The organism is Duganella sp. CT11-25 (assembly GCF_047302815.1).
Classification (GTDB): domain Bacteria; phylum Pseudomonadota; class Gammaproteobacteria; order Burkholderiales; family Burkholderiaceae_D; genus Rugamonas.
In genome coordinates this window covers 1,890,547-1,947,359 of sequence record NZ_JBKBFD010000001.1, presented here as the reverse complement: position 1 = coordinate 1,947,359, position 56,813 = coordinate 1,890,547, and the positions used below count along the sequence as shown (strand labels likewise).

Genomic DNA, 56,813 nt, shown 5'->3' with positions numbered 1-56,813 from the left:
GGGCATGGCGTGCAGTTCGGCGAAGCGTTCAATGTCGGCGCCGCGCATCATGGTGCCGTCGGGGTTCATCAACTCGCACAAGACGGCGGCCGGATTCAGGCCGGCCATCGTCGCCAGGTCGACCGAGCCTTCGGTATGGCCTTTGCGGGCCAGCACGCCGCCCGGCGTGGCGCGCAGCGGGAACACGTGGCCGGGATGGACCAGGTCCGCCGGCAGCGCATCCGCCGCGATGGCGGTGCGGATGGTGGTGACGCGGTCGGCGGCGGAGACGCCGGTGGTCACACCCTCGCGCGCTTCGATCGATACCGTGAACGGCGTGCCGTAGCGGCTGCCGTTCTCGGCGGCCATCATCGGCAATTCCAGCGCGCGCACCTTGTCGGCGCTCAGGCACAGGCAAACGATGCCGCTGCATTCGCGGATCATCATCGCCATCGATTGCACGGTGATTTTTTCGGCGGCGACGATCAGGTCCGCTTCGTTCTCACGGTCGAAATCATCGAGCAGGATGACCGGCACGCCGGTGCGCATGGCTTCCAGGGCGGCGGCGATGCGGCCTTCCAGGTCGTCGGAAACAAGGGAGTAGGGGGACACAGCGGATTGGTCAAACATGGTGGAACGCTCCTCGCAAATAGGCGAAAAACGCGACAGGGCAAGCGAATACGCGCGGCCAGCCGCACCGATTGCTCGGGCGGGTGGCCGCGTAAGCGCACATCTTCTTTCATCCGGACTTTAACCGTCGGCCCTGGAGTTGCACCAGATCTGCGCATTTCTGCGCTCGCGGGCTATACCGCCGGTGGGGAATTGCACCCCGCCCCGAAGACGTCGTTGTTTTCGCCTGCCGGACGGCAGGCGAACGAGGATTCTAGCCCAAATTAAGGAATTCAGTGTAAGGTAGCCTTGTTCTTAAATTTTCTGCATCTCGAATGAAGCTGACGAATGAAATTGAATAGCCTGCGTACTCTGTCCGGCGCCGCACTTCTGGCGTGTTCTTTCCTGGCTCAAGCCGACGATCTCAAACTGAGCGACGCCATCCCCGTAGGACCGCAAGTCAAAGTGGGCAAGCTGGCCAACGGCCTGACTTACTACGTGCAGAAGAACGCGCGCCCGGAGAAGAAGCTGGAGCTGCGGCTGGTGGTCAAAGCCGGCTCGATCCTGGAGGACGAGGACCAACTGGGCCTGGCGCACTTCACGGAGCATATGGCCTTCAACGGTTCGACGCATTTCAAGCGCAACGAGCTGGTGTCCTACCTGCAGTCGATCGGCGTGAAGTTCGGCGCGGATTTGAACGCCTATACCAGCTTCGACGAAACCGTCTACATCCTGCCGCTGCCGACCGATAAGAAGGAAATCGTCGAACAGGGCTTCCAGGTGCTGGAGGATTGGGCGCACGGCCTGTCCTTCAACGACGCCGATATCGACAGTGAGCGCGGCATCGTGCTGGAAGAGCTGCGGCTTGGCAAAGGCGTGGACGACCGCATGAACAAGGTGGTGCTGCCGAAGGTGTTGAACGGCTCGCGCTACGCGCAGCGCATGCCGATCGGTAAAGAGGAGATCCTCAAGAACTTCAAGTACGACGCCATCAAGCGCTTCTACCGCGACTGGTACCGTCCGGACCTGATGGCGGTGGTGGCGGTCGGCGATATCGAGCCGGCCGAGGCGCAGCGCCTGATCGAGCAGCATTTCGGCAAACTGACCAATCCGCGGAATCCGCGTCCGCGCGAGTATGCGCAGATACCGGAGCGGCAGGAGTCCGAGGGCATCGTCTTCACCGACAAGGAAGTCAGCGCCAACACGGTCTACATCCGCTATCCGATCCAGTCCTGGCCGGCCGGCGGCACCATCGCCGACTACCGCCAGAAGCTGATCGAAGGGATGTACAGCTACATCCTCAGCCAGCGCATGTACGAGCTGACGCAGCAGGCCAATCCGCCGTTCCTGCAGGGCGGCAGCGGCATGAACAAGATCGTGCGCGGCTACCGCTCGTTCGGCGCCGGCGCGGTGCTGGGCAAGGGCGGCGTCACGCCGGCCATCAACGCGCTGGTGCAGGAAGACCAGCGCGCGCGCCAGTACGGCTTCACCGCGTCCGAAGTGGAGCGGGCCAAGAAAGGCATGCTGCGCAACTACGAAAGCGCGTACAACGAACGCGAGAAATCCGATTCGTCCGGCTATGCGTCCGAATATATTCGTAACTTCCTGGAGCAGGAAACCATTCCGGGCATCGCCGCCGAGTACCGCTATGCGACCGAACTGATGCCTGGCATTGCGCTGTCGGAGGTGAATGCCGCCGTGCGCGCGGCGATTCCCGTCGACCAGAGCAAGCTGGTGATCTACACCGGCGTCGACAAGCCCGGCGTGGTGCAGCCCAAGGCTGCCGACCTGGTGGCCATGGCCAGCGCGGCGGAGAAGATCGCCGTCAAGCCGCATGAGGAAAAAGTCTATGCCAGCCAGCTGATGCCGGCCTTGCCGAAGGCGGGCGGCATCGTCAGCCAGACCGTCAACACCAGGATCGGCACCACGGAGCTGGTATTGAGCAACGGCGTCAAGGTGGTGCTCAAGCCGACCGACTTCAATAACGACCAGGTGATGCTGGGCGGCTTGCGCTACGGCGGCTGGTCGTTGTTCGGCGACCGCGACGTCTTCAACGCGCACTACGCCAGCAGCATCGTCGGCCAGATGGGCGTGTTGAATTATTCGCCCAACGACCTGGCGAAGGTCCTGGCCGGCAAGAGCGTCAGCTCCAGCGCCAGCGTCAGTTCGCTCAATGAATCGGTGGGCGGCAGCTCCGGCAGCTCGGATATCGAGTCCATGCTGCAGCTGGTGTACCTGCAGATGACGCAGCCGCGCAAGGATGCGGCGATCTACAGCGCCTACGTCGACCGCCAGCGCGAACTGGCGCAGAACAACCTGGCGCGCCCGGAATCGGTGTTCTACGATACCGTGACGGCGACGCTGTACAACAACAACCCGCGCGTGCTGCGCGCCGCCAAGCCGGGCGACTTCGACCAGTTGGCGCTGGACCGCGTGCTGGATATCTATAACAGCCGCATGTCCAGTGCGCGCGATTTCACCTTCTTCATCGTCGGCAGCTTCGATGTGGAGAAGATCAAGCCGTTGCTGAAGACCTACCTGGCCAGCTTGCCGGTGGGCGAAGTCCCGGTGGCCTTCAAGGACGAGGGCGTGCGGCCGATCAAGGGCGTGGTGAAGAAGGAGGTGCGTGCGGGCTCGGAGCCGAAGAGTACGATCTCGCTGTCCTTCACCGGCGAGGTGCAGTACTCGCGCGCCGAACGCATGCGCCTGCAGGCATTGGTCGACGTGCTGAACATCAAGCTGATCGAAACGCTGCGCGAGAAGATGGGCGCGATGTACAGCGGCGGCATGAGCGCGAGCATGAACCGCATCCCTTACGGGAACTACTCGATCAGCGCCAGCCTGCCGTGCGCGCCGGAGAACGTGGACAAGGTGCTGGCGGCGACCTTTGCGGAGATCGACAAGATCCGCCGGGACGGCGCGGACGAGGCGGACCTGAACAAGGTCAAGGCGTCGTGGCTGAAGAGCTACCGCAGGGGCTTGCGCGAGAACGGCTACTGGATGTCGTCGCTGCAGAACGCCTTCTTCAACAACAGCAATCCGGAGGATATCCTGAGCTACGAGTCGCGCGTCGATGCGCTGACCACGGCGGACCTGAAGGAAGCGGCCAAGCGCTATTTCGACATGAACAACTACCTGCAGGTGGTGCTGTACCCGGAGACCTGAGCCGGCCGCCTGTTACACTGGCGGCTTGTAACCACCCGATGTATGAGGCAATCATGGCAAAGAAAAAAGAAGAGCTGGATCCGGAAACCCTGGAATTGATCAACTGGTGTATCGAAGTCGAGGGCTTCCTGGTCAAGGGCGGCGCGACCGTGGAACAGGCGCAGGAGCATATCGAAGAGCAGGTCGAGTGGTTCACCGACCAGTTCTACGACGGCCTGACGCCTGAGGAAGCGGCGAAGGAAGCGCTGGCTTGATCCGGCACGGCGTCGTGACAGACGACGCATAGTTTATTCCCCTCCGGGTCGCGGAAGTAGGCGCCGTAGTAGTTGGCGTGGTAGTGCGGCCGCAGTCCCGGGGCGCCTTCGCAGCTGCCGCCGTGCGCCAGCGCCGCCGCGTAGGCGCGGTCCACCGCCGCGCGCGACGGCGCCATCAGTCCAGTCATCTGCCCGTTCGCGCATCCCGCCGGCTGGCCGTCATACGGTTTCGAGATGATGAACAACGGCCGCGCTCCTTCGGCCGGCTGCCATCCGGCCCACGGCCTGGACGCATCGCTGAAGCGCAATCGCGTGCCCAGCTCCGCCATCAGCGCGCTATAGAAGGCGAACGCCGGTTCAAAGTTGTTAATCCCCACATAAACGTGCGACAGCATTTGCATCCTCCAGCGAGTGAGTATATCGTCAACATTCGGACGTATAGTGTACGCGGAGACGACAATCAAATGAATAAAAACACCATGCAACTCACGCCCGGCCTGCCGCCGCTGCGCCGCATCGCCGACCTGCCGGGCCCGAAGGGCCGCCCGCTGATCGGCAATGTGCGCGACATCAGGGCCCGGCCGTTTCACCAGGTGATGGAGGGATGGGCGCGCGAGTTCGGGCCGCTGTACCGCTTCCGCATCATGGGCAAGCGCTTTGTCGCGACCTCCGACCGGGAGACCATCGCGGCCATCCTGCGCGACCGGCCCGACATGATGCGCCGCTCGCGCCGCACCGCGGACATGCTGGAGGAGGTCGGCACGCGCGGCCTGTTCACGGCCGAGGGCGAGGAGTGGCGCCGCCAGCGCAAGCTGGTGATGCGGGCGCTGACGCCGGAGGTGATCCATAACTTCTTCCCCACGCTGAGCGCGCTGACCGAGCGGCTGCGCCTGCGCTGGGAGCGCGCCATCGCCGCCGGCCAGCCGGTCGACGTGCTGCGCGACCTGAAGGCTTACACGCTGGACGTGACCATCGGCCTGGTGATGGGACAGGACATCAATACGCTGGAGCTGGAAGAGCATCCGCTGCAGCGCGATATCGAGTTCCTGTTCAAGCTGGTGGCCAGGCGCCTGACGTCGCCGCTGGCCTACTGGCGCATCCCGCTGCTGAGGCGCGCGCATGACCACGAGGCGATCGCCGCCGCCGCTCGCATCCAGCGCGCCATCTTCGGCTTCATCGCCGAGGCCCGCAAGCGCATCGAGCGCAACCCGGCGCTGCGGGCCAAACCGTCCAACATGCTGGAGGCGCTGATCGTCGCCTGCGACGAGCCGGGTTCCGGCTTCAGCGACGAGGCGGTGGTCGGCAACGCGATCACGATGGTGTTCGCCGGCGAGGACACCACGTCCAACACCGCCGCCTGGCTGATCGACTTCCTGGCGGCGCATCCGCAGGCCGAGGCCAGCATGGCGGCGGAGGCCGCGCAGGTGCTGGGCGGGAAGGCGGTGCTGGACGATTACCACTTGCTGGACCGCCTGCAGTACGTGGACGCCGCCACGCGCGAGGCCATGCGCCTGAAGCCGGTGGCGCCCATCATGGCGGCCGAGCCCAACGAGGATACGGTGATCGGCGACCTGGCGCTGCCGAAGGGAACGGTGATCTTCCTGCTGATGCGGCATGCCTCCGAGCGCGAGGGCGGCCTGGCGCAGCCGGAGCTGTTCATGCCGGAGCGCTGGCTGGACGGCGCCAACGGCAGCGGCAATGCCGACGATCCTGCCCGCAAGCTGTTCCCGTTCGGCGCCGGGCCGCGATTCTGCCCCGGCCGCTACCTGGCGATGGCGGAGATCAAGATGGTGATGTCCATGCTGGCCAGGAATTTTGCGCTGGAGCGCGTGGCCGGCGCGGCGCCCGCCCGGGAGTGTTTCACCTTCACCATGACACCCGACGCATTGCCGGTGCGCCTGATCAAAAAAACATGATAGGCTAGTCTTTATAACGACAAAAAACGGAGAAAACCATGTTCAAGAAGATCGCCATTGGTGTTGTTGTCCTGATCCTGATTGTGCTGGGCCTGGCCGCCATGCAGCCGGACAGTTTCCGCGTGCAGCGCGCCATCGCGATCAAGGCGCCACCGGAAAAGATCATGCCGCTGATCAGCGATTTTCATAACTGGCCGCAGTGGTCGCCATGGGAGAAGCTGGATCCGTCCATGAACCGCCATTACAGCGGCGCCACCAGGGATGTGGGCGCGGTCTACGCATGGGACGGCAACAAGGATGTGGGCTCGGGCCGCATGGAGATCACCAGCGTGACGCCGCCGACCAAGGTCGGCATCAACCTGGTGTTCCTGCAGCCGTTCGAGTCGCACTGCGTGACCGATTTCACGCTGGACGGCAAGGGCGAGACGACCACGGTGACCTGGACCATGTCCGGCCCGAGCAATTTCATGACCAAGGTGATGGGGCTGTTCGCCAGCATGGACAGCATGATCGGCAAGGACTTCGAGGCCGGCCTGGCCAGCATGAAGGCGGTGGCTGAAAAATAGCATCTGCGGAGGTGGGCCATGAAGAGGCGTGTTGTGCGGATAGTGCTGGCGCTGGCGCTCGGCGTCGTGTCGGCCGCCGCAGGCGCGGCGCAGTTGCGGAGCGACCATCCGATCATCGGCACCTGGAGAATCACGCTGCCTGACGGTTCGTGCAGCGAGACCTACCGCATCCGCGCCGACGGCACCACGCTGGTGTTCAGCCACGAGGAGGTGGCCGAATCCACCTTCGTCATCACCGACCAGCCTGACAAGAACGGCTTCTACAAAGAGGTCGATACCATCGTCAAGGACAACGGCAAGCACGATTGCACCGGCGAGATCACCAAGCCCGGACGGGCGGTGACCAACTACCTGCAATTCCATCCCAGCGGCGATATGTTCCTGATGTGCGTGGAGCGCAGCCTGGATCGCTGCATCGGCCCGTTCGTGCGGGTCAAGGGGCACTCGATTTAAGTTCGGTAGGCGCCCGGATTGACGCCGGCCCATTCCTTGAAGGCGTGGTTGAACGCGCTCTGCTCCTGGTAGCCGAGCAGGAAGGCGATATCGACCAGGCTCAGTTCCGGCTGGCGCAGGTAGTCCTTGGCCAGCGCAAAGCGGGCCTGGTCCAGCACCTGCTGGAAGGTGGCGCCGGCATCGTTCAGTTTGCGCTGCAGCGTGCGCGGCGACAGTTTTAATTCCTCGGCGACCGAGGCCAGACGTAGCTGGCCGTTCGACAGATTCCTGACGATGGCGGCGTGGACTTGCTGCGCGATGTCCGGCGGGCTGGCCGCGCGCTGGCGCAGCAGCTGCTCGGCGTGCTGCTGCAGCACCGGGTAGAGGCTGACGTCGGCGTTGGGCACAGGCCACGCCAGCAGCTGGGCGTCGAAGGTGGCGACGTTGGCGGGCGCGCCGAAGGTGGGCAGGGTGCCGAGCAGGCGGACGTACTCGTCGCGGCCGGCCGGCGCGCCGCCGTCGTGCGTCAGCGCCAGCTGGGCCGCGGGCAGCGTCATGCCGGCCAGCCAGTTGCCGAACGCGCGTATGCCGGCGAACACGCTGTCGGCCAGGTGGCGGTGTCCGCTGCCGTAGTTGCTGTGCCAGGTGTAGCTGGCGACGCCGTCGGCGACCGTCAGCGTGGAGCGGCCCAGGTCGTGCGCCAGCTGCTCGTAGCGCATGGTTTGCTCGAAGGCCTGGCCGAAGTCGCGGCAGCTGAGCAGGATCAGGCCATACACGCTGTAGGTGCCGAGCTTGACGCGCTCGCCCACGTGCAGGCCGAAATACGGGTCCCTGGCCAGTTCCGCGCCGATGTCGAGCAGGCGCACGTAGTCGTCGGCGGGCAGGGTTTCCGGCAGCGGCAGCAAGGCGCCGGGGCGCAGGCCGGCGGCGCTTTCCAGCGCTTGCGCCGTAACGCCATGCGCCGCAGCCGCTTCCAGCAGCGGTTGCAGATAGGAGCCGGCTACGCGGCGCGATGCGTCAGGATGCGTGCTTGGCATAATCGAACAAGGCGTGTGTCATGAAAGCGCAATACCGGCGGGCGGCGTTATTTTATTCTTATGTCATCAATAATGGGTGCGCGCCAGTATAGCAAGCGCTCCGCCACGGAGACAGGAAAACAATGAGACGCTGGAACGGTTGGGGTGACGAGTCGGTCGAATTTGCGCTGAACGAGGATGCGCTGGCATTCCTGCGACAGCGCATCGGCATGGGGACGCCGGTGGCGGATGCGGCGTTCGAACAGGCTTGCGCGCAGATTGCGGCGTCGCGGTTGCCGGAGCATCGGATGGTGGACAGCTCGCCGGAGGTCCGACTGCGCAATGCGCTGGGCCAGAGCCTGCCGGACTGGCTGCGCCTGCGCTATGGCGTGATCGGGACGGCGCCGGACGGCGTGGCTTATCCGGAGAGCGCGCAGGAGGTGCGCGAGTTGCTCGACTATGCGCGGGAATGCGGCGCGGCGGTGATCGCGCAGGGCGGCGGCACCAGCGTGGCCGGGCATCTGACCGCGCCGGGCGGCCCGCAGCCAGTGCTGGCGGTGAACCTGACGCGCCTGCGGCAGCTGCAGTACCTGGATACGGAGTCGCAACTGGCGACCTTCGGCGCCGGTGTGTTCGGGCCGGACCTGGAGGCGCAGTTGCGCGCACGCGGCTATACGCTGGGGCATTTCCCGCAGTCGTTCGAATATTCCACGCTGGGCGGATGGATTGTCACGCGCTCGTCGGGGCAGCAGTCCTTGCGCTATGGGCGCATCGAGCAGATGTTTCGCGGCGGTTCGGTGGAGACGCCGGCCGGTACGCTGGATATCCCGACCTTTCCGGCATCGGCGGCGGGCACGGATCTGCGCGAGATGGTGCTGGGTTCCGAAGGGCGTCTTGGCATCCTGACCGAGGCGACGGTGCGCGTGACGCCGCTGCCGCAGTATGAGGCGTTTCATGCGGTGTTCTTCCCCAGTTGGACTGCGGCGGAGACGGCGGTACGGCATGTGGTGCAGGCGGGTTTGTCGCTATCGATGCTGCGCCTGTCGAACGCGCTGGAGACGACCACCATGCTGGCGCTGGCCGGACACAAGAAGCTGATCTCGGTACTGGAAGGCTATCTGTCGCTGCGCGGCTGCAAGGATGGCAAATGCATGCTGATGATCGGTGTGAGCGGCCGCAAGGCTGCGGCCAAGGCGGCGCTGAAGGACGCGCTGGTATTGACGCTGCCGCAGGGCGGTGTGCATGTCGGCCGCCACATGGGCGACAAGTGGAAGCAGAATCGCTTCCGCAATGTCTATCTGCGCAATGCGGCCTGGCGGCACGGCTATGCCATCGATACCGTGGAGACGGCGGTCGACTGGCCGCGCGTCGAGACGATGATGCGCGCGGTGGAGGCGGCGGCCACCGGCGCGCTGGCGCAGCACGGCGAGCAGGTTCACACTTACACGCACCTGTCGCATCTATATGCGCAGGGGGCCAGCGTTTATACGACCTTTGTGTACCGGCTGGCCGGCGACTATGAGCAGGACCTGGCGCGCTGGCGCTCGCTGAAGCAGGCGGCCAGCAGGGCGATCGTGGAGAACGGCGGGACCATCAGCCATCAGCATGGCGTGGGCAGCGATCATGCGCCGCACCTGGCGGCGGAGAAGGGCGAGCTGGGTATCTCGGCGATGCGGGCCTTGTTTGCGCATTTCGATCCCGCGCAGATGATGAATCCCGGGAAGCTGCTGCCATGAGCGGGCGCGGGGGCTTGCCCGAGCTGTTTGCGCGCCAGTGGGATGTGTTGGTGATCGGCGGCGGCATCACCGGCGCGGGGATCTTGCTGGAGGCGGCGCGGCGTGGCTTGTCGGCGCTGCTGGTGGAGCAGCGCGACTTTGCGTGGGGGACGTCGAGCCGGTCTTCAAAGCTGGTGCATGGCGGCTTGCGGTATCTGAAGGAGGGGCAGTTCGCCCTGACGCGCGAGTCGGTGCACGAGCGCGAGCATTTGCTGCAGCAGGCGGCGGGATTGGTGGAGCCGCAGAGTTTCGCGTTCGGAGACTATACCGGGCGCAAGCCGGGCAAACGGGCCTTTTTGATCGGGCTGGCGATTTATGACTGGATGGCGGGGCAGAGGTCCCGGCACTATTTTGGACGGGAGGAGTTTGCTGCCCTGGCGCCGAATGTGGCCGTCGACGGCCTTCAGGGCGGAATGGTCTACACGGACGCCAAGACGGACGATGCACGGCTGGTGCTGCGTGTCTTGCAGGAGGCGAGGCTGCATCGCGGTGTGGCGGTGAATTATGTGGCGGTGGAGTCGCTGCTCCGTGCCGATGGCGAGGCGACGTCCATCGCAGCGGCGGGCACCGGGGGCGCGCGCTCAGGCTCGGACTCGGGCGCGAATGCGGGCGCGGGCCGTGTTTGTGGCGTGCGGCTGCGCGACGGCTTGACGGGCGAGCTGCACGAGGTACGCGCGCGGCTGGTGATCAGCGCGACTGGCGCCTGGGCCGATCGTCTCCGTGCGAACAATGCCGGCGCCTCCCGCGCCTCCGACGCCGCTGGCCGGAACGGTACGCCACGGCTGCGGCCTTTGCGCGGCAGCCATCTGGTGCTGCCGGCGTGGCGCCTGCCGCTGGCGCAGGCCATCAGTCTGATGCATCCCGCCGATGGCCGCCCGGTGTTCGCCTTCCCTTGGGAGGGCGTGACGCTGGTCGGCACCACCGACGTCGATCACAAAGAGGATATGTCGCGCGAAGCGGCCATCACCCGCGCCGAATTCGATTACCTGATGGCCGCCTTGCTTGACCAGTTCCCGCAACTGGGCCTGCAGCGGAGCGACGTGATCGCCACCTACGCCGGCGTGCGTCCCGTGATCGACAGCGGCAAGGCTGATCCGTCGAAGGAAGGCCGCGACCACGCGCTATGGCTGGAAGAGGGTTTGCTGACCGTTACCGGCGGCAAGCTGACCACCTTCCGCGTGATCGCGCTCGACGCGCTCAAGCTGGCCGCGACGCTGCTGCCGGAGCTGAGGGGCAGGTTGGCGCCGCAGCCGCTATTCGGCGCCGATATGCCGCGTGCGCTGCGCTACAATCGCGCGCTGCCGGCAGGCCAGGGCTTGCGCCTGCAAGGCCGCTACGGCGAACAAGCACAGTACCTGATCGAGGCCGCGCAGCCGGGCGAACTTGAACGCATTCCCGGCACGCAGACCATCTGGGCGCAGCTGCGCTGGGCGGCCCGCCGCGAATCGGTATGCAAGCTGGAAGACCTGCTGCTGCGCCGCAGCCGCATCGGCATCCAGCTGCGCGGCGGCGGCATCGGCATCCTGCCGCGCATCCGCGCCATCTGCCAGCCGGAACTCGGCTGGAGCGACCAGCGCTGGGATGACGAGCAGGCCGCCTATCTGGCACTATGGAATACGCACTACAGTTTGCCCACGGCATAACGACAACGAGACAACATGGCAGACCAATACATTCTCTCCATCGACAACGGCACGCAGAGCGTGCGCGCGTTGTTGTTCGACGTGGACGGCAACCTCGCCGCCAAATCGCAAATCCACCTTGAAGCCTATTTCTCCGATCATCCCGGCTGGGCCGAGCACGACGCCGATGGTTACTGGGACGCGGTGGCCGCGGCGTGCCAGCAGTTGTGGGCGTCGACGGCGATTCCCCGCAGCGCCGTCAAGGGTGTGGCGGTGACGACGCAGCGCGGCACCGTGGTCAACCTGGACCGCGACGGTAAGGCGCTGCGGCCCGCGATCACCTGGCTGGATCAGCGCCGCGTCGGCAAGCGCAAGCCATTGGGGCTGCTGTGGCGCACGGCGTTCAAGCTGGCGCGCGTGTCCGGCACCATCGAATACTTCCGGCGCGAGGCGGAGGTCAACTGGATCGCCGAGCACCAGCCGGAGATCTGGGCGCGCACCGACAAGGTGCTGCTGCTGTCGGGCTTCCTGAACTATCGCCTGTGTGGGCGGCATGTCGACTCGACCGGTTCGCAGGTCGCCTACCTGCCGTTCGACTACAAGCGCCACAAATGGGCCGGCGCGCGCGACTGGAAGTGGGAGGCGCTGGCGGTGCGTCCAGAGATGCTGCCCGAGCTGGTGGCGCCCGGCACCGTGATCGGCGCGGTGACGGCGCAAGCTGCCGCCGCGACCGGCATCCCTGAAGGTACGCCGCTGGTGGCCGCCGCCGCCGACAAGGCCTGCGAGGTGATCGGCGCGGGCGGGCTGGCGCCGCACATCGCCTGCCTGAGCTACGGCACCACGGCCACCATCAACACCACCACGCGCAAGTACATCGAGGTCACGCCCTTGATACCGCCGTATCCGGCGGCCATTCCCGGCGCCTACAGCACCGAGGTGCAGATCTTCCGGGGCTACTGGATGGTCAACTGGTTCAAGGAGCAGTTCGGCCACCTGGAGCAGATGGCGGGCGCGCAGCAGGGCATGGCGCCGGAGGCGATGTTCGACCAACTGGTGGACACCGTGCCGCCGGGGGCGATGGGCTTGATGCTGCAGCCGTACTGGAGTCCCGGCATCAAGACGCCGGGGCCGGAAGCGAAGGGCGCGATGATCGGTTTCGGCGACGTCCACACGCGCGCGCATATGTACCGGGCGATCCTCGAAGGCCTGGCCTATGCGCTACGCGAGGGAAAGGAGCGCATCGAGAAGCGCAGCGGCGTGGCGGTGACCGAGCTACGCGTGGCGGGGGGCGGTTCGCAGAGCGACGCGGCGATGCAACTGACGGCCGACATCTTCGGCCTGCCGGCGGCGCGTGCACATCTCTACGAAACATCCGGATTGGGCGCCGCGATCGCGGTGGCGGCGGGGCTCGGCCTGCACAAGGACTTCGACAGCGCCACCCGCGCGATGACGCGGCCGGGCCGCGTATTCCAGCCGATCGCCGCCAACCAGCAGATTTACGACAAGTTATACCGGCGCGTCTACCTGAAGATGTACCAGCGCCTGCAACCGATGTACCAGGACATCGCCGACATCACCGGCTACCCCGAGCAGCTCTAACACAATCCGGTGTCAGTGCCGACATTCGGACACCTGGGGTTGACCCCGGAGTTTTAGCGCATTACCAGCGCCTTGACGGCGTCGAGGGAGGCGCTGCCGGTCTTGGTGGCCTGGACCTGGTTGCGGCCGCCTTCCTTGGCGACGTACATGGCGCGGTCGGCGGCGACGAATAACGATTCGGTGTTGTCCAGCTGGTGCGGGTGGATCGTGGCGACGCCGATGCTGACCGTGAGCCAGGCCGATGTCGTCGAGCGCGGGTGCGGCAGCTGCAGCGCTTCGATGTGCGCGCGGATCGATTCGGCCAGCAGGTAGGCCGAGTCGCCGTCCGTTTCGGCGAACAGCAGCACGAATTCCTCGCCGCCGTAGCGCGCCGCCAGGTCCGTCGGCCGCAGCGCGTGCGAGGCGATCGCCTGCGCCACCTGCTGCAGGCAGGCGTCGCCGGCCGGGTGGCCCAGCGTGTCGTTGTACAGCTTGAAGTGGTCGACGTCCAGCACCACCAGCGACAGCGGCTGGCCGCTGCGCATGGCGCGCTGCCATTCCTTTTCCAGGAAGCTGTCGAAGTGGCGGCGGTTGGCGATCTTGGTCAGCGGGTCGACCATCGCCGCGCGCTGCAGCGCATCTTCCGATTGCTTGTGGTGCGTGATGTCGTGCAGCAGGCCGATGAACAGCGGCTGGCGCAGGTACATCGGCGTCAGCGTCAAGTCCATGCATACCGAGCTGCCGTTGCGGTGGCGGATGATGACTTCGCGCGTGCCGTGGTTGTGCGCCGTTTCCGGCGCGGCGGCGTAGCGCTCGAAGTAGTCCAGGTATTCCTGCGCCACCATCGGGTTGAGCAGGTCGGCGATGTCGCGGCCCGCCAGTTCGTTTTCCTGGTAGCCGAGGTATTTGTCGCAGGCCGGGTTGGTGAACTGGATGCGGCCGTCCGCTTCGATGATCAGCAGGCCTTCGGCCATGTTATTGACGATGGTGCGCAGGCGCTCGGCCTGTTCTTCCTGCGTTTCGCTCCTGCTGCGGATCTGCAGTTGCGTGCGCACCCGCGCGCACACCTCGGGCATGCGCAGCGGCTTGCCGATGTAGTCGACCGCGCCGATGTCGAAGCCGGCCACCACGTCCTCGGTGCCGGTGCGCGCGCTCATGAAGATCACCGGGATGCGCTGCGTGGCGCCGTGGCTCTTCAACTGGCGGCAGGTTTCGAAGCCGTCCATGCCGGGCATCATGACGTCAAGCAGGATCAGGTCGGGGTGCACGCGGCGGGCGATCTTGAGCGCGCGCTCGCCTGACGTGGCGACAAAGGTTTGGTAGCCCTGCTCGACCATCATCTTGCGCAGCGCGCCCAGGTTTTCCGGTGCGTCGTCAACGATCAGGATCGCGGCATCGCGCCGCGTGGCAAAACTCAAACTTCCAGAATTCATTGCGTGTCGCCTTTAACCTGGTGGGCTGGATTGGCGTGTGCGGTCGGCTGCGCGGGTCGGCAACGTGGGGGGCGAGCTAGTGTGATTTGTGCACGGATGAACAAAGGCTGGCCTGACTTGAAAGTGACTATCCGTTCAAATCATACCGCTTTGCAAGAGGTCTTTGTGAAAAAAAATCCGCCGATTTTCGAGTGTTGCCTCGGTTGCATCGGCCAAGGCGCGGCAGGCGCCACATGGTGGAAGTAATGTTGATGCTATGTTATTTGTTTTGCCGGTTTCCGTGACTATTGGTGATAAAGCCGCGGCGGCGGTGTTGTATTTCGAGCGGGGAGAATGTGGGCGGCGGACGCCGCCCACGGAGGTACGATGTGCTACGTCTTAGATCTTGGCGGCGATCAGTTTGGCCAGGATCTCGATGCCGGCGCGGATGCGTTCCGGCGGCACGGTGACGAACGACAGGCGCAGCGTGTTGGTCTCCGGCTGGTTGGCGTAGAACGGCGAACCAGGCACGAAGGCGACTTTCTGGGCGATCGCTTCGTCCAGCAGTTTCATGGCGTCGATATGCTTAGGCAGCGTGACCCAGATGAACATGCCGCCTTCCGGCTTGGTCCATTCGACGCCGGCCGGGAAGTGCTGGGCCATCGCGTCCAGCATGACCTGGCACTGGTCGCCGTACAGCGTGCGGATTTTCGGGATGTGGCGCTGCAGGAAACCATCCTTGATCACTTCGTGCACCACCATCTGCGTCAGCTGCGAGGTGTGCAGGTCGGCCGCCTGCTTGGCCAGTTCCAGGCGGCGCACCAGCGGCAGCGGTGCGACCACGTAGCCGAGGCGGATGCCCGGGGTCAGCACCTTGGAGAAGGAGCCCATGTAGATCACGCCTTCCGGGTTCATCGCCACCATCTTCGGCAGCGGGTCGCCCTTGTAGCTCAAGGCGCCGTATGGATCGTCCTCGATCAGCGGCAGGCCGTGGCGGGCGCAGGTTTCGACCAGCTCGATGCGGCGTTCGGCCGACAGCGTGCGGCCGGTCGGGTTCTGGAAATTCGGCAGCGCGTACAGCAGGCGCGCGCCTTCGGCGACGGCGTCCAGCGACGATGGCACCAGGCCGTGTTCGTCGGTGTCGACCGATTTGAATTCGGGACGGTAGACCGAGAACGCCTGCAGCGCGCCCAGGTAGGACGGGGTCTCGACCAGCACGCGGCTGCCTTCGTCGATCAGTACCTTGCCCAGCAGGTCCAGCGCCTGCTGCGAGCCGGAGGTCATCAGCACTTGTTCCGGCACGATGCGCGCGCCGTTGGTCGACAGCGAGTCGGCGATCCATTGGCGCAGCGGCAGGTAGCCGTCGGTCGGGCCGTATTGCAGCGCGACCTTGCCGTTTTCGCTCAGCACCTTGTCGAAGGCGGCTTTCATTTCGTCGACCGGGAAGGTCAGCGGCGACGGCAGGCCGCCGGCGAAAGAGATGATCTCAGGCTGTTGCGTGATCTTCAGGATCTCGCGGATGAAGGACGATTGCAGCTGCTCGGCGCGTTCGGCGAAGCGCCACTGGATCGGATTCGGGTTTTCGATTTTCATACATGTCTCACTAATGGAAACCGGCGCTGCCGGTTATTCAACTAGCCCGCTTGTGGCGGGCTTTATAAAAGGAACGGCAGCGGATAAGCTGCCGCCCGCTTACGCGACTTCCGCGATCAATTCGATTTCGACGCAGGCGCCAAGCGGGATTTGGGCGACACCAAAGGCGGAGCGGGCGTGCTTGCCGGCGTCGCCGAAGACTTCGCCCAGCAGCTCGGAGGCGCCGTTGGTGACCAGGTGCTGTTCAATGAAATCAGGCGTGGAGTTCACCAGGCTCATGACCTTGACGATGCGCTTGACGCGGGTCAGGTCGCCGCCGACGGCCGCCTGCAGCGTGCCGATCAGGTCGATGGCGATGGCGCGCGCGGCGGCCTTGCCTTCGGCGGTGTCGATGTTTTTGCCGAGCTGGCCCACCCATACGCTGCCGTCGGCGCGCTTGGCGATGTGGCCGGACAGGAAGACCAGATTGCCGGTTTGGGCGTACATGACGTAGGCGGCGGCCGGTACGGCCGGTGCTGCCAAGGTGATATCAAGCGCTTTCAGTTTTTCGTAAACAGACATGTGGTTATCCAAAAATTAAGTGGGTGAGGCATAGCGAAGACCGATATTGTACGTCTTGGCGCCGGGGATGCCCACAATAGAGGCAAAATCAAGATACTGTATGGTTTTAGGCGCGTTTTACCTGCATTTTGCGGCCGGTCCCCACCACGGCGATGACGGCGATTGCAAATATCACGGTTGGCCATTCCAGCGCTTCGCCCAGTACCACGGTGGCGCCGAGCAGGGTCAGGAAGGGCTGCACCAGCTGCACCTGGCCGACCCGCGCCACGCCGCCCAGCGCCATGCCGCGGTACCAGAAGAAAAAGCCGATGAACATCGAGAACACGCAGACGTAGGCGAAGCCGGTCCAGGCGGCCGCGCTGGCGCGGGCGATGCGCGCGGCCTGGTCCCAGCACAGCCAGCCGACCACCGGCAGCAGCAGAGGCGCCGACAGCACCAGCGCCCAGCAGATGGTCTGCTGCCCGCCCAGCGTTTGCGACAGGCGGCCGCCGGCGGCGTAGCCCATGGCGGCCAGCACCACGGCCAGGAACACCGCGAGGTCGGCCAGGTGCAGGCTGCCGCCGCTCTGGCGCAGCGCAAAGGCGGCCACCAGCGCCGAGCCTATGATGGCCATGATCCAGAAGCCGGCCGACGGCTTCTCGCCGCCCAGCAGGGCCGCGAAGACGGCGGTGGCCAGGGGCAGGATGCCGACCAGTACGGCGCCGTGGGCGGCGGGCAGGGTTTGCATGGCGATCGAGGTCAGCCAGGGGAAGCCGATCACGCAGCCGCCCGCCACCATCGCCAGCGCGGGCAGCGCGGCGCGCGGCGGCAGCGGCGCGCGCTTCCAGTACAGCCAGCCGCCGGCCAGTACGGCGGCGACCAGCGCGCGGCCGAGGGCGACGAAGACGGGCGACAAGCCGAAGCCGGCGCCGGCTCCGCCGCCGCCGACCGCGAGGCGGGTGAAGGGCAGGGTCAGGCTGAAGATGGCCACGCCGATCAGGCCGAGCAGCATGCCGGTGGTTTCGTCGCCCAGGCGGTTGCGGGTCGGGATGGCCGCGAGGGCCGATGGGGGCGTGGTGGGTGGTGTCATGTTTGTATCGTACGTGACAAAACCAGTACAGTGCCAGTACACTTGCGAATATAATTTCTTATACTGTGACGGTAAAATGACCAATACACGTACGCGCACTTCGCTGTTGGGGGCCGCTGCGGCGGCCGCCGCCGAGGCGGTCAACGACGCGTTGGCCGCCGCCCAGGCGCGCGCGCTGGCGGCGCCGGCGCCCGGTCCGGCGGTGGCCTCGGTGCCGGTGACGCGCCCGCCGGCCCGCACGCCCGCAGCGGGAAAGGCGCAGGCCGCGAAGCCGCAGGCCGGTGCGATGCTCGGGCTGCTGTCGCGCGAGTCCGGCGAGACGCTGATCGACCAGATCGTGCGCTCGGTGGCGGCCCGCATCGACGACCGCCTGCTGCGCGGCGGCGCGCGCATGCCGTCGATCCGCGCGTTCGCGGCCTCGCACGGGGTGTCGGCCTTCACCGTGGTGGCCAGTTACGACAAGCTGGTGGCGACCGGCTACCTGGAGTCGCGCCGCGGCGCCGGCTTCTTCGTGCGCGAGCGGGCGTCGATGGAGCTGGCCGTGGCCGAGCAGCGCGGGGCGACGTCCGCCGCCGCGCCGGGCCGGACGCGGGGGCACTCGTCCGCCTTCGACACCAAGCCGATCGACGTGGTCTGGCTGGTGCGGAATATGTTCCGCCAGATGCCGCACCAGCAGATGCCCGGTTCCGGCGTGCTGCCGTCCGAATGGCTGGACGGCACGACCATCGCCAACGCGCTGCGCGCGGTGAGCCGCCAGAATCCGACGCTGCTGTTAAGCTATGGCGTGCCGCAGGGCTTTTTGCCGCTGCGCCAGCAGTTGCAGCACAAGCTGGCGGAACTGGAGATCGCCGCCGCGCCCGAGCAGATCGTCACCACGGCCGGCGTGACGCAGGCGCTGGACCTGGTGGCGCGCGAGTTCACCCGGCCCGGCGACACCATCTTCGTCGACGATCCGGCCTGGTTTTTGATGTTCGGCTCCTTCGCCGCGCTGGGCGCCAAGGTGATCGGCATTCCGCGCCTGGCCGACGGCCCGGACATCGCCCAACTGGCGGAACTGGCGGCGCTGCACAAGCCCAAGCTGTACATCATCAACTCGGTGCTGCACAACCCCAGTTCGACCTCGCTGTCGGCGGCCAAGGCCTTCCAGGTGCTGCGGTTGTCGGAGGAGCATGACTTCATCATCGTCGAGGACGATATCTATTGCGACCTGCACCCCGGCAGCGCGGTGCAGCCGGCCACGCGGCTGGCGGCGCTGGACCAGCTGCAGCGGGTGATCTACCTGGGCGGCTTTTCCAAGACCATGGCGGCCAACCTTCGGGTCGGCTACATCGCGACCTCGCCCGAGAGGGCGGAACGGCTGGCCGACCGCAAGATGCTGTCGACCCTGACCAGCAGCGACATCGGCGAGCGGGTGGTGTACAAGGTGCTGTCCGAGGGCTCGTTCCGCAAGCATTCGGACCGCATCCGCACGCGCCTGGACAGCATCCGCGCCAAGACCATCCGCCAGATGGAGCGGGTCGGGCTGAAGGTGGACCTGGCGGCGCCGGCCGGCATGTTCGTCTGGGCCGACGCCGGCCGCGACACCAACGTGCTGACCGAGCGGGCGATGGCGCACAACCTGCTGCTGGCGCCGGGCAGCCTGTTCTCGCCCAAGCAGCTGCCGTCGACCCGCATGCGGCTCAATGTGGCGGCGATGCAGGAGCCGGCGGTGTGGCGTTTCCTTGAAAGGGAGCTGGGCGGCTCTTGAAATCGCTCTTATAATCCCCACTTTCGTCAAACCTTTGCATTAACCACAAGACTATTATTAGAGGCTTTTAAAATGGCAGACACCGAAAAGCAAACCCTGGGATTCCAGGCCGAAGTCAAGCAATTGCTGCAACTGATGATCCACTCCCTGTACTCGAACAAGGAGATTTTCCTGCGCGAGCTGATTTCGAACGCCTCCGACGCGTCCGACAAGCTGCGCTTCGAGGCGATCAACAACGACGCCCTGTACGGCAACGACCATGAACTGAAGATCAAGGTCTCGTTCGACAAGGCCGCGCGCACCATCACGATTTCCGACAACGGCATCGGCATGAGCCGCGACGAGGCGATCTCGCACCTGGGCACCATCGCCAAATCGGGCACCAAGGAATTCTTCGGCAAGCTGTCGGGCGACCAGCAGCAGGACGCGGCCCTGATCGGCCAGTTCGGCGTGGGCTTCTACTCGGGCTTCATCGTGGCCGACAAGATCACCGTCGAGACCCGCCGCGCCGGTGCGCAGGCGTCCGAAGGCGTGCGCTGGGAATCGGCCGGCGAAGGCGACTACTCGGTCGAGCAGATCGAGAAGACCGGCCGCGGCACCGACATCATCCTGCACCTGCGCGAAGGCGAAGACGAGCTGCTGTCGTCGTGGAAGATCAAGTCCATCATCCGCAAGTACTCCGACCACATCTCGCTGCCGATCGTGATGCAGAAAGAAGAGTGGGACGAAGAGAAGAAGGAAACCGTCCTGAAGGACGAGCTGGAAACCGTCAACCAGGCCAGCGCGCTGTGGGCCCGCAACAGGTCCGACATCACGCCGGAGCAGTACGAGGAATTCTACAAGCACGTGTCGCACGACTTCCAGGCGCCGCTGACGCATACGCACAACCGCGTCGAAGGCCGCAGCGAATACACGCAGCTGCTGTACATCCCGGCCAAGGCGCCGTTCGACCTGTGGGACCGCAACAAGCGCGGCGGCATCAAGCTGTACGTCAAGCGCGTGTTCATCATGGACGATGCCGAGCAGCTGATGCCGGCCTACCTGCGCATGGTCAAGGGCGTGATCGATTCGGCCGACCTGCCGCTGAACGTCTCGCGCGAGATCCTGCAGGAGTCGCGCGATGTGAAGGTGATCCGCGAAGGTTCGACCAAGCGCGTGATCGGCATGCTGGAAGAACTGGCCAACGCCGACGAGCAGGAAAAGAAGGACAAGTACCAGACCTTCTGGACCGAATTCGGCCAGGTGCTGAAAGAGGGCATCGGCGAGGACGCCGGCAACAAGGACCGCCTGGCCAAGCTGCTGCGCTTCGCCTCGACCGCCAACGAGAACGACGAGCAGGTCACGTCGCTGGAGCAGTACGTGGCGCGCCTGAAGGAAGGCCAGGACAAGATCTACTACGTCACGGCCGATAACTACGTCGCCGCGAAGAACAGCCCGCACCTGGAGATCTTCCGCAAGAAGGGCGTCGAGGTGCTGCTGCTGACCGACCGCGTCGACGAGTGGATGCTGTCCTTCCTGACCGAGTTCGAAGGCAAGGAGCTGGTTTCCGTGGCCAAGGGCGGCCTGGATCTGGGCGCGCTGGAAGACGAAGCCGAGAAGAAGGAGCACGAAGAGACCGAGTCGTCCTACCAGGAACTGGTCGGCAAGATGAAGGACGCCCTGACCGACAAGGCCAAGGACGTGCGCGTGACGTTCCGCCTGACCGATTCGCCGGCCTGCCTGGTGGCGGACGAGCATGAGCTGTCGGGCAACCTGCTGCGCATGCTGAAGGCCGCGGGCCAGAACGCGCCGGAGTCGAAGCCGATCCTGGAGATCAATCCTAACCACCCGCTGGTGACGCGCCTGAAGTACCAGGACGCCGGCGCGCAGTTCAGCGATTGGTCGCACATCCTGTTCGACCAGGCTTTGCTGGCCGAAGGCGGTTCGCTGAGCGATCCGGCCACCTTCGTCAAGCGCCTGAACGAGATGCTGTTGAGCGGCGCGGCAAAATAAGCAGTCCCGCCCCGGGCCTTGTGATACTTTATCGGTTCACAGGAATCCGGGGCGTTTATGAAGAAATCCGCATTGGCGCTGGCCGTTCTGGCCAGCGTTCTTATCTCCGTCCACGCGCAGGACGCGCTGCCGGCATCGACGCCGGGCGTGGCCGCCACTCCCCAATATCCCGCACTGCCTAGCGAAACGCCTGATGAATTCAAGGCGCCGGTGGGGGCGTTCGACTACGTCAAGCGCAGTGTGATGATACCGATGCGCGACGGCGTCAAGCTCAATACCGTCATCATCGTGCCGCGCAAGGCGCGCAACGCGGCCATGCTGCTGACCCGCACGCCCTACGGCGCGGCCGAGCTGACTAACCATGCCGAGAGCTCGCAGATGGCGTCCATCCTGCAGGGCTACGACAACGCGGCCGATGTGATCGTCGAAGGCGGCTATATCCGCGTGGTGCAGGACGTGCGCGGCAAGTACGGCTCCGAGGGCGACTATGTGATGAACCGGCCGCTGGCCGGCACCGCCTTCAATCCGACGCCGGTCGACCATTCGACCGATACCTGGGACACCATCGAGTGGCTGACGAAGAACGTTCCCGAGTCGAACGGCAAGGTCGGCATCATCGGCATTTCCTACGACGGCTTCCTGCCGCTGATGGCGCTGGTGAATCCGCATCCTGCGCTGAAGGTGTCGGTGCCGATGAATCCGATGGTGGACGGCTGGCGCGGTGACGACTGGTTCCACAACGGCGCCTTCCGCCAGATCAATCTGTCGTATGTGCTGGAACAGGTGGTCACACGGCGCAACGAGGCGCGCTGGTACACCAGCCATTACGATGACTACGATGTGTTCATGCGGGCCGGGTCCGCGGGCGAGCTGGCGCGCCAGCGCGGCGTGGAGCAGAGCGGCTTCTGGCGCAAGATGGCTGCGCACCCGGCATACGACGCGTTCTGGCGCGGACAGGCGATGGACCAGCTGCTGGCCAGGCAGCCGGTGACGGTGCCGACCCTGCTGGTGCACAGCCTGTGGGATGCCGAGGATATCTACGGCGCCATCGCGGTGTACAAGGCGATCAAGCCGAACGACAAGGATGGCAAGGTGTTCCTGGCGATGGGGCCGTGGAACCACGGCGGCGCGATTGGCGACGGCAGCCATCTGGGGCCGCTGAAGTTCAACAGCGATACGGCGCTGCACTTCCGGCAAGAGATCCTGCGGCCTTTCCTGGACCGCTACCTGAAGGACGATGGGGCGGCCGCGTCCGGTGCGCCGATAGCGCCGGTGTCGGCGTTCGAGACCGGCACCAACAAGTGGCGTTCGCTGGACGCCTGGCCGAGCGGCTGCAACAGCGGCTGCGCGATCGCGCCCGCCACGCTGCGGCTGGCGGCCAACGCCCGGCTCAACCTGAGCAACGCGCCGCCGGCGCCGGTGTCGGCGCCCGCGCAGAAGACCGCGTTTGACGAATATGTGTCCGATCCGGGCAAGCCGGTGCCGTTCCGCGCGCGGCCGATCGCGCCGTATGGCTATGACGAGGCCAAGGGCCAGACGTGGCCGCGCTGGCTGGTCGACGATCAGCGCGAAGCATCGGGCCGCACCGATGTGCTGACCTATACCACCGGCGTGCTGACGGCGCCGGTCAAGATCAGCGGCGAGCCGGTCGCGCAGCTGCTGGCATCCACCAGCGGCACCGATGCCGACTGGGTGGTCAAGTTGATCGACGTGTATCCGGACCAGGTGGCGGCGCAGCCGGAGATGGGCGGCTACCAGTTGATGGTGTCGGCCGATATCTTCCGTGGCCGCTATCGCGAGAGCTTCGAGACCGCCAGGCCGATTGCGGCCGGCGTGGCCTTGCCCTACCGCTTTGCGCTGCCGACCGCGAACCACGTGTTCCTGCCGGGGCACCGCATCATGGTGCAGATCCAGTCCAGCTGGTTCCCCCTGTACGACCGCAATCCGCAGACTTTTGTGCCGAATATCTTTTTCGCGCAGCCTGCGGATTACAGGAAGGCGACCCAGCGCATTTATCACGACAGCTATATCGAGCTGCCGCTGGTTGGCGCCAGTCCCAAATAGCTATACCTTCCGACGCCGGCGCGCGATCATCAGCACCGCCGGCAGGCCCAGGCCCAGCATGGCGTAGCTGGCGGGTTCCGGCACCGCCGCGACGGCGGCCAGGAAGCCGCGGATTTCGCCGGCGGGGTGGTCCGTGGTGTGGATGTTGAGATAGGCGCTGCCGCTGTTCAAGCCGGCGGTGAAGGCGGCTTCCGCGCCGGCGGTGGTGCCGCCGTTGGCGCTCAGGAAGGCAGCGCTCCAGCTGGCTGGCAGCGAGGTGTCGTAGGTGTTGGTGTAGGCGCCGTTGGTGACGCCGAGCGGGAAGCTGCCGAAGGTGGGCGTTTCCGTCGCGACGCCGGCGGTGCCGCTGCCGGGTGTCGCCGTGCAGCAGTGGATGTGGGCGGCGGTGGTCTCGCCGGTCAGGCCGCTGAAGGCGACGTTCACTTCAAGCACGTGAGTGGCGGCGTCGAAGACGACGACGGTGGCGCCGACGCCGGGCGAGGTGTTGGGCGGTGCTTCCTTGGGACCGGTGAGTATGGCAGTGTAACTGGCGGCCTGCGCCGCCGTCATGGCCGACAGCAGCAGGCACGCTGCCGCCGCGCTGGTTCGGATACGCTGGTTCATCTTATTCTCCTCCTTGATGATTAGAGGGGAGGCCGGCGCGCGAGTTCCGTGGCTTGCGAAGGTTGGATGGTCTTCAGTCGAAGGCGACGTCTTCGAGGCGGTAGCGGTATTTCCGGCGCTCGGGTTCGGTCCAGCCGGGACCGGGATCGACGTCGCGTTGCATGCAGGGTGGCTTGGGGATGACCGAGCCGCCCGTCGCGCGCGGCGGCGAGGCGGGGACTGTTTCGGCCGCTTCCGGCGGGTTCTTTACCTGACGGGCTGCCAGTTCCAATTCCTTGCGGCGTTGGTAGGCCATTTTCCAGTTTTTCTCGCCAGGCATGCGTATCGAGATGTCGTGCCAGGCGTTGCGTACCGTGTTGGTGTGGTTGCTGGCGAATTGGTTCGGCGTGGTGGGGCGGCCGCGATACATGATCTGGTCTCCTTCGACGGTGGCGTATTCGTGATCGCCTCGGTAGGCCATGCGCAGCCAGCTGCCGTCGGGCAGGAATAGCGATTTCCATTGGTAGCCGCGCGGAGTGCTGCGCGCGCCGTCGCCATCGCCTTGCTTTATTGCGGTGAGCCAGTATCGGACGGCGGTGTCGACCGCTTCGGCAGGATCGGCGGTGGCGCCCGTGTCGCGCAGGTAGTCCAACAGCGCGAGCAGGGTGTTGGGGGAGAGGTTCACGCTCGTTGTGGCAAACATACTGAAATTCCTCCTGAAATGTACTGGGATCTACTGATACCTACTGAGTTAGACCATCTCAGTAGATTCAAGTTCAATTCAGTACAAATCAGTACGCATTTCAGTGGGTTTGCCAGAAGGGGCGCGGAGGCGCACCTCCTGTGCGTGTCCTACAGCGCGGTGCGCAGCGCGAACAGTTCGGGGAACAGGACGACGTCGAGCATCTTGCGCAGGTAGCTGACGCCGGCGGTGCCGCCGGTGCCGGTCTTGAAGCCGATGATGCGCTCGACCGTGGTGACGTGGCGGAAGCGCCAGAAGCGGAACGCGGTCTCCAGGTCGACCAGCTTTTCCGCCAGCTCATACAAGGCCCAGTGCTTGGAAGGATCGCGATACACCTCCAGCCACGCGTTCTGGACCGACTCGTCGGCGGCGGTCGGCAGCGTCCAGTCGGCGTCGAGGCGCTCGGCGGAAATCGGCAGGCCATTACGGGCCAGCAGCTTGATCGCTTCGTCGTAGACCGATGGTTCGCGTAGCGCCTTGTCCAGCACGGCAAAGGCGTCCGGCGCGGTGGTGTGGACGTTGAGCAGCGCCGCATTCTTATTACCGAGGATGAACTCGATCTCGCGGTACTGGTAGGACTGGAAGCCCGACGAGGCGCCCAGATATGGCCGGATGGCGGTATATTCCGGCGGCGTCATGGTGGCCAGCACGTCCCAGGCGTGCACCAGCTGGTCCATGATGCGGGCCACGCGGGCCAGCATCTTGAAGGCCGGCGCCAGGTCGTCCGATTGCAGGTGCGCGCGCACCGCGTGCATCTCGTGCAGCATCAGCTTCATCCATAGCTCGCTGGTCTGGTGCTGGACGATGAACAGCATCTCGTTGTGGTTGGGCGACAGCGGGTGCTGGGCGTTGAGGATCTGGTTCAGGCCCAGATAATCGCCGTAGCTCATCGAGTTGCTGAAGTCCATCTGCGCGTCGTGCCATTTGGCGTCGCCGGCGGCGGGAGCGGCGGCGTGCATCGGGCAGCCTGCTGGTGGAACCGGCGCTTCTTTTTGATCGCTCATATATATAGTTTATCTCGTTATCAGGTCACGGCGTCGCGCTTGGCGTCGACGTTGTAGTCTTTGCGGTCCAGGATATCGCGCAGGATTTCCACCGCATCCCATACATCCGCAAAACTGGTGTACAGCGGCGTGAAGCCGAAGCGCATGATGGCCGGCTCGCGGTAGTCGCCGATGACGCCGCGCGCGATCAGCGCCGACATCACCGCATAGCCGTGCGGATGGGTGAAGCTGACCTGGCTGCCGCGCTGCGCATGCGCGCGCGGCGTCACCAGTCCCAGCGGATGGTCGGCGCAGCGCTGCTCGACCAGCTCGATGAACAGGTCGGTCAACGCCAGCGACTTGGCGCGGACGGCCGCCATCGAGGTCTGGCCGAACACGTCCAGGCCGCACTCGACCATCGCCAGCGAGACGATGGGCTGGGTGCCGCACAGCGCGCGGCCGATGCCGTCGGTGGGTTCGAAACCGGGCGCCATCGCGAACGGCGCGGCGTGGCCCCACCATCCCGACAGCGGTTGCTGGAAGCGCGGCTGATGCTTGCGCGGCACCCAGATGAAGGCGGGCGAACCGGGGCCGCCGTTCAGGTATTTATAAGTGCAGCCGACCGCGAGGTCGGCGCCGTCGGCCTCCAGCGCGACCGGCACCGCGCCGGCCGAGTGCGCCAGATCCCAGACGATCAGCGCGCCGGCCGCGTGGGCGAGGGCGCTGGTGGCGCGCATATCGTATTGATAACCGGTACGGTAGTTGACGTGGGTCAGCATGACGACGGCGGTGTCGGCATCGACGGCGGCCGGCAGCTCGTCGGCGCTGTCGATCAGCTTGATGCTGTAGCCGCGGTCCAGCCACGACGTCAGGCCCTGGGCCATATAGATATCGGTCGGGAAGTTGGAGCGTTCGGTGACGATCACGCGGCGGCTGGCGCGCAGCGGTTCGGACGCCTGCATCAGCAGCGCGGCGGCCAGCGCCTTGAACAGGTTGACCGAGGTGGTGTCGGTGACCACCACTTCGCCGTCGGCGGCGCCGATCAGCGGCGCCAGGCGGTTGCCGAGGCGCTTGGGCAGGTCGAACCAGCCGGCGCTGTTCCAGCTGCGGATCAGGTCATGGCCCCATTCGCGCGCGATGACGTGCTGGGCGCGGGCGAGGGCGGCTTTCGGGCGGGCCCCCAAGGAGTTGCCATCCAGATAAATAATCCCGGGCGGCAGGTCGAACTGGTCGCGCAGCTTGGCGAGCGGATCTTGCGCGTCGCGTTCCAGGCAGTGGTTGCGAGTTGTCATTGTGTAACTTTCTTGCAAGGTGGGGAGAAGCTTTAGGCTTCAATAAGTTGCCGGATGCGCGAGTGTACCCTGAAAATCCGCCAAAAAACCTGCTCCCGGGCCCGCCGCCGGGCCGGCGAAGCACCGGCAAACCCGCATGAATACTAGGCTTGAGAACTTTTTTAAAAATTTTTCGATTTTTTTCAAAAAAACCCTAAAGTTCCCGAAAACGCTGCCGTTACCAGATTCATGAAGAGCGGAAAAGCGCCTTCGGGTAGCAAGAAGAGAGTCGAAATAATTGAAAAATATTTTCGCGGAACCCTAAAGTTCCTCAGAAAGCTGCCGTAACCGGGTTAGATGTAGCAAAAAAGAGTCGCTGTAACGCACTATTTTTCGTTTCATGACAGGACTTTTTTGAAGATTCTGGACCTTACAAATCCTACGCCGCAAGGGCGTAGATGAGCGATCTGCGTGTGTTTGTCAGACAAACACCGACGGGTCGTGTTCGCTATTTCCCGACGAAAAATACGGAGAGTCACCTCTTCTCGGTTTTTTGTTGCTCCCGCAGAATGTATCTCACTGGAAACGCAAACGTGTTCCGCAGTGCAGACAACGAAGGAGAGATGGAAATGACCGCTAACGATATGATGGCTGAAATTCGCGACGCCAACCTGAGCTACCTGATGCTGGCTCAGCAGATGATCCGCGCCGACAAAGTCACCGCGATCTTCCGCCTCGGCATCGCCGCAGAAATCGCCGACCTGATCGAAGGCATGAGCAATGCGCAAATCCTGAAGCTGGCAGGCGGCAACATGATGCTGGCCCGTTTCCGCTTCGACGACGGCGCCATCCTCGCCATGCTGACCAACTACAACAAGGACCGCGTGCTGGCCCAGTCGCACGCCGCCATCCTGATGGCTGGCCAGCCAGTCGAAGAAATCGTTTAATCGCCCGGAGCGCAGACCATGGCAGCCAAGAAAAGCGTCGTATCGGAAGCCCAGGAAATCCAGCTGGCCATCGAACTGATCCAGCTGGGCGCCCGCCTGCAGCTGCTGGAGTCGGAAGTGTCGCTGTCGCGCGAGCGCCTGCTCAAGCTGTACAAGGAGCTGAAGGGCGTCTCGCCGCCGAAGGGCATGTTGCCGTTCTCGACCGACTGGTTCCTGACCTGGCAGCCGAACATCCATTCCTCGCTGTTCATCAATATTCACCAATTCCTGACCGTGCATGCCGGCGCCACCGGCGTCGAGGCGGTCATGAAAGCCTACAAGCTGTACCTGGAGCAAATGCCGCCGGAGGCGGGCGAAGAGCCGCTGCTGTCGCTGACCCGCGCCTGGACGCTGGTGCGCTTCTTCAGCAGCAAGATGCTGGAAACGGCGCCTTGCGGCAAGTGCCAGGGCAAGTTCGTGGTCAACTGCATGGACTTGAACGGCAGCTATGTCTGCGGACTGTGCCACATGCCTTCGCGCGCCGGCAAGACCAAGAAAGCCCGCGACGCCGACGCCCTGGCCGCGTAATGGCCACGTGACCCGGTCCGCCGCCCCCGATTCCTACCTTCAACGTATTGCCCGCGCGCCCGCCGTGCGGGCGATGCTGATCCAATGCGGCGCCGCGCCGCTGACGCTGGCCATCATCTATATGATGGCCAGTTTTCGTTTCCCCGTCGATTACCTGGCCGTGGCCGTGGTGCAGGGCCTGCTGGCCGCTGCCATCACCTGGAAATTCGGCCTGGCCCCTTGGTGGCGCGCGATCCAGCTCCTGTTCCCCTTGGCGGTGCTGGCGACGCTGGCGCTGCGGCTGCCATCCTGGCTGTTCCTGCTGCTGTTCCTGGTCTTGCTGGGCCTGTACTGGTCGACCTTCCGCACCCAGGTGCCGTACTACCCGTCGCATCCGGCCGTCTGGGGCGCGGTGTGCCGGCTGCTGCCGCCGCCCGCCGCCGGCGCGCCGGCCCGCCCGCTGCGGCTGATCGACATCGGCAGCGGCCTGGGCGGCCTGGTCATGCATGTGGCGCGCGCGCGGCCGGACGCCGTTTGCGAGGGCATCGAACTGGCGCCGCTGCCCTGGCTATATAGCTGGTCGCGGGCCAGGCTGGCCGGCAGCGGCGCGCGCTTCCGGCTGGGCGACTACGAGCGGCTCGACTTCGCCGATTACGACCTGGTGTTCGCCTACCTGTCGCCGGCCGCGATGGCCGCGCTGTGGCGCAAGGCGGCGGCCGAAATGCGTCCCGGCGCCATGCTCGCCAGCTACGAATTTGCTATCGACGCCCGTGCGCCCGATCAGACCATCTACGCCACAGAGGGCGGCGTTCCCCTCTACATATGGTACTTTTAAGCATCATTTAGCGTTATTCACTTGCCCGTCCCCCCCTACTCACGCTATTGTAGTTCTACATGTAAATTTATTGAAAACCGGCGTTTGTTAGTCTTGAAACGGTCACAATCGGGCCGGTTTTCGCTCTGGGGAGTCAGCGCACTTGTTAGTCATCATCGGATATGTAGTGGTCTGCGTCGGCGTGTTCGGCGGCTTCGCATTGAACGGCGGGCATCTGGCCGCGCTGCTGCAGCCGCTGGAACTGCTCATGATCGGCGGCGGCGCGGCCGGCGCCTTCCTGGTCGGTAACAACGCCAAGACCATCAAGGCCACGCTGGGCGCGCTGCCGAGCTTGTTCAAGGGCTCGCGCTACACCAAAGACCTGTACATGGAGTTGATGTCGCTGCTGTTCGACGTGCTGTCCAAGGTGCGCAAGGAAGGCCTGATGTCGATCGAAGGCGATATCGACAGCCCCGACCAGAGCCCGCTGTTCAGCAAGTACCCGAGCGTGCTGGAAGACCACCACATCGTGGAATTCATGACCGATTACCTGCGCCTGATGGTGTCGGGCAATATGGATGCGTTCCAGATCGAGAATTTGATGGACAACGAGATCGAGACCCACCACCACGAGGGCGCCGCGCCGGCCCACGCGATCGCCAAGCTGGGCGACGGCATGCCGGCCTTCGGTATCGTGGCGGCGGTGATGGGCGTGGTGCATACGATGGAATCGGTGGGCTTGCCGCCGGCCGAGCTGGGCATCCTGATCGCGCACGCGCTGGTCGGCACCTTCCTCGGCATCTTGCTGGCCTACGGTTTCGTCGGTCCGCTGTCGAGCCTGCTGGAACAGAAGCTGGAAGAGTCGACCAAGATGTACCAGTGCGTCAAGGTCACGCTGCTGGCCAGCCTGAACGGCTACGCGCCGGCGCTGGCGGTGGAGTTCGGCCGCAAGGTGCTGTACTCGACCGAGCGTCCATCGTTCGCCGAGCTCGAGGATCACATCAAGAAATCGAAATCGAAGTAAGCCATGCTGGTCATTGTAAAAACGTTAAGGAAGAATCATGGCTGAAGAAGGCTTGCGGCCAATCATCGTCAAGCGCATCAAGAAGGGCGGCGGCGGCCACCACGGCGGCGCGTGGAAGATCGCGTACGCCGACTTCGTGACCGCGATGATGGCCTTCTTCCTCCTGATGTGGCTGCTCGGCTCGACCACCAAGGGCGACCTCAACGGCATCTCCGAATACTTCAAGACGCCGCTCAAAGTGGCCCTGCAGGGCGGCTCGGGCAGCGGCGACAGCTCGTCGGTGATCCCCGGCGGCGGCAAGGACTTGACGCGGCGCGAAGGCCAGGTCAAGGCCAGCGACGACCCGGTGCTCAAGAAAACCTTCAACCTGACCGCCGCCAAGGCCGCGCTGGAGGCGGAGGAATCGCAGCGCCTGAAGGCGCTCAAGGAAAAGATCGAAGCCAAGATCGAAGCCAACCCGCTGCTGAAGAAATTCAAGGAACAGCTGCTGCTCGACATCACCAGCGAAGGCTTGCGGATCCAGATCGTCGACGAGCAGAACCGCCCGATGTTCGCGCTGGCCAAGGCCGAGCTGCAACCGTACACCAAGGAAATCCTGCACGAGATAGGCTTCGTGCTGAACGACGTGCCCAACCGGATCGGCCTGTCCGGCCACACCGACTCGACGCCTTACCTGAGCGACGCCGGCTACAGCAACTGGGAACTGTCGGCCGACCGCGCCAACGCCTCGCGCCGCGAGCTGATCGCCGGCGGCATGCAGGACGCCAAGGTGCTGCGGGTGGTGGGGCTGGCCTCGGCCGCCAACCTCGACAAGGCCGACCCGTTCAACCCGATCAACCGCCGCATCAGCATCATCGTCATGAACAAGCGTACCGAGGAAAGCGTGATGCGCGACGGCGCCAAGCAGATCGAGGTCGGCGCCGATGAAGCCGCCGCAGCCGCCGCGCCGGCCGCGCCGCCGTCCGGTCCGCCGGTACGCAAATAGAGCAAGCGAAGCACCAGAACGAGACTGTTATGACGAGAAAAAAAATCCTGGGGTCCCACGTCAAGCGCCTGCTGTCGGGCGTGTCTGACCACGGCCGCAAGCATTTGACCGAAGTCGAGACCGACCTGATCCAGACCGGCCTGCTGCTGGAGGAAGCGATCGAAAAGCTGTCCTTCAACTTCATGGCCATCCACCAGGCGGTCGAGGCCGAGCAGGCCACGATCCGGCTGCTGCTGGACGGCGGCATCGCCACGCCCGAGCAGCGCGCCCAGCTCGAGGCGCTGCAGGGCAACGTCGGCGGCTATGTCAACGCCGCCATCACCAGCCTGCAATTCCAGGACATGACCAGCCAGCTGATCGACCGCACCCTGAAGCGCGTCACCGGCCTGCGCGAGTTCCTCGGCACGCTGGGCGCGCACGGCGCCGAGATGCTGCCCGAGAGCGACAACGAGGAAATCGTCGCGCTGCTGGGCAAGGTCAGCATGGCGCTGGCGATACAGAGTTTGGAACTGCGCAGCGTGTTGCGCAAAGCAGTCAGTCAGCAACACCTGGAGAGCGGCGACATCGAATTATTCTAAAGCGCCGCCCGCAACCGATTGATTTAACGCGGACCGCGAGGTCCGGCATATAAAGAGTGAGAGCAAAGATGGCCAAGACAATACTTGCAGTTGATGATTCCAGTTCCCTGCGCCAGATGGTGGCCTTCAGCCTGAAGGCGGCCGGCTACCTGGTGGTGGAAGCGGTGGACGGCCAGGAAGGCCTGGAAAAAGCCAAGCTGCAGAGCGTCGACCTGGTGCTGACCGACCAGAACATGCCGCGCATGGACGGCTTGCAGCTGATCAAGCTGCTGCGCGAACTGCCGGCCTACCAGAAGACGCCGATCCTGATGCTGACCACCGAATCGTCCGACGAGATGAAAGCCAAGGGCCGCGCCGCCGGCGCCAACGGCTGGCTGGTCAAGCCCTTCGATCCCCAGCGGCTCATCGAGGTAGTGAAAAAGGTCATCGGCTGATAAGGCGCATGCAATGATGCTGAGCGAACTGTACGGAGTATCACCATGACCATCGACATAAGCCAGTTTTTCCAGGTCTTCTTCGATGAAGCCGAGGAACTGCTGGCTGAAATGGAGCGGCTGCTGCTGGCCGTCAACGTGGAAGCCCCCGACGCCGAGGATCTGAACGCGATCTTCCGCACCGCCCATTCCGTCAAGGGCGGCGCCTCCACGTTCGGCGTGACCGACATGACCGAGGTGACGCACATCCTCGAAACCCTGCTCGACCGCATCCGCAAGGGCGAGATGGCGCTGACGTCCGAGCACGTCGACGCCTTCCTGGCCGCCAAGGACATCCTCAAGATGCAGCTGGACGGCCACCGCCACGGCAGCCAGGTCGACCAGGACGCGGTCGGCAACGTGCGCATGATGCTGCAGTCGCTGACCCAGGACGTGCCGGTGGTGGCGCTGTCGCCGGTGGCGCCGGCCTTCAACACGGCGGACGCCAAGGTGGTCGACCACAGCGGCGGACGGCGCTACCGTCTCGAGCTGCCGGCCATGGCGCACCGCGAGGTGACCGCGCTGGGCGCCGAGCTGGGCCTGATGGGCCACGTCTCGATCACGCCGCTGGACCGCGACCGCAACGCCATGGTGGTCACCACGCATGAAAGCCTGGACGACATCATCGCCATCTGCTCCTTCGTGCTGAACCCGGACGACATGCTCGTCACCGAGCTGCCGGCGCTGGACGCCAGGCAGGCCAGGCTGGAAAACGCCGAGCGCTCCAAGGTCGAGAAAGACCTGGGCTACGGCTTCTTCGACGAGGCCGAGCTGCATCCGGCCGCCGCCGGCAGTGGCGAAGGCTACGGCTTCTTCCAGCCGCTGGACGAGATCCGCGCCAACGCCGAAGCCGGCGCCGACGACAGCCGCGGCTACGGCTTCTTCCAGCCGGTCGAGCAGATCCGCGCCGCCGCCGGCATCGTGATCGAGGCCCCGAGCGCCGCCGCGGTCGAGGAGGAAAAGAAGGCCGCCAAGAAGGAAGAGAAGGAAAAAGGCGAGAAGGGCGGTCCCGGACCGGGCGCCGAATCGTCGTCGATCCGCGTCTCGATCGAGAAAGTCGACCAGCTGATCAACCTGGTGGGCGAGCTGGTCATCACGCAGGCGATGATCGAGCAGCGCGTCGACACGCTGGACCCGATGGCGCACGAACGCCTGCTCAACAGCGTCAGCCAGCTGACCCGCAACACCCGCGACCTGCAGGAAGCGGTGATGTCGATCCGCATGATGCCGATGGATTTCGTGTTCTCGCGCTTCCCGCGCATGGTGCGCGACCTGGCGGCCAAGCTGGGCAAGAAGGTCGACTTCATCACCAACGGCGCGGCCACCGAACTGGACAAGGGCCTGATCGAGCGCATCGTCGATCCGCTGACGCACCTGGTGCGCAACTCGATCGACCACGGCATCGAAATGCCGGAAGTACGGCGCGCCGGCGGCAAGAGCGACTCGGGCCGGCTGTTCCTGTCGGCCTCCCACCAGGGCGGCAACATCATCATCGAAGTCTCGGACGACGGCGGCGGCTTGAACCGCGAGCGCATCCTGGCCAAGGCGGCGCAGAACGGCCTGCCGCTGGGCGACAACATGAGCGACGCCGAGGTCTGGCAGCTGATCTTCGCGCCCGGCTTCTCGACCGCCGAGACGGTGACCGACGTCTCCGGCCGCGGCGTCGGCATGGACGTGGTCAAGCGCAACATCACCGCCATGGGCGGCGTGGTCGACATCCGCTCGGCCAAGGGCTTCGGCACCACGATCTCGATCTCGCTGCCGCTGACCTTGGCGATCCTGGACGGCATGTCGATCCGGGTCGGGGAGGAAGTGTACATTCTGCCGCTCGGCTTCGTCATCGAATCGCTGCAGCCGGCGCCGGAAGACGTCAAGGAAATCAGCGGCAAGGGCCGGGTCATCAAGGTGCGCGGCGAATACCTGCCGCTGGTGCCGCTGTACCAGATGTTCGACATCACGCCGCGCTTCACCGACCCCTGCCAGGGCATCGTGGTCATCATCGAGACCGACGGCCGCAAGGCCGGCCTGTTCATCGACGACCTGGTCGGCCAGCAGCAGGTGGTGGTCAAGAACCTGGAATCGAATTACCGCAAGGTGGCCGGCATCTCGGGCGCCACCATCCTGGGCGACGGCGGCGTGTCGCTGATCCTCGATGTCGCCGCACTCATACGCTCGTCGCGCCAGCTGGCGGACGAATCGATTTTTTCTTCATAGGGAGCCATCATGGCAGAGGTACTGACCACCGGAGCAAATGAAATCGCCGGCCACGAATACCTGGCGTTCACGCTGGGCTCGGAGGAATACGGCATCGATATCCTGAAGGTGCAGGAAATCCGCGGCTACGAAACCGTCACCCGCATCGCCAACGCGCCGGAGTTCATCAAGGGCGTGATCAACCTGCGCGGCATCATCATCCCGGTGGTGGACATGCGCATCAAGTTCAACCTCGGCTCGCCCGTGTACGACCAGTTCACCGTGGTCATCATCCTCAACATCAGCGGCCGCATCGTCGGCATGGTGGTGGACTCGGTGTCGGACGTGACCACCCTGACGCCGGAGCAGGTCAAGCCGGCGCCGGAAATGGGCACCGCCTTCAGCACCGACTACATGATCGGCCTGGGCACCATCGACGAGCGCATGCTGATCCTGGTGAACATCGACAAGCTGATGTCGAGCTCGGAAATGGGCTTGATGGAGCAACTGGCGGCTTGACGGCCCGGCTTGCGTGTCCCCAAACCTTGGGCACGACCTAGAGCACAAACCGGCGGCAGCGCCCCCATAGAAGGGCGCGCCCACACACGATAGAACACGGGGTTCGCAAGCAGGTCCCGGCGAACAAGTGCACAGACAGCATAGGGGAGAACACAATGAATTTACGCGACTTCAAAATCGGCGCACGGCTGCGCATCGGCTTCGGCGCTATTTTGCTGATCCTGGTGGCCATGGTCCTGTTGACCAACTACCTGAACTACAGCAACAAGTCCCAGCTGACCAAGGGGCTGGAGCTGTCGACCGCCAAGAACCTGCAGGCCGGCGCGATGAAGAGCGCGATGCTGGAGACCGGCATCGCCATGCGCAACATCGGCCTGCAGTCGGACGTCAGCCTGATGCAGAAGGAAGAGCAAAAGGTCAAGGACCAGCGCGCGCGCTACGAGAAGGCGGTGACCGACCTGAAGGCGCTGGGCCTGAACGACGCGGAAAAGAAAACCCTGGCCGACATCGCCGCGCTGGCCGCCGACACCGACAACGCCTTCAAGGAAGCCATCGGCCAGATCCTGGCGTTCAACAGCGAGGGCGGGGCCAAGGTCATTTCCGGCCGCATCGACCCGCTCAACACGCAGACGCTGGCGCTGATCAACAAGCTGGTCGACATGCAGCAGGCCAACGCCAAGGAAGTCATGGACGGCTCGGTCAAGTCCGACCGCAGCCTGATGATCATGCTGTTCGTGCTGGGCGGCATCGCCGTCGCGCTGGGCGTGGTGTGCGCGGCCGTCATCACCCGCTCGATCACGGCGCCGCTGTCGGGCGCGGTCGAAGTGGCGCAGAAAGTGGCCACCGGCGAGCTGACCTCGCAGGTCGTGGTCGAAGGCAAGGATGAAACCAGCGAGCTGCTGCAGGCGCTGAAGGACATGAACGAAAGCCTGGCCAAGACCGTCGGCGACGTCCGCAACGGCACCGAGCTGATCTCGACCGCCTCGCAGGAAATCGCCTCCGGCAACGCCGACCTGTCGGCCCGCACCGAGTCGCAAGCCAGCTCGCTGGAAGAGACCGCGTCGTCGATGGAGGAGCTGACCTCCACCGTCAAGCAAAACGCCGACAACGCGCGCCAGGCCAACCAGCTGGCCGTCTCGGCCTCGTCGGTGGCGGAAAAGGGCGGCACCGTGGTGTCGCAGGTGGTCGAGACCATGGGCTCGATCAAGGCCAGCTCCAGCAAGATCGTCGACATCATCGGTGTGATCGACGGCATCGCCTTCCAGACCAACATCCTGGCGCTGAACGCCGCCGTCGAGGCGGCGCGCGCCGGCGAACAGGGCCGCGGCTTCGCGGTGGTGGCCTCCGAGGTGCGCAACCTGGCGCAGCGCTCGGCCGGCGCCGCCAAGGAAATCAAGGAACTGATCGGCGACTCGGTCGACAAGGTCGACGCCGGCAGCAAGCTGGTCGACGAGGCCGGCCAGACCATGGACCTGATCGTCACCTCGATCCGCCAGGTGGCCGACATCATGGGCGAGATCACCGCCGCCACCCAGGAACAGAGCAACGGCATCGAGGAAGTCAACCAGGCCATCACCCAGATGGACGAGATGACGCAGCAAAACGCCGCGCTGGTCGAGGAGGCCGCAGCCGCCGCCGAGAGCATGCAGGAACAGGCGCAGCTGCTGGCGCAGGCGGTCAGCATCTTCAAGCTGTCGCATGACGAGACGATGCGCCGTCCGGCCGCGCCGGCCCCGCGCGCCGCGGCCGTCGCCGCGCCGCGCCCGGCAGCCCGTCCGGCCCCGGCCGCGCGCGTGGCCGCCGCCCGTCCGGCCCCGGCCAAGAAGCTGACCACCGCCGCGCCATCCGCCGGCGAGGAGTGGGAAGAGTTTTAAGATGTACGCCATTCCGGCCCCGGGCGGGAATGGCGGATGGCATAGTTAGTGCAGTCACATAAAGGTTTAACATATGCCGCAAGCTAAAGACACCGTCAAAGAGTTTGACTTCAACGCCAAGGACTTCGAACGGGTGCGCGGGTTGATTTACAAACGGGCCGGCATCTCGCTGGCCGACAGCAAGCAGGAAATGGTGTACAGCCGCCTGGCGCGGCGCTTGCGCGCCACCGGCATCGGTTCCTTCGCCAAGTACCTGGACGACCTGGAGGCGGGGCGCCTGGGCGAGGAGTGGGAATCGTTCACCAACGCGCTGACCACCAACCTGACCTCGTTCTTCCGCGAAGCCCACCACTTCCCGCTGCTGGCCGAGCACATCAAGCACCGGCGCGAGCCGCTGACCATCTGGTGCTCCGCCAGCTCGACCGGCGAGGAACCGTACTCGATCGCCATGACGGTGTGCGAGGCGTTCAACACGCTGACGCCGAACGTCCAGATCATCGCCACCGACATCGACACCAACGTGCTGGCCACCGCCGAGATGGGCGTCTACACCATGGACCGCCTCGACAAGATGTCGCCCGAGCGCTCGCGCCGCTTCTTCCTCAAGGGCAAGGGCGACCGCGAAGGCCAGGCGCGGGTGCGGCCGGAGCTGCGCAATATGATCACCTTCAAGCAGCTCAACCTGCTGGCCGACAACTGGCCGATCAGCGGCCAGTTCGACGTCATCTTTTGCCGCAACGTGATGATTTACTTCGACAAGGCAACTCAGCGTAAAATACTGTCCCGCTTTGTCCCTTTGATGAAGCCCGATGCGCTGCTGTTTGCGGGGCATTCGGAAAACTTCCTGTATGTCTCGGAGTCGTTGAAACTGCGCGGCAAGACCGTCTACGAACTGGACGACGCAGCCGCTGGCCGAAAAGCACCGTCGCAACGCACATGAGAATAAGCCATGGACCTCGAACAATTTGCCACGAACGTCTACTACGATAGAACGTTCGACTGCGAAGCCGCCAAGATACTGCCGGGCGAGTACTACTTCACCAACAAGGATATGTTGATCGTGACGGTGCTCGGCTCCTGCGTGTCGGCCTGCATCCGCGACCGCGCCACCGGCCTGGGCGGCATGAACCACTTCATGCTGCCGGACGGCGGCGGCGACAACGGCAGCCCGGTGTCGGCCTCCGCGCGCTATGGCACCTACGCCATGGAAATCCTGATCAACGACCTGCTCAAGGCCGGCGCCCGGCGCGAAAACCTGGAAGCCAAGGTGTTCGGCGGCGGGGCCGTGCTCAAGGGCTTCACCGCGATCAACGTCGGCGAGCGCAACGCCGCCTTCGTGCTGAACTTCCTCAAGGTCGAGAAGATCCGGGTGGTGGCCGAAGACCTCAACGACATCCACCCGCGCAAGGTGTATTTCTTCCCGCGCACCGGCAAGGTGCTGGTCAAGAAACTGATGCAAACCCATAACGACACGCTGGCCAAGCGTGAGATCGAATACGCCAGCCGCCTCAAAGTGGCGCCGGTCGGCGGCGAGATCGATCTGTTTTGACAGGGCATAGCCCGGAAAGTAGCGTTTTATGAAGATCAAAGTCCTGATCGTCGACGACTCGGCGCTGATCCGCAGCGTCATGAGCGAGATCATCAATTCCCAGCCCGACATGGAAGTGGTGGCGGCGGCGCCCGATCCGCTGGTGGCGCGCGAACTGATCAAGCAGCACAACCCCGACGTGCTGACGCTGGACGTCGAGATGCCGAAGATGGACGGCCTCGACTTCCTGGAAAAACTGATGCGGCTGCGGCCGATGCCGGTGGTGATGGTGTCCTCGCTGACCGAGCGCGGCTCCGAGATCACCATGCGCGCGCTGGAGCTGGGCGCGGTGGATTTCGTCACCAAGCCGAAGATCTCGATCCAGGCCGGCATGCGCGAATACACCGAGCTGATCACCGACAAGATCCGCGCCGCCTCCAAGGCCAGGGTGCGCGCCCGCACCCTGCCGCAGCCGGGCGCCGACGGCCACGCGCCGCTGCCGCAGCTGCGCAATCCGCTGACCTCGTCGGAAAAACTGATCATCATCGGCGCCTCCACCGGCGGCACCGAGGCGATCCGCGAATTCCTGATGCAGATGCCGTCCGACTGCCCCGGCATCCTGATCACCCAGCACATGCCGGAAGGCTTCACCACCTCGTTCGCCAAGCGCCTCAACAGCCTGTGCAAGATTTCGGTGCAGGAAGCGCAGGGCAACGAGCGCGTGCTGCCGGGCCACGCCTACATCGCCCCCGGCCACTCGCACCTGTACCTGACCCGCAGCGGCGCCAACTACATGACCCGGATCGACCAGGCCGAGCCGGTCAACCGCCACCGGCCGTCGGTCGACGTGCTGTTCCGTTCGGCCGCGCAGTGCGCCGGCAAGAACGCGGTTGGGGTTATCCTGACCGGCATGGGCAAGGATGGCGCGGCCGGCATGCTGGAGATGAAGAACGCCGGGGCGTATAATTTTGCCCAGGACGAGGCCAGCTGCGTGGTGTTCGGCATGCCGCGCGAGGCGATCGCGATGGGCGCGGCGCATGAAATCGGCGCCCTGCAGGCGCTGCCCGGCATGGTGCTGGGCTACCTGGCGCAGCACGGCATGCGCGCCTTGCGCGTATAAAATCGCTAAGTGTGACGTTTTACTGCGACTTTGTTCGCCTTAAAGCAACGAAAATGCTATCCTACAACTTGCTGGCAATTCTAGGCACTATTAACCACCGCGTAGAGAAACAACGGAGTAATTCATGGCTGATCCAAAGATGAAATTTTTAGTTGTTGACGATTTTTCGACGATGCGCCGCATCGTCCGGAATCTGTTAAAAGAACTGGGTTATGCCAATGTCGACGAGGCAGAAGACGGCGTGATGGCGCTGGCGAAACTGCGCGCAGAATCCTTCGACTTCGTCGTGTCCGACTGGAACATGCCGAACATGGACGGCTTGACGATGTTGCAAAACATTCGCGCCGATCCGGCCCTGGCCAAGCTGCCGGTGCTGATGGTGACCGCCGAAGCCAAGAAGGAAAACATCATCGCGGCGGCCCAGGCCGGCGCCAACGGTTATGTGGTCAAGCCGTTCACCGCGGCCACGCTGGATGAAAAACTCAACAAGATCTTCGAAAAACTCGGAGCTTGATGATGTTTGAGCAACAAAATGGCGCCGCCGCTGCCACGTCAGCAGCGATGGAGCCGAACGAGGAGTTTTTGTCGCGTATCGGTCACATGACCCGGGCCCTGCATGAAAGCTTGCGCGGTCTCGGCCTGGACAAACTGATCGAAAAAGCCGCGTCGGACATTCCCGACGCGCGCGACCGCCTCGATTATGTGGCGCGCCTGAGTGAAGACGCGGCGCAGAAAGTGTTAAACGCCACCGACGCCGCCGGCCCCTTGCAGGACCAGATCGGCGGCGACGCCAAGCAGTTGAGCGCCTCCTGGCAGCGGCTGCTGGCGGCCAGCGCCGGCACGGCTGCCGCGTCAGGCGCGGCCTGGCAGGAACTGGCGCAGCAGACCGTCGCCGCGCTGGATGGCGCCGCCGCCGGTTCCAGCGAGACCAAGGCCCATCTGATGGACATCATGATGGCGCAGGACTTCCAGGACTTGACCGGGCAGGTGATTAAAAAGGTCACGTCGATCGCGCAAAACCTCGAACAGCAGCTGGTGCAGATGCTGATCGACTTTGCGCCCGAGCAGATGAAGAAGGAAATCGACAACGGCTTGCTGAACGGACCGCAAATCGATCCGACCCGCGAGAACGTGGTGGCTGACCAGGAGCAGGTGGACGATCTGCTGGATAGTCTGGGCTTCTGATCTGTACCGGCCCGTTCGCCGCGGGCCTTTCTCACCTCAAGACCATGCATCAAACCAATTTCCTCGTCCGTGAGCCGCTGCTGGACGCCAAGCAGCGGGTGGTTGGCTACGAACTCTCCTGGCAGCAGTCCAGCGCGGCGGCATCGACCGCCGACGAGCTGGAAGCGCTGATCGGCTTCGTCGCCGGGCAAGTCAACGACGACGACGGCGGCTGGCTGCTGCGCGACAAAATCCTGTTCCTCGAGGCCGTGCCGGCCATGCTGTCGACCGACGCGCTGCATCAGCTGCCGCCGGAACGCACCGTGTTGTCGATCAAGGCGGCCGAGCTGGCCAATCCGGACACCACCGCCGCCGTGCAGGCGCTGCGCGCCGGCGGCGTCGGCATCCTGCTGCGCGACGCCGACCTGACCCGCATCGGCACCCGGCTGCCGACCCTGGCCTCCTACGTGGAAGTGCGCTTTTCCGGCGCCGACGTCGGCGCCCAGGCGCGCACCTACGCGGCCTTGAAGCAATCGACGGTGGGCATGGTGGCGCGTCCGGTCAGCAACTGGTCCGACTTCGACGCCTGCGCCGCGCTCGGCCTGAATGCCTTCGTCGGCAAGCTGCACCTGACGCCGCGCCCGAGCCCAGAAACCAAGGGCCTGAACCCGGCCCAGACCATCATCATGCAGCTGATGCAGATGGTGCGCCAGAATGCCGACCTGCCACAGCTGGAAGCCGTGCTCAAGCGCGACGCCACGCTGTCCTACAAGCTGCTGCGCTTCATCAACTCGGCCGGCTTCGGCGCCGGGCGCGAGGTGCAGTCGCTCAAGCAGGCGCTGACCCTGCTGGGCTACACGCCGCTGTACCGCTGGCTGACCCTGCTGCTGGCCACGGCCAGCACCTCGGGCTATTCGCCGGTGCTGCTGGAGACGGCGGTGGTGCGCGGCCGCCTGGCCGAGCTGCTGGCGCAGGCCGCGCTGGGCAAGGGCGAGGCCGAGAATGTCTTCGTGGCGGGCATGTTCTCGCTGCTGGACCGGCTGCTGGGCATCCCGATGGACGAGGTGCTGGCCAACATCCAGCTGTCCGACGACGTGGTCGCCGCGCTGCTGACGCGCAGCGGCAAGTACGGCCCCTACCTGGCGCTGGCCGAAGCCTGCGAGCTGAATTCCGACCTGGTGGCCTCGCTGGCCGCGGCCTTGAAGCTGAGTCCGCTGGACGTCAATAAAGCCCACCTGTCCGCGCTGGCCTGGGCCCAAAACGTCGCGGCCTGATCTGCCGCAAGCGGGACCAGTGCCCTTGTTGACAGGTCCCGTTGCGAGGCCGAAGATGGGCGCATGAACGCGAACTCCGACAAAGACTATATCGACGCCAAGGTCGAGACCATGCACACGCTGCTGGACGAGCGGCTGGGCGCGTTCCAGGCCATGATGGATGGTCGTTTTGCCGAGATGCAGGCACAGATAAATGGTCGCTTTGCCGAGATGCAGGCGCAGATGAATGGTCGCTTTGCCGAGATGCGCGCCTACATCGATGGTCGCTTTGCTCACATGGACGAGAAAATCGAGCGTGTGGCCGCCGAGTTGCGTGCTGAAATGGCGAAAAATACCGCGCACATCGTTAAATGGATGATTGGCACCTGGATCGCCGGCATCGTGCTATTTATCACGGTTATGACTTTTACCGTGAACAATGTTGCAGCAGAGGCGAGGGCCGCCACTGCTGCGCTTGCAGCCGAAGTACGCGCTGCGAGGACAGCCGCGCCGATGGCGCAACCACCCATCATCATCCAGCTGCCGCCGGCGGCGGCCCCGCAGCCTAAGCCTTAGATTTCCAGATTGTCGATCAGGCGGGTCGAGCCCAGCTTGGCGGCGGCCAGCACCACCAGCGGCGCGCCTTGCGCCAGGTCGCCGGCGCTTGGCGGCTGCAGGTCCGAGCGCTTGCGGATCGAGACATAATCCGGCTTCCAGCCGCGCTTGGCCAGGTCTTCCATCGCCTTGTGCTCGACCTGGAAGATATCCAGGTGGCCGGCGCGCATCTCATTGGCCACGTAGTTCAGGCTCTGGAACAGCGCCGGCGCCTCCGCGCGCTCCGCTTCCGACAGGTACATATTGCGCGACGACAGCGCCAAGCCGTCTTCCGCGCGATAGGTCTCGGCGCCGATGATCTCGGTCGGCAGCGCGAACTGGCGGCTCATGTTGCGCACCATCATCAGCTGCTGGTAATCCTTCTTGCCGAACACCGCCACCTTCGGCTGCACGCACGAGAACAGCTTGAGCACGATGGTGGTCACGCCGGTGAAGAAGCCGGGACGGAACTCGCCCTCCAGCGTGTTGCCCAGGTCGGCCGGCGGATTGACGCGGAACTCCTGCGGTTCCGGGTACAGGTCCTTCTCGGTCGGCGCGAACAGCACGTACACGCCTTCCTTCTCCAGCTTCTCAACGTCGGCCTGGAAGGTGCGCGGATACTTGTCGAAATCCTCGTTCGGGCCGAACTGCAGGCGGTTGACGAAGATCGACGCGACCACCGGGTCGCCGTGCTTGCGCGCCAGGCGCATCAGCGACAGATGGCCCTCGTGCAGGTTGCCCATGGTCGGGACGAAGGCGGTGCGCAGTTGGCCGCTGAGTTGGTCGCGCAATTCTTCAATGGTGGTAATGATTTTCATGACGTAGGTTCGCGATGGGCGTAATGGGGAATTCGGGAGGTGTGAACCGCGCCGCTCAGGCGGGCGAGTAGGCCAGCCGCACGTAAATCGGTGCGAACGGCTCGGCCTGGGTAATTTCTATCAGGGTTTCCTTGGCCAGCTCCAGCAGCGCGACAAAGTTCACCACCACCACCGGCACACCGCCGGCGAGGTCGAACAGGTCGGCGAACTCGACGAAGCGGGTCGATTGCAAACGGCGCAGGATGCCGGTCATGTGCTCGCGCACCGACAACTCCTGGCGGCTGATCCTGTGGTGCTGGGTCAGCTTGGCGCGCTTCATCACATCCAGCCAGGCTTGCTGCAGGTCGACCGGCGCCACGTCCGGCCAGGTCTGCACCAGGCTTTGCTCGATGAAGATCTGGGTCCGCACGAAATCGCGGTCCAGCTGCGGGACCGCGTTCAGGTCGTAGGCGGCCAGCTTGATTTGTTCGTATTCGAGCAGGCGGCGCACCAGCTCGGCGCGCGGATCGTCCAGCTCGGCATCCAGCTCGGCCTGGCGTTGCGGCAGCAGCATGCGCGACTTGATCTCGATCAGCATGGCCGCCATCAGCAGGTACTCGGCGGCCAGCTCCAGGTTAGACAGGCGGATCTGGTCGACATATTTGAGGTACTGCAGCGTCAGCTGCGCCATCGGGATGTCGAGGATGTTGAAGTTTTGCTTGCGGATCAGATAGAGCAGCAAGTCCAGCGGTCCCTCGAAGGCGTCGAGGAAGATTTCCAGCGCGTCCGGCGGGATGTACAGGTCGTTCGGCAGCTTGAGCAGCGGTTCGCCGTACAGGCGGGCGAGGGCGGAGACTTCGGTGGTGACGGCGGCGGCGGCCTCGGCGACTTCAGGCGTGACGGCGGCCTCGGCCGCTTCAACGGACTCGGCCGCGTCGGCCGACGCTGCGGCCTCCACCGCGGTCAGGCCGTCGGCGGCTACAGGCAGCTGCTCGTCCGCCGTCTCGGCAGCCGTATCGTCTGGCAACATCCTTGCCGCCCCGTTTGCTTAGACCTTGTTCTGGTAAACGTAGGCTTGTTGCTTGATGGCCGACTTGAGCTGGCGTTCCTGCTCATCCAGCGACACCGGCGGGCGATCCCACAGCAGCGCGCGGCCTTGTTGCTGGCCGGCTTCCATGCCTGGGTTCTTTTCCTTCAGCGCCTTGATGAACAGGGTGTGATCGGATTCGTACATCGAATGTTGTTTAGAGAGTTTCATATTATCTAAGTGGATGGATCAGCAAAGGCTATTTTACCGCGCTGCGGCGCTCAGGCGCTAATTCTATCGCCGGCAACCGGCTGGAAAACGTGTAATCGGGTATGCTCATAGGGTTAATGTTGCATGTCTATCACTAAAACTACAACAATGAGCAACCGCCTGTCCGCCAAAACCATCTTTTTACTCACTTTGCCGCCGCTGCTGTGGGCCGGCAACGCCGTTGTCGGCCGCCTGGTGCACGATATGCTGCCGCCGGTGCTGCTCAATTTCCTGCGCTGGCTGATCGCCCTGTGCATCCTGCTGCCGCTGGCCGGCCCGGTGTTCCGGCCGGACGCCGGCCTGTGGCGCCACTGGAAACAGTACGCCATGCTGGGCCTGCTTGGCATCGGCATGTACAACGCGCTGCAATACATGGCCCTGCAAAGCTCGACGCCGATCAACGTCACGCTGGTCGCCTCCGGCATGCCGGTGTGGATGATGCTGACCGGCTGGCTGTTCTTCGGCGTGCCGGTGGCGCGGCGCCAGGTGGCCGGCGCCGTGCTGTCGATCGCCGGCGTGCTGGTGGTGCTGGCGCGCGGCGAATGGCGGCACGTGATGGAATTGCGGCTGGTGGCGGGCGATGTGTTCATGATCCTGGCCACCATCGCCTGGTCGCTGTACAGCTGGATGCTGACCCGCACCAGGGAGCCGGCCGCCATCCGCGCCAACTGGGCCAGTTTCCTGGTGGCGCAGGTGGCGTTCGGCGTGCTGTGGTCGGGCGGCTTCGCGCTGGGTGAGCAGGCGCTGGGCGCGATCCCGGTGCAATGGAGCTGGGCGCTGGCCGCCGCGCTGGTGTATGTCGCGGTCGGTCCGGCGGTGATCGCCTTCCGCTGCTGGGGCGCCGGCGTGGAACGGGCCGGGCCGTCGGTCGGGGCCTTCTTCGTCAACCTGACGCCGCTGTTCACGGCCTTGCTGTCGTCGGCCTTCCTGGGCGAAGCGCCGCACGGCTACCATGCCGTCGCGTTCGCGCTGATCGTCGGCGGCATCGTGGTCTCGGCGCGGCGCGGCTAGCCGCCCGCCGCCACCTTCAATGCGTCGATAAACACCCGCACCTTCTGCGGCAGATGGGGCGTGGCGGGAAATACCGCGTGGATGTCGCTCTCGGCCTGCGTCCATTCCGGCAGCAGCCGCACCAGCCGGCCGGCCGCGACATCGTCCTGCGTCAAAAAGGTGGTGGCGCGCAGCACGCCCACGCCGGCCAGCGCGGCCGCGCGGCTGGCATACGCCGTGTTGGTGGAAAACACCGTGTTGCGCATCCTCACCTCGTGCAGCTTGCCGGCGCCGTTCTCCAGCGTGAACACTTTGGGCTGCTGCAGCACCGATAGCGAAATGAACGGCATCGACTCCAGCGCTTGCGGGTCGGCCGGCATGCCGTGTTGCGCGATGAAGTCCGGGCTGGCCGCCAGCCAGCGCGTCAGCGGCCCAACGCGGGTCGCCATGTGCCCGGAATCGGCCAGCTTGCCCAGCCGGACCGTGACGTCGATGCCTTCGGCGATCAGGTCGATCACATGGTCGCCGCAGGTCAGGTCGATGTGCAGCCCCGGGTAGCGGACGCGCAGTTGCGCCAGCAGCGGCGCCACCACGATCACCCCGTAATCGATGGGGGAGGCCACGCGCAGCGTGCCTTGCGGGACATCGCGCCCGGTGCGGGCCTGCTCGATGGCCTGTTCCGCCGACTGCAGCAACTGGCGGCTGGCCTCGTAGAACGCGCGCCCGGCCTCGGTCAGGCTCAGCTTGCGTGTCGAGCGCAGCAGCAGGCCGACGCCGATTTCCGCCTCCAGCAGCTGCATGTGCTTGCTGACCATGGACTTCGCCAGCCCGAGCCGCTCGGCGGCGGCCGTCAGCGAGCCCGCCTCGACCACGGCGACGAAGGTCGTCAGGCGGTTCAGATTGATTGTGCTGAGATTGACCATGCTGCCATTATGCCTTGATTGTGCACTTTAGGTGAACTGAGATTCCGCTATTGTCCGGCTTATCGGGACGGCGATGACTCCCTATACTGGCCTCATTCACCCACACATGCACACAAGGACTCGTCATGAAACTCTACGGCTTCCCACTCTCCGGCCATTCGCACCGCGCGGAACTGTTCCTCAACCTGCTTCAGCTGCCTTACGAGTTCGTCCCGATGCCGCTGGCCGGCGGCAAGCACCGCACGCCGGAATTCCTGTCGTTGAACGCCTTCGGCGAAGTGCCGGTGCTGGAGGACGGCGATGTGGTGCTGGCCGATTCGACCGCCATCCTGGTGTACCTGGCGTCCAAATACGACGACAGCGGCCGCTGGCTGCCGCGCGACCCGGTCGCCGCCGCCCATGTGCAGCGCTGGCTGTCGGCCGCCTCGGGCAAGATCGCCTACGGTCCCGCCGCCGCACGGCTGGTGACGGTGTTCGGCGCGCCGCTGGACCACGAGCGCGCCAAGTCCATCGCCAGCCGCCTGTTCGATGTGCTGGAACAGGAGTTGAGCGGCCGCCGCTATCTGGTTGGCGAACACGCCAGCATCGCCGACGTCGCCGCGTTCAGCTACATCGAACACGCGCCGGAAGGCGGCGTCTCCCTGAAGCCGTACCCGAACATCCGCGCCTGGCTGGCCAACGTGCGCGCGCTGCCGGGGTTTGTGGCCATGCAGGCCACCCAGGCCGGCGTGGCGCCGGAAGAGGCGTAAGCCATGGGCGCCGCCATCTCTCCATTCCACGCCGATGAACTGGCGATCCAGCAGCGCGTCGGCGTGCGCGAGCAGATGGCTGGCGCCGCCGCTTTTATCCGCGACTTCATGCCGGACCAGCACCGGCAGTTTTTTGAAGAGCTGCCATTTTTCTTCATCGGCGCGCTGGACGCGGCTGGCCAGCCGTGGGCGACCATGCTGACCAGCTATCCCGGCTTCATCGCCGCGCCGGACGCGCACACGCTGGACATCGACGGCGGCATGCTGGCCGGCGATCCGTTGCAAGGCCAGTTGCGGGTCGGCGACTACATTGGCGGCCTGGGACTGGCGCCGACCACGCGCCGCCGCAACCGCGTCAATGGCGTGATCGCGGCGGCCGGTGAGGACGGCATTCGCGTCGATGTCACGCAAAGCTTCGGCAACTGCCCGCAATACATCCAGCACCGCCAGCACAGCGCGGTGCCGGATGCGGCCACCCGCAAGGTGCAGGTGGTGCGCGGCACGACGCTGAGCGCGCAGGACCGGGAACTGATCGCACGCGCCGACACCTTTTTCATCGCCAGCGCCAACCTGGATGCCGATGCAGGCAAGGGACGCGGCGTCGATGTGTCGCACCGCGGCGGCCGGCCGGGGTTTGTGCGCATCGACGACGAGCGCACGCTGACATCGCCGGAATTCGTCGGCAATTTCTTCTTCAACACGATGGGCAATCTGCTCGGGCATCCGCGCGCGGGCTTGCTGTTCATCGACTTCGAGCGCGGCGACATGCTGCACCTGGCGGTGGAGGGCGAGATCATCTGGGATGGTCCGCAAGTCCAGGCCTTCGCCGGCGCCGAGCGGCTGCTGCGCTTTCATATCCGTGAGGTGGTGCGCAACGTCGGCGCGCTGCCGTTCCGCTGGACCGATCCGCAACCGGCGATGCAGAACGCCCGCACCGGCAATTGGACGGAGGCCGGCAGCGTGCTCGCCGCCGCCGGCAAGCGCGCGAGCTGGCGCCGGTTCGCCGTGACCGATATCGTGCAGGAGAGCGATAACGTGCGCTCGTTCCACATGGCGCCGGCCGATGGCATCGGCGTGGCTGCGCATGTGCCGGGCCAGTTCGTCACGGTGCGCGTGCCGGGTGCGGATGGCGCCGCGCAGCAGGTCCGCAGCTACACGCTGTCGGATGCGCCCAACGGCCGCAGCTACCGCATCAGCGTCAAGCGCGACGGCGTGGTGTCGCGCTGGCTGCACGAGCACCTGTCGCCCGGCGCCACCGTCGAATTGATGGGGCCCGGCGGCGACTTCGTGTTCGAGGAGGGCACGCAGCGCCCGGTCGTGATGCTCTCGGCCGGCATCGGCATTACGCCGATGATCGCGATGCTCAACGGACTGTTGGTCAACGGCAGCCGCACGCGGCACAAACATGCTATCCACTTCATCCATGGTGCGCGCAGCCCCGGCGAGTTTGCGTTCGCCAGTCATCTGCAGTCGATGGCGGCGGGTCACAGCAACTTGAACGTGCATGTGCGCTACAGCGCGACCGAAGGCCGTATCGATATCGACATGCTGAAGGACTTGCTGCCCTTCGACGACTACGACTTCTACCTGTGCGGCCCGGCGCCGTTCATGCAGCAGATGTACGAAGGCTTGCGTGGCCTGAACGTCGCGGACGCGCGCATCCGCTTCGAAGCCTTCGGTCCTGCCAGCGTGCGCCGCAGCGCCGCGCCGGCGGCAGGGCCAGCAACGTCGCCAGCAGCGCCGGTGCCCGTGCGGTTCGCCGCGTCGGGCGTGTCGGCAACCTGGAACGGCGAGGGCAGCCTGCTGGCGCTGGCCGAGGCCAACGGAGTGCCCGCGCCATCGGGGTGCCGTTCGGGCTTGTGCGGCTCTTGCGCGGTAGGCTTGCAAGCGGGCGAGGTGCGCTACACCCGCGAATGCGATGCGCAGGCAGAGGCCGGACAAGTGCTGCTGTGTTCCGTCGTACCGGGCGCCGGCACACAAGCGATCACCCTAGCGATTTGATATAGCGTGGATCGACCTGCGCGCAGTAGCTGGCGCAGGCCTGGCGCGCCGCATTGGCCGCCGCGTGCACCAGCATTTCCGCGTTCGAGTGGAAGCACATGGAGACGATGATCGAGGGCGGTTCGGGTTGTACAGGCAGTTCGATGAATTCGCCGCTCTCCAGCAAGCTGACGACGAACAGGCTGGGTATCGCCGCCACGCCGTAGCCGTCCTTCACCAGCTGTACGATCGCCGCCACCGACGGCGAACAAGTGATGCGCGTCTGCTCCAACGGGATCATCGCCAGGTTGGCCATCTTGCTGACGATTTCCTCCAGCATGCGTTGCGGCGCGGTGCCGCGCCCGAAAGTCAGGATGGGCAGCTGCAGCAGGCGCTGGTTCAGCCCTTCCTTGCGCGTATCGACCAGTCCCCGGCGCGCGATCCAGTGCAGCGGATAGACCGCCAGCGCTTCCGAAACGATATCGCTGCTTTCCACACCCTCGACCTGGATCACCAGATCGAGCTCGCGCGCGCGCAAACGCCGCTCCAGCACATTGCTCATGTCGACCGCCAGGTCGACTTCGAGCTCCGGATACAACACATTGAGCTCGCGAATGTACTGCGCCAGCCAGCTGTGAACCACCGATTCGATCACGCCAAGCCGCAGCCGGCCGCGAATTGCACTATCTTTGTGCGCCGCCGCCTGCAGCCTGCGCGTCGCATCGACCACCGCTTTCGCGTGGCCCAGCAGGTACTCGGCATTGGCTGTCAGGCGGAAGTCCTTGCTGCTCCTGTCGATCAATTCGGTCTGCAATTCCTCTTCCAAGGTCTTGATGCGCAAGGAAATCGCGGCCGGCGTCGCATGCAGCGCGCGGGCCGTGGCGCGGAAGCTGCGCAGTTGGGCCAGGGTGACGAAAGTTTCAAGGAACCGGGTATTCATGAGTCAAGAATACCTTAACTCCATGCACCGGGATAGCGCACACTGGTAAGAAAAACTATACAGCAACAGCAAAAATAACTAGATGGCATGTAGGGGTATTCAAGTTTATTCTTAACTCATGACGTTTTTTCATCATCAAATCAGCGAGACACTCATGACCCCACTCGAACTAAGGCACAAGGTGCGCAGCGGCGAATTCCGGCTGCCGACGGCCGGCTACTGCGGCGAGTACGCCCAGGCCAACCTGGTGATACTGCCCCAGGCCCATGCCGATGAATTCCTGCTGTTCTGCCAGCGCAACCAGCGCGCCTGCCCGCTGCTGGCGGTGGGCGAGCCGGGTCAGTGGAACATCGCGCGCCTCGGCGCCGACATGGACCTGCGCAGCGACACGCCCGGCTACAACATCTATCGCGGCGGCCAACTGGCGTCGCAAACGCATGCGCTGCACGAGGTCTGGCGCGACGACCTGGTGGTGTTCGCCATCGGCTGCTCCTTTTCGTTCGAGCAGATGCTGATGGATGCGGGCATCAAGCTGCGCCACATCGAGCAGCGCCGCAACGTCGCCATGTATCGCACCAACATCCGCAACCAGAGCGCCGGACCGTTCGGCGGCGAGATGGTGGTGTCGATGCGGCCGATGAAGGCGGTCGACGCGATCCGCGCGATCCAGATCACCAGCCGTTTCCCGGCGGTGCATGGCGCGCCGGTACACCTGGGCGATCCGGCGCTGATCGGCATCGCCGACATCGGCCGGCCCGACTACGGCGATGCGGTCGAGATCATGCCGGACGAGATACCTGTTTTCTGGGCCTGCGGCGTCACGCCGCAGGAAGCCATACGCCACGCGCGCCTGCCGCTGGCGATCACCCACCAGCCGGGCTACATGCTGGTGACGGACATACGCAACGCTTCGTTAGCCGCATTCTGAGTTAAACAACATGGCAACACCTCGACACCGGGTCCGCATGCGCACCCGGTGGGGGAGTGCTGCATCTAAAAAAGGGAGAGCACGATGAACACCAAAGCACTAGGCACCACACAGCAGGAGGGATTTTTCTCCTGGTTTCACGCCTTGACGGGCAAGGAGCGCCGCACCTTCTGGAGTTGCAAGATCGGCTATGCGCTGGACGCGATGGACACCCAGTTCCTCAGCTTCGTCATCCCGACGCTGATCGCCACCTGGGGCCTGTCCAAGGGCGACGCCGGCTTGATCGGCACCGTCACCTTGCTGACCTCCGCCGCCGGCGGCTGGATCGCCGGCATCCTGTCGGACCGCATCGGCCGCGTCAAGACGCTGCAGCTGACCATCCTGTGGTTCGCCTTCTTCACCGTGTTGTGCGGCTTGGCGCAGAACTTCCAGCAGCTGCTGTGGGCGCGCGGCCTGATGGGCTTCGGCATGGGCGGCGAATGGACTGCCGGTGCCATCCTGATCGGCGAGGTGATACGCGCCAAGGACCGCGGCAAGGCGGTCGGCATGGTGCAGGCCGGATGGGCGATCGGCTGGGGCGTGTCGGCGCTGTTGTACGCGCTGATGTTCTCGCTGCTGCCGGCCGAATGGGCGTGGCGCTCGCTGTTCCTGCTGGGGATACTGCCGGCGCTGTTCGTGATCTTCATCCGCCGCTTCGTCGATGAGCCGGAGGTGTTCGTGGCGCAGCAGCAGAAAATCGCCAGCACCGAGGAGCGCGCGTCGTTCGCCCAGATCTTCGCGCCGAAGATGCTCAGCACCACGCTGCGCGCGGTCCTGCTGACCACTGGCGCCCAAGGCGGCTACTACGCCATCACCACCTGGCTGCCGACCTTCCTCAAGACCGAGCGCCACCTGACGGTGCTGGGCACCGGAGGCTACCTGGCGATGGTCATCGTCGGCTCCTACGTCGGCTATATCGTCAGCGCCTTCCTGACCGACTACCTGGGCCGCAAGAAGAACTTCATCCTGTTCGCCACCGGCTCGATGTGCATCGCCCTGGCCTACACCCGGCTGCCGGTGACGGACGGCGTGATGCTGTTCCTCGGCTTCCCGCTGGGCTTCTGCGTGTCCGGTGTGTTCAGCGGCATGGGTGCTTTCCTGACCGAGTTGTTCCCGACCGCGATACGCGGCTCGGGCCAGGGCTTCAGCTACAACATGGGCCGCGCGGTCGGCTCGCTGTTCCCGCTGATGATCGGCATGAGCAGCCAGTCGATGGCGCTGGGCGAGGCGATCGGCGTGTTTGCCGGCACCGCCTACGGCGTGATGATCCTCGCCGCATTAACCCTGCCGGAAACCGCAGGCAAGAAACTTGAATCCTGATCTAAAAGGTATCACCATGAAAAACGACATCCCCGCTCAACAACTTCGCTGGCAGTTCTGGGTCGACCGCGGCGGCACCTTCACCGACATCGTCGCACGCCGGCCCGACGGCAAGCTGGTGACGCACAAGCTGCTGTCCGAATACCCGGAGCGCTACGACGACGCCGTCACGCAGGGCATGCGCGACCTGCTGGGACTGAAGAAGGGCGATCCGCTGCCGGCCGACCAGATCGAAGTAATCAAGATGGGCACCACCGTCGCCACCAACGCGCTGCTGGAGCGCAAGGGCGCGCGCACCGCGCTGGCGATCACGCGCGGCTTCGCCGACCAGCTGCGCATCGGCTACCAGGACCGGCCCGACATCTTCGCCATGCGCATCAAGTTGCCGGACCTGATCTACGAGCAGGTGATCGAGATCGACGAGCGCGTCGGCGCGCGCGGCGAAGTACTGCAGGCGCCGGACGAGGCGCAGTTGTGCCGCCAGTTCGCCGGCCTGCGCGGACAGGGCATCGACGCCATCGCGATTGTGCTGATGCACGCCTATCGCTATCCACAACATGAGCAGCGCCTGCGCGGGTTGGCCGAAGACGCGGGCTTCACACAGATCTCGGTCAGCCACCAGGTCAGCCCCTTGATGAAGATCGTCGGCCGTGGCGACACGACGGTGGTGGACGCCTACCTGTCGCCGGTGCTGCGCGACTACGTGTCGCGGGTGTCGGCCGACACCGGCGACGTGCGCATCATGTTCATGCAGTCCAACGGCGGCCTGACGGATGCGCGCCGCTTCCAGGGCAAGGATGCGATCCTGTCCGGTCCGGCCGGCGGCATCGTCGGCGCGGTCAAGAGTTGCGAGGCGATCGGCCTGAAACAGGTGATCGGCTTTGACATGGGCGGCACGTCGACCGACGTCGCGCATTACGACGGCGCCTATGAGCGCGTGTTTGAAACCGTGGTAGCCGGCGTGCGGGTGCGCGCGCCGATGATGCATATCCATACCGTGGCGGCGGGCGGCGGCTCGATCTGCCGCTTCGAGAACGGCCGCTTCAAGGTGGGACCGGAATCGGCGGGCGCCAATCCGGGCCCGGCCAGCTACCGCAAGGGCGGTCCGTTGACCGTCACCGACTGTAACGTCATGCTGGGCCGCATCCAGCCGGAGCACTTCCCGCATGTCTTCGGCCCGAACGGCGACCAGCCGCTGGACCGCGACGTGGTGGTACGCGCCTTCAGCGCGCTGGCCGACAAGATCGCCACGGAGACCGGCACGCGCCTGTCGCCGTCCGCCGTGGCCGACGGCTTCCTGGCTGTAGCGGTCGATAACATGGCGCAGGCGATCAAATCGATCTCGGTGGAGCGCGGCTATGACGTCAGCCGCTACGCCATGTGCTGCTTCGGCGGCGCCGGCGGCCAGCATGCCTGCCGCGTGGCCGACGTGCTGGGCATGACCAAGATCGCGATCCATCCGTTTGCCGGCGTGCTGTCGGCCTTCGGCATGGGTCTGGCGGATATCCGCGCCATGCGCGAAGGCGCGGTCGAGCAGCTGCTGACCGAGGCCGCGCTGGAGGGACTGCAACCGCAGCTTGCCGCGCTGGCGCAAGAAGCCGGCGCCGATCTGCTGGCACAGCAGGTGGCGCGGGAAGATATCCGCGTTGAACTGTGCGCGCGCCTCAAGTACCAGGACAGCGATTCGGCGTTCGTGATCCCGCTGGGCAGCATGGGCGAGATGGCGGCGGCGTTCGCGTCGCTGTATCGCGGCCGTTTCGGCTTCGTCATGGAAGGCCAGCCGCTGGTCATCGAGTCGGTCTCGGCGGAAGCCATCGGCGCCGGCGATGGCGCGGACTTCGTCATCGAAGTCCCTGCCGGCGGCGGCACCGAATCGCCTGGCCGTGTCTACAGCTATGTCGATGGCCAGACCGTGCCGATCGCGCTGCATGTGCGCGCCGAGCTGCCGGTCGGCAGCCGCGTTGCCGGCCCGGCGCTGATCCGCGAGCAGATCGCCACCACCGTGGTCGATGCCGGCTGGACCGCCCGCGTGCTGCCCGACCATACGCTGCTGCTGGAGCGCGTCGCCGCCGCCGGTAGCGCGCACAAGATGACGACCGCGGTACATCCGATCCACCTGGAGATCTTCAACAACCTGTTCATGGCCATCGCCAAGCAGATGGGCACGACGTTGGAGAACACCGCCTATTCGGTCAACATGAAGGAGCGCCTGGACTTCTCCTGCGCCATCTTCGACCGCCACGGCAACCTGATCGCCAATGCGCCGCACATTCCCGTGCATCTGGGATCGATGAGCGATAGCGTGCTGTGCGTGATTCGCCAGCATGCCGCGACGATGGCGCCGGGCGACGCCTATGTGCTCAACGTCCCGTACAACGGCGGCACGCACCTGCCCGACATCACCGTGGTCTGCCCGGTGTATGGCGACGGCGTGGAACCGATGTTCTACGTCGCCGCGCGCGGCCACCACGGCGACGTCGGCGGGATCACGCCGGGCTCGATGCCGCCGAACAGCACCACCATCGAGGAAGAGGGCGTCCTGCTCGACAACATCAAGATCGTCGACAAGGGCGTGTTCCTGGAGCCGCTGGTGCGCGGCCTGTTCGCCGCCGGCCCCTGGCCTAGCCGTAATATCGACCAGAATATCTCGGACCTGATCGCCCAGCTGGGCGCCTGCGAAACCGGCGCCAACGAACTGCTGAAAGCCGTGTCGACCTACGGCAGGGACGTGGTGCTGGCCTACATGCAGCACGTGCAGGACAACGCCGAAGCGGCGGTGCGCAAAGCCATCGGCGGCCTGCGCGATGCCAGCTTCGCCTACGAGATGGACGATGGCGCGATTCTCAAGGTCAAGCTGACCATCGACCACGCCAACCGCAGCGCGACGGTGGACTTCACCGGCACCAGCGAGCAGCGGCCGACCAACTTCAATGCGCCGCTGTCGGTGTGCAAGGCCGCCGTGCTGTACGTGTTCCGCACGCTGATCGACAGCGACATCCCGATGAACGAGGGCGTGCTCAAGCCGCTGAAGCTGATCATCCCGGAAGGCTCGATGCTCAACCCGCGCTATCCGGCGGCGGTGGTGGCGGGCAACGTGGAAGTGTCGCAGTACGTGACCGACGCGCTGTACGGCGCGCTGGGCGTGATGTCGGCCTCGCAGGGCACGATGAACAACTTCACCTTCGGGAACGAGGAGCACCAGTATTACGAAACCATCGCCGGCGGTTCCGGCGCCGGTCCGGGCTTCGACGGCACGGCGGCGGTGCAGACCCACATGACCAACTCGCGCATGACCGATCCGGAGGTGCTGGAGTGGCGCTTCCCGGTGCTGGTCGAGACGCATGCGATCCGGCGCGGCAGCGGCGGCAAGGGTGGGCAGCAGGGCGGCGACGGCGCGCTGCGCCGCATCCGCTTCCTGGAGGCGATGACCGCCAACATCCTGGCGGGGCACCGCCGCATTGCGCCGTTCGGCCTGCAGGGCGGCGAGCCCGGCGCGCTGGGACGCAACTGGGTCGAGCGCCAGGATGGCTCGGTCGAGGAGTTTGGCGCCACCCACACCGCCGAGATGCGGGCCGGCGATGTCTTCGCGATCGAAACGCCGGGAGGCGGCGGCTTCGGTTCTTAATCCGCAATCGGGCGGGATAGCCAGGGCTCGCTGTCCCGCCGCCGACATCAGAGCCTGTACAACTGGGGATACAACAATGAAGAAGACTATGCTTGCGCTCATGCTGGGCGCATTGGCAGGGACGGCTGCCGCCCAATCGAACGTGACGGTGTACGGTATCGTCGACATGGCGCTGGTGCGTGAAAGCGGCGGTACCGCCGCCACCACCAAGCTGACCTCCGGCGTGGAGGCGGGTTCGCGCCTCGGTTTCAAGGGGGTGGAAGACCTGGGTGGCGGCATGTCGGCCATCTTCCTGCTGGAGAGCGGCTTCCAGGCCGACACCGGCGCGATGGGGCAGGGCGGACTGCTGTTCGGCCGCCAGGCGTATGTGGGCTTGCAGACGAAATCGGGTACGGTCACGCTGGGTCGCCAGTACACGCCCCAGTACCTCGCCATCGCGGCGGTCGATCCGTTCGGTTCCGGCACGGCGGGCGACACCAAGAACCTGATGGCGGCCACGGGCAACAGCGCCAGCCGCATGGACAACGCGGTCAAGTACATTTCGCCGCAGGTGAGCGGTTTCAATGCGGAGGTCGTGTACGGCGCCGGCGAAGTCTCCGGCGACAGCGCGGCGGGCCGGCAGTTCGGCGGCGCGCTGGCGTATGCGGGCGGCCCGCTGACGGTGCGCCTGGCACATCACAACCGC

Annotated in this window: 51 protein-coding genes and 1 riboswitch (2 of these 52 only partly in view); of the genes, 35 read left to right on the top strand and 16 right to left on the bottom strand. The window is 65.0% G+C overall.

What is annotated here, in order from left to right; all coding sequences use genetic code 11:
• Window positions 1-609: the 5' portion of a 3,4-dihydroxy-2-butanone-4-phosphate synthase gene (gene ribB, locus ACEN9F_RS08060; protein ID WP_413419517.1), read on the bottom strand. 51 nt of this gene lie to the left of the window's left edge; the window shows 609 of its 660 coding nt (coding positions 1-609); it begins with the start codon at window positions 607-609; its stop codon lies beyond the left edge, outside the window.
• A gap of 97 nt (window positions 610-706) precedes the next feature.
• A riboswitch (FMN riboswitch) is annotated at window positions 707-825 on the bottom strand.
• A 111-nt stretch (window positions 826-936) separates the two neighbouring features.
• Here ribB and ACEN9F_RS08055 point away from each other — a divergent pair.
• Window positions 937-3,753 carry a M16 family metallopeptidase gene (locus ACEN9F_RS08055; RefSeq protein ID WP_413419516.1) on the top strand — a complete coding sequence of 939 codons (2,817 nt, stop codon included), beginning with the start codon at window positions 937-939 and terminating at the stop codon, window positions 3,751-3,753.
• A gap of 53 nt (window positions 3,754-3,806) precedes the next feature.
• Window positions 3,807-4,007 (top strand): hypothetical protein, encoded by a 201-nt coding sequence (locus ACEN9F_RS08050; RefSeq protein ID WP_413419515.1) that lies wholly within the window; start codon window positions 3,807-3,809, stop codon window positions 4,005-4,007.
• Here ACEN9F_RS08050 and ACEN9F_RS08045 read toward each other — a convergent pair.
• Complete coding sequence (locus ACEN9F_RS08045) at window positions 3,959-4,402, bottom strand: VOC family protein (protein ID WP_413419514.1); 444 nt, start codon at window positions 4,400-4,402, stop codon at window positions 3,959-3,961. The genes ACEN9F_RS08050 and ACEN9F_RS08045 overlap by 49 nt on opposite strands.
• 69 nt (window positions 4,403-4,471) lie before the next feature.
• Here ACEN9F_RS08045 and ACEN9F_RS08040 point away from each other — a divergent pair, with 69 nt between their 5' ends.
• The 3 genes from ACEN9F_RS08040 to ACEN9F_RS08030 are packed head-to-tail and all read left to right on the top strand — an operon-like array spanning window position 4,472 to window position 6,942.
• Window positions 4,472-5,923, top strand: a complete 1,452-nt coding sequence (locus tag ACEN9F_RS08040; RefSeq protein ID WP_413419513.1) for a cytochrome P450 — start codon at window positions 4,472-4,474, stop codon at window positions 5,921-5,923.
• 38 nt (window positions 5,924-5,961) lie between these two features.
• A complete protein-coding gene (locus ACEN9F_RS08035; RefSeq protein WP_413419512.1) occupies window positions 5,962-6,489 on the top strand; it encodes an SRPBCC family protein in 528 nt (175 codons plus the stop codon).
• Between the two features lie 18 nt (window positions 6,490-6,507).
• Complete coding sequence (locus tag ACEN9F_RS08030) at window positions 6,508-6,942, top strand: hypothetical protein (protein ID WP_413419511.1); 435 nt, start codon at window positions 6,508-6,510, stop codon at window positions 6,940-6,942.
• Here the strand turns inward: ACEN9F_RS08030 and ACEN9F_RS08025 are convergent.
• A complete protein-coding gene (locus tag ACEN9F_RS08025; RefSeq protein WP_413419510.1) occupies window positions 6,939-7,958 on the bottom strand; it encodes an AraC family transcriptional regulator in 1,020 nt (339 codons plus the stop codon). The genes ACEN9F_RS08030 and ACEN9F_RS08025 overlap by 4 nt on opposite strands.
• 122 nt (window positions 7,959-8,080) lie before the next feature.
• Here ACEN9F_RS08025 and ACEN9F_RS08020 point away from each other — a divergent pair, with 122 nt between their 5' ends.
• The 3 genes from ACEN9F_RS08020 to ACEN9F_RS08010 are packed head-to-tail and all read left to right on the top strand — an operon-like array spanning window position 8,081 to window position 12,933.
• Window positions 8,081-9,673 (top strand): FAD-binding oxidoreductase, encoded by a 1,593-nt coding sequence (locus ACEN9F_RS08020; RefSeq protein ID WP_413419509.1) that lies wholly within the window; start codon window positions 8,081-8,083, stop codon window positions 9,671-9,673.
• Window positions 9,670-11,355, top strand: coding sequence for a glycerol-3-phosphate dehydrogenase/oxidase (locus ACEN9F_RS08015; protein ID WP_413419508.1), 1,686 nt, complete (start codon window positions 9,670-9,672; stop codon window positions 11,353-11,355). Before ACEN9F_RS08020 ends, ACEN9F_RS08015 begins: the two co-directional genes overlap by 4 nt.
• 15 nt (window positions 11,356-11,370) lie before the next feature.
• The gene (locus tag ACEN9F_RS08010; protein WP_413419507.1) at window positions 11,371-12,933 is read left to right on the top strand and encodes an FGGY-family carbohydrate kinase; all 1,563 of its coding nucleotides are present in this window, start codon (window positions 11,371-11,373) and stop codon (window positions 12,931-12,933) included.
• Between the two features lie 53 nt (window positions 12,934-12,986).
• Here ACEN9F_RS08010 and ACEN9F_RS08005 read toward each other — a convergent pair whose 3' ends face one another.
• The 4 genes from ACEN9F_RS08005 to ACEN9F_RS07990 all read right to left on the bottom strand — a co-directional run bounded on the left by ACEN9F_RS08005 (window position 12,987) and on the right by ACEN9F_RS07990 (window position 17,547).
• Window positions 12,987-14,345: a diguanylate cyclase domain-containing protein gene (locus ACEN9F_RS08005; RefSeq protein ID WP_413419506.1), complete on the bottom strand. Its 1,359-nt coding sequence runs from the start codon at window positions 14,343-14,345 to the stop codon at window positions 12,987-12,989.
• Window positions 14,346-14,723: 378 nt separating this feature from the next.
• Window positions 14,724-15,917 carry a PLP-dependent aminotransferase family protein gene (locus tag ACEN9F_RS08000; RefSeq protein ID WP_413419505.1) on the bottom strand — a complete coding sequence of 398 codons (1,194 nt, stop codon included), beginning with the start codon at window positions 15,915-15,917 and terminating at the stop codon, window positions 14,724-14,726.
• Between the two features lie 99 nt (window positions 15,918-16,016).
• Entirely contained in the window at window positions 16,017-16,478 is a 462-nt protein-coding gene (locus tag ACEN9F_RS07995; RefSeq protein WP_413419504.1) for a RidA family protein, read from the bottom strand.
• Between the two features lie 106 nt (window positions 16,479-16,584).
• Window positions 16,585-17,547, bottom strand: a complete 963-nt coding sequence (locus ACEN9F_RS07990) for a DMT family transporter (protein WP_413419503.1) — start codon at window positions 17,545-17,547, stop codon at window positions 16,585-16,587.
• A gap of 76 nt (window positions 17,548-17,623) precedes the next feature.
• On the opposite strand from ACEN9F_RS07990, the gene ACEN9F_RS07985 reads away from it, so the two are divergent.
• From ACEN9F_RS07985 to ACEN9F_RS07975, 3 genes are all read left to right on the top strand, one after another.
• On the top strand, window positions 17,624-19,294 hold the full coding sequence (locus ACEN9F_RS07985) for a PLP-dependent aminotransferase family protein (protein WP_413419502.1): 1,671 nt from the start codon (window positions 17,624-17,626) through the stop codon (window positions 19,292-19,294).
• 72 nt (window positions 19,295-19,366) lie between these two features.
• Window positions 19,367-21,286 (top strand): molecular chaperone HtpG, encoded by a 1,920-nt coding sequence (gene htpG, locus ACEN9F_RS07980; protein WP_413419501.1) that lies wholly within the window; start codon window positions 19,367-19,369, stop codon window positions 21,284-21,286.
• Window positions 21,287-21,343: 57 nt separating this feature from the next.
• On the top strand, window positions 21,344-23,350 hold the full coding sequence (locus tag ACEN9F_RS07975; RefSeq protein ID WP_413419500.1) for a CocE/NonD family hydrolase: 2,007 nt from the start codon (window positions 21,344-21,346) through the stop codon (window positions 23,348-23,350).
• Here ACEN9F_RS07975 and ACEN9F_RS07970 read toward each other — a convergent pair whose 3' ends face one another.
• The 4 genes from ACEN9F_RS07970 to kynU form a co-directional block, all read right to left on the bottom strand.
• Window positions 23,351-23,953: a CHRD domain-containing protein gene (locus ACEN9F_RS07970; protein WP_413419499.1), complete on the bottom strand. Its 603-nt coding sequence runs from the start codon at window positions 23,951-23,953 to the stop codon at window positions 23,351-23,353.
• Between the two features lie 73 nt (window positions 23,954-24,026).
• Window positions 24,027-24,635 carry a hypothetical protein gene (locus ACEN9F_RS07965; RefSeq protein WP_413419498.1) on the bottom strand — a complete coding sequence of 203 codons (609 nt, stop codon included), beginning with the start codon at window positions 24,633-24,635 and terminating at the stop codon, window positions 24,027-24,029.
• Between the two features lie 149 nt (window positions 24,636-24,784).
• Complete coding sequence (kynA, locus tag ACEN9F_RS07960) at window positions 24,785-25,678, bottom strand: tryptophan 2,3-dioxygenase (protein WP_413419497.1); 894 nt, start codon at window positions 25,676-25,678, stop codon at window positions 24,785-24,787.
• Between the two features lie 20 nt (window positions 25,679-25,698).
• Window positions 25,699-26,949 carry a kynureninase gene (gene kynU / locus ACEN9F_RS07955; RefSeq protein ID WP_413419496.1) on the bottom strand — a complete coding sequence of 417 codons (1,251 nt, stop codon included), beginning with the start codon at window positions 26,947-26,949 and terminating at the stop codon, window positions 25,699-25,701.
• Between the two features lie 608 nt (window positions 26,950-27,557).
• Between kynU and flhD the strand changes: the two genes are divergently transcribed.
• The 17 genes from flhD (at window position 27,558) to ACEN9F_RS07870 (ending at window position 42,522) form a co-directional block, all read left to right on the top strand.
• Window positions 27,558-27,875: a flagellar transcriptional regulator FlhD gene (gene flhD, locus ACEN9F_RS07950; protein WP_413419495.1), complete on the top strand. Its 318-nt coding sequence runs from the start codon at window positions 27,558-27,560 to the stop codon at window positions 27,873-27,875.
• Window positions 27,876-27,893: 18 nt separating this feature from the next.
• Window positions 27,894-28,442, top strand: a complete 549-nt coding sequence (flhC, locus tag ACEN9F_RS07945; RefSeq protein ID WP_413419494.1) for a flagellar transcriptional regulator FlhC — start codon at window positions 27,894-27,896, stop codon at window positions 28,440-28,442.
• A 73-nt stretch (window positions 28,443-28,515) separates the two neighbouring features.
• Window positions 28,516-29,256 carry a class I SAM-dependent methyltransferase gene (locus tag ACEN9F_RS07940; protein WP_413427000.1) on the top strand — a complete coding sequence of 247 codons (741 nt, stop codon included), beginning with the start codon at window positions 28,516-28,518 and terminating at the stop codon, window positions 29,254-29,256.
• 142 nt (window positions 29,257-29,398) lie between these two features.
• Complete coding sequence (gene motA / locus ACEN9F_RS07935; protein ID WP_413419493.1) at window positions 29,399-30,259, top strand: flagellar motor stator protein MotA; 861 nt, start codon at window positions 29,399-29,401, stop codon at window positions 30,257-30,259.
• Between the two features lie 37 nt (window positions 30,260-30,296).
• The gene (motB, locus tag ACEN9F_RS07930; protein ID WP_413419492.1) at window positions 30,297-31,244 is read left to right on the top strand and encodes a flagellar motor protein MotB; all 948 of its coding nucleotides are present in this window, start codon (window positions 30,297-30,299) and stop codon (window positions 31,242-31,244) included.
• A 29-nt stretch (window positions 31,245-31,273) separates the two neighbouring features.
• Window positions 31,274-31,822 (top strand): chemotaxis protein, encoded by a 549-nt coding sequence (locus tag ACEN9F_RS07925; RefSeq protein ID WP_413419491.1) that lies wholly within the window; start codon window positions 31,274-31,276, stop codon window positions 31,820-31,822.
• Window positions 31,823-31,890: 68 nt separating this feature from the next.
• Window positions 31,891-32,256, top strand: a complete 366-nt coding sequence (locus ACEN9F_RS07920) for a response regulator (protein ID WP_413419490.1) — start codon at window positions 31,891-31,893, stop codon at window positions 32,254-32,256.
• 45 nt (window positions 32,257-32,301) lie between these two features.
• A complete protein-coding gene (cheA, locus tag ACEN9F_RS07915; RefSeq protein ID WP_413419489.1) occupies window positions 32,302-34,509 on the top strand; it encodes a chemotaxis protein CheA in 2,208 nt (735 codons plus the stop codon).
• Between the two features lie 9 nt (window positions 34,510-34,518).
• Window positions 34,519-35,007, top strand: coding sequence for a chemotaxis protein CheW (locus ACEN9F_RS07910; RefSeq protein ID WP_413419488.1), 489 nt, complete (start codon window positions 34,519-34,521; stop codon window positions 35,005-35,007).
• Between the two features lie 155 nt (window positions 35,008-35,162).
• On the top strand, window positions 35,163-36,881 hold the full coding sequence (locus ACEN9F_RS07905; protein ID WP_413419487.1) for a methyl-accepting chemotaxis protein: 1,719 nt from the start codon (window positions 35,163-35,165) through the stop codon (window positions 36,879-36,881).
• Window positions 36,882-36,954: 73 nt separating this feature from the next.
• Window positions 36,955-37,821 carry a CheR family methyltransferase gene (locus ACEN9F_RS07900; RefSeq protein WP_413419486.1) on the top strand — a complete coding sequence of 289 codons (867 nt, stop codon included), beginning with the start codon at window positions 36,955-36,957 and terminating at the stop codon, window positions 37,819-37,821.
• Between the two features lie 9 nt (window positions 37,822-37,830).
• A complete protein-coding gene (cheD, locus tag ACEN9F_RS07895) occupies window positions 37,831-38,430 on the top strand; it encodes a chemoreceptor glutamine deamidase CheD (protein WP_413419485.1) in 600 nt (199 codons plus the stop codon).
• 28 nt (window positions 38,431-38,458) lie between these two features.
• Window positions 38,459-39,529 (top strand): protein-glutamate methylesterase/protein-glutamine glutaminase, encoded by a 1,071-nt coding sequence (locus ACEN9F_RS07890; RefSeq protein ID WP_413419484.1) that lies wholly within the window; start codon window positions 38,459-38,461, stop codon window positions 39,527-39,529.
• Between the two features lie 124 nt (window positions 39,530-39,653).
• Window positions 39,654-40,043, top strand: a complete 390-nt coding sequence (gene cheY / locus ACEN9F_RS07885; protein WP_008450066.1) for a chemotaxis response regulator CheY — start codon at window positions 39,654-39,656, stop codon at window positions 40,041-40,043.
• A 2-nt stretch (window positions 40,044-40,045) separates the two neighbouring features.
• Window positions 40,046-40,714: a protein phosphatase CheZ gene (cheZ, locus tag ACEN9F_RS07880; protein ID WP_413419483.1), complete on the top strand. Its 669-nt coding sequence runs from the start codon at window positions 40,046-40,048 to the stop codon at window positions 40,712-40,714.
• 44 nt (window positions 40,715-40,758) lie between these two features.
• Complete coding sequence (locus tag ACEN9F_RS07875; protein ID WP_413419482.1) at window positions 40,759-41,967, top strand: EAL and HDOD domain-containing protein; 1,209 nt, start codon at window positions 40,759-40,761, stop codon at window positions 41,965-41,967.
• Window positions 41,968-42,030: 63 nt separating this feature from the next.
• A complete protein-coding gene (locus ACEN9F_RS07870; protein ID WP_413419481.1) occupies window positions 42,031-42,522 on the top strand; it encodes a hypothetical protein in 492 nt (163 codons plus the stop codon).
• Here the strand turns inward: ACEN9F_RS07870 and panC are convergent.
• The 3 genes from panC to ACEN9F_RS07855 are packed head-to-tail and all read right to left on the bottom strand — an operon-like array spanning window position 42,519 to window position 44,595.
• Window positions 42,519-43,358, bottom strand: a complete 840-nt coding sequence (panC, locus tag ACEN9F_RS07865; protein ID WP_413419480.1) for a pantoate--beta-alanine ligase — start codon at window positions 43,356-43,358, stop codon at window positions 42,519-42,521. The two genes, ACEN9F_RS07870 and panC, sit on opposite strands and share 4 nt — an antisense overlap.
• Window positions 43,359-43,413: 55 nt before the next feature.
• A complete protein-coding gene (locus tag ACEN9F_RS07860) occupies window positions 43,414-44,367 on the bottom strand; it encodes a segregation and condensation protein A (protein WP_413419479.1) in 954 nt (317 codons plus the stop codon).
• A gap of 18 nt (window positions 44,368-44,385) precedes the next feature.
• Entirely contained in the window at window positions 44,386-44,595 is a 210-nt protein-coding gene (locus ACEN9F_RS07855; protein WP_413419478.1) for a DUF3460 family protein, read from the bottom strand.
• Between the two features lie 147 nt (window positions 44,596-44,742).
• On the opposite strand from ACEN9F_RS07855, the gene ACEN9F_RS07850 reads away from it, so the two are divergent.
• Entirely contained in the window at window positions 44,743-45,645 is a 903-nt protein-coding gene (locus tag ACEN9F_RS07850) for a DMT family transporter (protein WP_413426998.1), read from the top strand.
• Here ACEN9F_RS07850 and ACEN9F_RS07845 read toward each other — a convergent pair.
• Entirely contained in the window at window positions 45,642-46,547 is a 906-nt protein-coding gene (locus ACEN9F_RS07845) for a LysR family transcriptional regulator (RefSeq protein ID WP_413419477.1), read from the bottom strand. The genes ACEN9F_RS07850 and ACEN9F_RS07845 overlap by 4 nt on opposite strands.
• A 125-nt stretch (window positions 46,548-46,672) precedes the next feature.
• On the opposite strand from ACEN9F_RS07845, the gene ACEN9F_RS07840 reads away from it, so the two are divergent.
• Entirely contained in the window at window positions 46,673-47,296 is a 624-nt protein-coding gene (locus ACEN9F_RS07840) for a glutathione S-transferase family protein (protein WP_413419476.1), read from the top strand.
• A gap of 3 nt (window positions 47,297-47,299) precedes the next feature.
• Window positions 47,300-49,297 (top strand): pyridoxamine 5'-phosphate oxidase family protein, encoded by a 1,998-nt coding sequence (locus ACEN9F_RS07835; RefSeq protein ID WP_413419475.1) that lies wholly within the window; start codon window positions 47,300-47,302, stop codon window positions 49,295-49,297.
• Here the strand turns inward: ACEN9F_RS07835 and ACEN9F_RS07830 are convergent.
• Entirely contained in the window at window positions 49,281-50,216 is a 936-nt protein-coding gene (locus ACEN9F_RS07830; RefSeq protein WP_413419474.1) for a LysR family transcriptional regulator, read from the bottom strand. The genes ACEN9F_RS07835 and ACEN9F_RS07830 overlap by 17 nt on opposite strands.
• 154 nt (window positions 50,217-50,370) lie before the next feature.
• Between ACEN9F_RS07830 and ACEN9F_RS07825 the strand changes: the two genes are divergently transcribed.
• From ACEN9F_RS07825 to ACEN9F_RS07810, 4 genes are all read left to right on the top strand, one after another.
• Window positions 50,371-51,144 carry a putative hydro-lyase gene (locus ACEN9F_RS07825; protein ID WP_413419473.1) on the top strand — a complete coding sequence of 258 codons (774 nt, stop codon included), beginning with the start codon at window positions 50,371-50,373 and terminating at the stop codon, window positions 51,142-51,144.
• A gap of 84 nt (window positions 51,145-51,228) precedes the next feature.
• Complete coding sequence (locus tag ACEN9F_RS07820; RefSeq protein ID WP_413419472.1) at window positions 51,229-52,503, top strand: MFS transporter; 1,275 nt, start codon at window positions 51,229-51,231, stop codon at window positions 52,501-52,503.
• Between the two features lie 16 nt (window positions 52,504-52,519).
• Entirely contained in the window at window positions 52,520-56,128 is a 3,609-nt protein-coding gene (locus ACEN9F_RS07815) for a hydantoinase B/oxoprolinase family protein (RefSeq protein ID WP_413419471.1), read from the top strand.
• A 76-nt stretch (window positions 56,129-56,204) separates the two neighbouring features.
• Window positions 56,205-56,813 carry the 5' portion of a porin gene (locus ACEN9F_RS07810; protein WP_413419470.1) on the top strand. It continues 456 nt past the right edge of the window, so the window shows 609 of its 1,065 coding nt (coding positions 1-609); it begins with the start codon at window positions 56,205-56,207; its stop codon lies off the right edge, out of view.

Coding starts and splice junctions, on each gene's coding strand:
- ACEN9F_RS08055 (WP_413419516.1), top strand. CDS start 937: ATGAAATTGAATAGCCTGCGTACTCTGTCCGGCGCCGCACTTCTGGCG.
- ACEN9F_RS08050 (WP_413419515.1), top strand. CDS start 3,807: ATGGCAAAGAAAAAAGAAGAGCTGGATCCGGAAACCCTGGAATTGATC.
- ACEN9F_RS08045 (WP_413419514.1), bottom strand. CDS start 4,402: ATGCTGTCGCACGTTTATGTGGGGATTAACAACTTTGAACCGGCGTTC.
- ACEN9F_RS08040 (WP_413419513.1), top strand. CDS start 4,472: ATGAATAAAAACACCATGCAACTCACGCCCGGCCTGCCGCCGCTGCGC.
- ACEN9F_RS08035 (WP_413419512.1), top strand. CDS start 5,962: ATGTTCAAGAAGATCGCCATTGGTGTTGTTGTCCTGATCCTGATTGTG.
- ACEN9F_RS08030 (WP_413419511.1), top strand. CDS start 6,508: ATGAAGAGGCGTGTTGTGCGGATAGTGCTGGCGCTGGCGCTCGGCGTC.
- ACEN9F_RS08025 (WP_413419510.1), bottom strand. CDS start 7,958: ATGCCAAGCACGCATCCTGACGCATCGCGCCGCGTAGCCGGCTCCTAT.
- ACEN9F_RS08020 (WP_413419509.1), top strand. CDS start 8,081: ATGAGACGCTGGAACGGTTGGGGTGACGAGTCGGTCGAATTTGCGCTG.
- ACEN9F_RS08015 (WP_413419508.1), top strand. CDS start 9,670: ATGAGCGGGCGCGGGGGCTTGCCCGAGCTGTTTGCGCGCCAGTGGGAT.
- ACEN9F_RS08010 (WP_413419507.1), top strand. CDS start 11,371: ATGGCAGACCAATACATTCTCTCCATCGACAACGGCACGCAGAGCGTG.
- ACEN9F_RS08005 (WP_413419506.1), bottom strand. CDS start 14,345: ATGAATTCTGGAAGTTTGAGTTTTGCCACGCGGCGCGATGCCGCGATC.
- ACEN9F_RS08000 (WP_413419505.1), bottom strand. CDS start 15,917: ATGAAAATCGAAAACCCGAATCCGATCCAGTGGCGCTTCGCCGAACGC.
- ACEN9F_RS07995 (WP_413419504.1), bottom strand. CDS start 16,478: ATGTCTGTTTACGAAAAACTGAAAGCGCTTGATATCACCTTGGCAGCA.
- ACEN9F_RS07990 (WP_413419503.1), bottom strand. CDS start 17,547: ATGACACCACCCACCACGCCCCCATCGGCCCTCGCGGCCATCCCGACC.
- ACEN9F_RS07985 (WP_413419502.1), top strand. CDS start 17,624: ATGACCAATACACGTACGCGCACTTCGCTGTTGGGGGCCGCTGCGGCG.
- htpG (WP_413419501.1), top strand. CDS start 19,367: ATGGCAGACACCGAAAAGCAAACCCTGGGATTCCAGGCCGAAGTCAAG.
- ACEN9F_RS07975 (WP_413419500.1), top strand. CDS start 21,344: ATGAAGAAATCCGCATTGGCGCTGGCCGTTCTGGCCAGCGTTCTTATC.
- ACEN9F_RS07970 (WP_413419499.1), bottom strand. CDS start 23,953: ATGAACCAGCGTATCCGAACCAGCGCGGCGGCAGCGTGCCTGCTGCTG.
- ACEN9F_RS07965 (WP_413419498.1), bottom strand. CDS start 24,635: ATGTTTGCCACAACGAGCGTGAACCTCTCCCCCAACACCCTGCTCGCG.
- kynA (WP_413419497.1), bottom strand. CDS start 25,678: ATGAGCGATCAAAAAGAAGCGCCGGTTCCACCAGCAGGCTGCCCGATG.
- kynU (WP_413419496.1), bottom strand. CDS start 26,949: ATGACAACTCGCAACCACTGCCTGGAACGCGACGCGCAAGATCCGCTC.
- flhD (WP_413419495.1), top strand. CDS start 27,558: ATGACCGCTAACGATATGATGGCTGAAATTCGCGACGCCAACCTGAGC.
- flhC (WP_413419494.1), top strand. CDS start 27,894: ATGGCAGCCAAGAAAAGCGTCGTATCGGAAGCCCAGGAAATCCAGCTG.
- ACEN9F_RS07940 (WP_413427000.1), top strand. CDS start 28,516: ATGCTGATCCAATGCGGCGCCGCGCCGCTGACGCTGGCCATCATCTAT.
- motB (WP_413419492.1), top strand. CDS start 30,297: ATGGCTGAAGAAGGCTTGCGGCCAATCATCGTCAAGCGCATCAAGAAG.
- ACEN9F_RS07925 (WP_413419491.1), top strand. CDS start 31,274: ATGACGAGAAAAAAAATCCTGGGGTCCCACGTCAAGCGCCTGCTGTCG.
- ACEN9F_RS07920 (WP_413419490.1), top strand. CDS start 31,891: ATGGCCAAGACAATACTTGCAGTTGATGATTCCAGTTCCCTGCGCCAG.
- cheA (WP_413419489.1), top strand. CDS start 32,302: ATGACCATCGACATAAGCCAGTTTTTCCAGGTCTTCTTCGATGAAGCC.
- ACEN9F_RS07910 (WP_413419488.1), top strand. CDS start 34,519: ATGGCAGAGGTACTGACCACCGGAGCAAATGAAATCGCCGGCCACGAA.
- ACEN9F_RS07905 (WP_413419487.1), top strand. CDS start 35,163: ATGAATTTACGCGACTTCAAAATCGGCGCACGGCTGCGCATCGGCTTC.
- ACEN9F_RS07900 (WP_413419486.1), top strand. CDS start 36,955: ATGCCGCAAGCTAAAGACACCGTCAAAGAGTTTGACTTCAACGCCAAG.
- cheD (WP_413419485.1), top strand. CDS start 37,831: ATGGACCTCGAACAATTTGCCACGAACGTCTACTACGATAGAACGTTC.
- ACEN9F_RS07890 (WP_413419484.1), top strand. CDS start 38,459: ATGAAGATCAAAGTCCTGATCGTCGACGACTCGGCGCTGATCCGCAGC.
- cheY (WP_008450066.1), top strand. CDS start 39,654: ATGGCTGATCCAAAGATGAAATTTTTAGTTGTTGACGATTTTTCGACG.
- cheZ (WP_413419483.1), top strand. CDS start 40,046: ATGTTTGAGCAACAAAATGGCGCCGCCGCTGCCACGTCAGCAGCGATG.
- ACEN9F_RS07875 (WP_413419482.1), top strand. CDS start 40,759: ATGCATCAAACCAATTTCCTCGTCCGTGAGCCGCTGCTGGACGCCAAG.
- ACEN9F_RS07870 (WP_413419481.1), top strand. CDS start 42,031: ATGAACGCGAACTCCGACAAAGACTATATCGACGCCAAGGTCGAGACC.
- panC (WP_413419480.1), bottom strand. CDS start 43,358: ATGAAAATCATTACCACCATTGAAGAATTGCGCGACCAACTCAGCGGC.
- ACEN9F_RS07860 (WP_413419479.1), bottom strand. CDS start 44,367: ATGTTGCCAGACGATACGGCTGCCGAGACGGCGGACGAGCAGCTGCCT.
- ACEN9F_RS07855 (WP_413419478.1), bottom strand. CDS start 44,595: ATGAAACTCTCTAAACAACATTCGATGTACGAATCCGATCACACCCTG.
- ACEN9F_RS07850 (WP_413426998.1), top strand. CDS start 44,743: ATGAGCAACCGCCTGTCCGCCAAAACCATCTTTTTACTCACTTTGCCG.
- ACEN9F_RS07845 (WP_413419477.1), bottom strand. CDS start 46,547: ATGGTCAATCTCAGCACAATCAATCTGAACCGCCTGACGACCTTCGTC.
- ACEN9F_RS07840 (WP_413419476.1), top strand. CDS start 46,673: ATGAAACTCTACGGCTTCCCACTCTCCGGCCATTCGCACCGCGCGGAA.
- ACEN9F_RS07835 (WP_413419475.1), top strand. CDS start 47,300: ATGGGCGCCGCCATCTCTCCATTCCACGCCGATGAACTGGCGATCCAG.
- ACEN9F_RS07830 (WP_413419474.1), bottom strand. CDS start 50,216: ATGAATACCCGGTTCCTTGAAACTTTCGTCACCCTGGCCCAACTGCGC.
- ACEN9F_RS07825 (WP_413419473.1), top strand. CDS start 50,371: ATGACCCCACTCGAACTAAGGCACAAGGTGCGCAGCGGCGAATTCCGG.
- ACEN9F_RS07820 (WP_413419472.1), top strand. CDS start 51,229: ATGAACACCAAAGCACTAGGCACCACACAGCAGGAGGGATTTTTCTCC.
- ACEN9F_RS07815 (WP_413419471.1), top strand. CDS start 52,520: ATGAAAAACGACATCCCCGCTCAACAACTTCGCTGGCAGTTCTGGGTC.